This window comes from Haemophilus parainfluenzae (genome assembly GCF_003252725.1).
GTDB lineage: Bacteria > Pseudomonadota > Gammaproteobacteria > Enterobacterales > Pasteurellaceae > Haemophilus_D > Haemophilus_D parainfluenzae_L.
The window spans coordinates 346,029-403,699 of the sequence record NZ_QEPO01000002.1 but is presented as its reverse complement, the minus strand read 5'-3'; the positions used below and the strand labels follow the sequence as shown (position 1 = coordinate 403,699).

The 57,671-nt window shown below is 38.8% G+C and carries 56 protein-coding genes and 1 tRNA gene (2 of these 57 cut by a window edge); 29 read left to right on the top strand and 28 right to left on the bottom strand.

From position 1 onward, the window contains the following. The 11 genes from mukB to metE form a co-directional block, all read left to right on the top strand. Window positions 1–2,540 carry the 3' portion of a chromosome partition protein MukB gene (gene mukB, locus DPV85_RS04570; protein WP_111327215.1) on the top strand. The gene continues 1,978 nt to the left of window position 1, outside the view, so only the last 2,540 of its 4,518 coding nucleotides appear in the window; its start codon lies off the left edge, out of view; it ends in the stop codon at window positions 2,538–2,540. Between the two features lie 69 nt (window positions 2,541–2,609). Next, window positions 2,610–3,482: an EamA family transporter gene (locus DPV85_RS04565; RefSeq protein WP_111327214.1), complete on the top strand. Its 873-nt coding sequence runs from the start codon at window positions 2,610–2,612 to the stop codon at window positions 3,480–3,482. A 2-nt stretch (window positions 3,483–3,484) separates the two neighbouring features. Then, entirely contained in the window at window positions 3,485–4,906 is a 1,422-nt protein-coding gene (gene sbcB, locus DPV85_RS04560; RefSeq protein WP_111327213.1) for an exodeoxyribonuclease I, read from the top strand. Between the two features lie 770 nt (window positions 4,907–5,676). Further along, a complete protein-coding gene (gene ftnA, locus DPV85_RS04555) occupies window positions 5,677–6,162 on the top strand; it encodes a non-heme ferritin (protein ID WP_049366579.1) in 486 nt (161 codons plus the stop codon). 20 nt (window positions 6,163–6,182) lie between these two features. Next, window positions 6,183–6,683 carry a non-heme ferritin gene (gene ftnA / locus DPV85_RS04550; protein WP_005696114.1) on the top strand — a complete coding sequence of 167 codons (501 nt, stop codon included), beginning with the start codon at window positions 6,183–6,185 and terminating at the stop codon, window positions 6,681–6,683. Between the two features lie 194 nt (window positions 6,684–6,877). Next, window positions 6,878–6,963, top strand: a tRNA-Leu gene (locus tag DPV85_RS04545). Between the two features lie 59 nt (window positions 6,964–7,022). Continuing rightward, complete coding sequence (gene ttcA, locus DPV85_RS04540) at window positions 7,023–7,952, top strand: tRNA 2-thiocytidine(32) synthetase TtcA (RefSeq protein ID WP_111327212.1); 930 nt, start codon at window positions 7,023–7,025, stop codon at window positions 7,950–7,952. A 1-nt stretch (window position 7,953) separates the two neighbouring features. Continuing rightward, the gene (locus DPV85_RS04535; protein WP_111327211.1) at window positions 7,954–8,283 is read left to right on the top strand and encodes a TusE/DsrC/DsvC family sulfur relay protein; all 330 of its coding nucleotides are present in this window, start codon (window positions 7,954–7,956) and stop codon (window positions 8,281–8,283) included. Between the two features lie 200 nt (window positions 8,284–8,483). Beyond that, entirely contained in the window at window positions 8,484–8,693 is a 210-nt protein-coding gene (locus tag DPV85_RS04530; protein ID WP_007525241.1) for a TOBE domain-containing protein, read from the top strand. 247 nt (window positions 8,694–8,940) lie between these two features. After that, window positions 8,941–9,201: a SemiSWEET family transporter gene (locus DPV85_RS04525; protein ID WP_049365500.1), complete on the top strand. Its 261-nt coding sequence runs from the start codon at window positions 8,941–8,943 to the stop codon at window positions 9,199–9,201. A 187-nt stretch (window positions 9,202–9,388) separates the two neighbouring features. Beyond that, entirely contained in the window at window positions 9,389–11,662 is a 2,274-nt protein-coding gene (gene metE / locus DPV85_RS04520) for a 5-methyltetrahydropteroyltriglutamate--homocysteine S-methyltransferase (RefSeq protein ID WP_111327210.1), read from the top strand. Between the two features lie 85 nt (window positions 11,663–11,747). Here metE and cdd read toward each other — a convergent pair whose 3' ends face one another. From cdd to DPV85_RS04490, 6 genes are all read right to left on the bottom strand, one after another. Next, window positions 11,748–12,623, bottom strand: coding sequence for a cytidine deaminase (gene cdd / locus DPV85_RS04515; protein WP_111327209.1), 876 nt, complete (start codon window positions 12,621–12,623; stop codon window positions 11,748–11,750). A gap of 124 nt (window positions 12,624–12,747) precedes the next feature. Then, window positions 12,748–13,113, bottom strand: a complete 366-nt coding sequence (locus DPV85_RS04510) for an SMI1/KNR4 family protein (protein ID WP_111327208.1) — start codon at window positions 13,111–13,113, stop codon at window positions 12,748–12,750. 139 nt (window positions 13,114–13,252) lie between these two features. Beyond that, the gene (locus DPV85_RS04505) at window positions 13,253–14,065 is read right to left on the bottom strand and encodes an ABC transporter ATP-binding protein (protein WP_005696082.1); all 813 of its coding nucleotides are present in this window, start codon (window positions 14,063–14,065) and stop codon (window positions 13,253–13,255) included. 1 nt (window position 14,066) lies between these two features. Further along, window positions 14,067–16,043 carry a dipeptide/oligopeptide/nickel ABC transporter permease/ATP-binding protein gene (locus tag DPV85_RS04500; RefSeq protein WP_111327207.1) on the bottom strand — a complete coding sequence of 659 codons (1,977 nt, stop codon included), beginning with the start codon at window positions 16,041–16,043 and terminating at the stop codon, window positions 14,067–14,069. Then, window positions 16,043–16,996 (bottom strand): ABC transporter permease, encoded by a 954-nt coding sequence (locus DPV85_RS04495; protein WP_014065363.1) that lies wholly within the window; start codon window positions 16,994–16,996, stop codon window positions 16,043–16,045. The genes DPV85_RS04500 and DPV85_RS04495 overlap by 1 nt, the downstream gene beginning before the upstream one ends. Before the next feature lie 291 nt (window positions 16,997–17,287). Next, a complete protein-coding gene (locus DPV85_RS04490) occupies window positions 17,288–18,886 on the bottom strand; it encodes an ABC transporter substrate-binding protein (RefSeq protein WP_111327206.1) in 1,599 nt (532 codons plus the stop codon). 355 nt (window positions 18,887–19,241) lie between these two features. Between DPV85_RS04490 and DPV85_RS04485 the strand changes: the two genes are divergently transcribed. Next, window positions 19,242–19,724: a Dps family protein gene (locus DPV85_RS04485; RefSeq protein ID WP_111315248.1), complete on the top strand. Its 483-nt coding sequence runs from the start codon at window positions 19,242–19,244 to the stop codon at window positions 19,722–19,724. Window positions 19,725–19,772: 48 nt separating this feature from the next. Here the strand turns inward: DPV85_RS04485 and DPV85_RS04480 are convergent, their stop codons facing one another. From DPV85_RS04480 to DPV85_RS04445, 8 genes are all read right to left on the bottom strand, one after another. Next, on the bottom strand, window positions 19,773–20,234 hold the full coding sequence (locus tag DPV85_RS04480) for a threonine/serine exporter family protein (RefSeq protein WP_049363622.1): 462 nt from the start codon (window positions 20,232–20,234) through the stop codon (window positions 19,773–19,775). A 4-nt stretch (window positions 20,235–20,238) separates the two neighbouring features. After that, the gene (locus DPV85_RS04475) at window positions 20,239–21,009 is read right to left on the bottom strand and encodes a threonine/serine exporter family protein (protein ID WP_111327205.1); all 771 of its coding nucleotides are present in this window, start codon (window positions 21,007–21,009) and stop codon (window positions 20,239–20,241) included. A 129-nt stretch (window positions 21,010–21,138) separates the two neighbouring features. Continuing rightward, window positions 21,139–21,786 carry a glutaredoxin 2 gene (grxB, locus tag DPV85_RS04470; protein WP_111327204.1) on the bottom strand — a complete coding sequence of 216 codons (648 nt, stop codon included), beginning with the start codon at window positions 21,784–21,786 and terminating at the stop codon, window positions 21,139–21,141. 3 nt (window positions 21,787–21,789) lie between these two features. Then, on the bottom strand, window positions 21,790–23,724 hold the full coding sequence (recD, locus tag DPV85_RS04465) for an exodeoxyribonuclease V subunit alpha (protein WP_111327203.1): 1,935 nt from the start codon (window positions 23,722–23,724) through the stop codon (window positions 21,790–21,792). Next, a complete protein-coding gene (recB, locus tag DPV85_RS04460) occupies window positions 23,724–27,365 on the bottom strand; it encodes an exodeoxyribonuclease V subunit beta (protein ID WP_111327202.1) in 3,642 nt (1,213 codons plus the stop codon). Before recB ends, recD begins: the two co-directional genes overlap by 1 nt. Window positions 27,366–27,476: 111 nt before the next feature. Further along, window positions 27,477–27,833 carry a DsrE/DsrF/TusD sulfur relay family protein gene (locus tag DPV85_RS04455; protein ID WP_005696059.1) on the bottom strand — a complete coding sequence of 119 codons (357 nt, stop codon included), beginning with the start codon at window positions 27,831–27,833 and terminating at the stop codon, window positions 27,477–27,479. A gap of 61 nt (window positions 27,834–27,894) precedes the next feature. Next, window positions 27,895–29,202: an NCS2 family permease gene (locus DPV85_RS04450; RefSeq protein WP_111327201.1), complete on the bottom strand. Its 1,308-nt coding sequence runs from the start codon at window positions 29,200–29,202 to the stop codon at window positions 27,895–27,897. Between the two features lie 20 nt (window positions 29,203–29,222). Further along, entirely contained in the window at window positions 29,223–30,170 is a 948-nt protein-coding gene (locus tag DPV85_RS04445; RefSeq protein WP_111327200.1) for an oxidoreductase, read from the bottom strand. A gap of 76 nt (window positions 30,171–30,246) precedes the next feature. Between DPV85_RS04445 and ybaK the strand changes: the two genes are divergently transcribed. Then, complete coding sequence (gene ybaK, locus DPV85_RS04440) at window positions 30,247–30,726, top strand: Cys-tRNA(Pro) deacylase (RefSeq protein WP_005696054.1); 480 nt, start codon at window positions 30,247–30,249, stop codon at window positions 30,724–30,726. A 70-nt stretch (window positions 30,727–30,796) separates the two neighbouring features. On the opposite strand, the gene fabA is transcribed toward ybaK, so the two are convergent. Further along, a complete protein-coding gene (gene fabA / locus DPV85_RS04435; RefSeq protein WP_049374498.1) occupies window positions 30,797–31,330 on the bottom strand; it encodes a bifunctional 3-hydroxydecanoyl-ACP dehydratase/trans-2-decenoyl-ACP isomerase in 534 nt (177 codons plus the stop codon). A gap of 167 nt (window positions 31,331–31,497) precedes the next feature. Then, the gene (locus tag DPV85_RS04430; RefSeq protein WP_111327199.1) at window positions 31,498–33,300 is read right to left on the bottom strand and encodes an AAA family ATPase; all 1,803 of its coding nucleotides are present in this window, start codon (window positions 33,298–33,300) and stop codon (window positions 31,498–31,500) included. A gap of 102 nt (window positions 33,301–33,402) precedes the next feature. On the opposite strand from DPV85_RS04430, the gene matP reads away from it, so the two are divergent. After that, on the top strand, window positions 33,403–33,852 hold the full coding sequence (gene matP / locus DPV85_RS04425; protein WP_005696051.1) for a macrodomain Ter protein MatP: 450 nt from the start codon (window positions 33,403–33,405) through the stop codon (window positions 33,850–33,852). Between the two features lie 81 nt (window positions 33,853–33,933). Here the strand turns inward: matP and cspD are convergent, their stop codons facing one another. The 5 genes from cspD to DPV85_RS04400 all read right to left on the bottom strand — a co-directional run bounded on the left by cspD (window position 33,934) and on the right by DPV85_RS04400 (window position 35,844). Then, window positions 33,934–34,143, bottom strand: a complete 210-nt coding sequence (cspD, locus tag DPV85_RS04420; RefSeq protein WP_005696050.1) for a cold shock domain-containing protein CspD — start codon at window positions 34,141–34,143, stop codon at window positions 33,934–33,936. A gap of 146 nt (window positions 34,144–34,289) precedes the next feature. Next, window positions 34,290–34,454, bottom strand: a complete 165-nt coding sequence (locus tag DPV85_RS04415; RefSeq protein ID WP_065244735.1) for a YoaH family protein — start codon at window positions 34,452–34,454, stop codon at window positions 34,290–34,292. A gap of 12 nt (window positions 34,455–34,466) precedes the next feature. Continuing rightward, window positions 34,467–35,183 (bottom strand): tRNA pseudouridine(65) synthase TruC, encoded by a 717-nt coding sequence (gene truC / locus DPV85_RS04410; protein WP_111327198.1) that lies wholly within the window; start codon window positions 35,181–35,183, stop codon window positions 34,467–34,469. After that, window positions 35,184–35,504 carry a YqcC family protein gene (locus tag DPV85_RS04405; RefSeq protein WP_111327197.1) on the bottom strand — a complete coding sequence of 107 codons (321 nt, stop codon included), beginning with the start codon at window positions 35,502–35,504 and terminating at the stop codon, window positions 35,184–35,186. It abuts the gene before it with no gap. 70 nt (window positions 35,505–35,574) lie between these two features. After that, the gene (locus tag DPV85_RS04400; RefSeq protein WP_083180419.1) at window positions 35,575–35,844 is read right to left on the bottom strand and encodes an acylphosphatase; all 270 of its coding nucleotides are present in this window, start codon (window positions 35,842–35,844) and stop codon (window positions 35,575–35,577) included. Between the two features lie 121 nt (window positions 35,845–35,965). On the opposite strand from DPV85_RS04400, the gene DPV85_RS04395 reads away from it, so the two are divergent. The 10 genes from DPV85_RS04395 to DPV85_RS04350 all read left to right on the top strand — a co-directional run bounded on the left by DPV85_RS04395 (window position 35,966) and on the right by DPV85_RS04350 (window position 46,874). Continuing rightward, complete coding sequence (locus DPV85_RS04395) at window positions 35,966–36,622, top strand: curli polymerization inhibitor CsgI-related protein (protein WP_070582400.1); 657 nt, start codon at window positions 35,966–35,968, stop codon at window positions 36,620–36,622. A 94-nt stretch (window positions 36,623–36,716) separates the two neighbouring features. Continuing rightward, window positions 36,717–38,870, top strand: a complete 2,154-nt coding sequence (gene yccS, locus DPV85_RS04390) for a YccS family putative transporter (protein WP_111327196.1) — start codon at window positions 36,717–36,719, stop codon at window positions 38,868–38,870. Window positions 38,871–38,970: 100 nt separating this feature from the next. Further along, window positions 38,971–39,549, top strand: coding sequence for an electron transport complex subunit RsxA (gene rsxA, locus DPV85_RS04385; RefSeq protein ID WP_032804147.1), 579 nt, complete (start codon window positions 38,971–38,973; stop codon window positions 39,547–39,549). A 70-nt stretch (window positions 39,550–39,619) separates the two neighbouring features. Continuing rightward, window positions 39,620–40,213: an electron transport complex subunit RsxB gene (gene rsxB / locus DPV85_RS04380; protein WP_165816475.1), complete on the top strand. Its 594-nt coding sequence runs from the start codon at window positions 39,620–39,622 to the stop codon at window positions 40,211–40,213. Then, window positions 40,206–42,401: an electron transport complex subunit RsxC gene (gene rsxC / locus DPV85_RS04375; protein ID WP_111327194.1), complete on the top strand. Its 2,196-nt coding sequence runs from the start codon at window positions 40,206–40,208 to the stop codon at window positions 42,399–42,401. The genes rsxB and rsxC overlap by 8 nt, the downstream gene beginning before the upstream one ends. Before the next feature lie 14 nt (window positions 42,402–42,415). After that, the gene (rsxD, locus tag DPV85_RS04370; protein WP_075916971.1) at window positions 42,416–43,498 is read left to right on the top strand and encodes an electron transport complex subunit RsxD; all 1,083 of its coding nucleotides are present in this window, start codon (window positions 42,416–42,418) and stop codon (window positions 43,496–43,498) included. Continuing rightward, the gene (gene rsxG, locus DPV85_RS04365; RefSeq protein WP_049384776.1) at window positions 43,498–44,124 is read left to right on the top strand and encodes an electron transport complex subunit RsxG; all 627 of its coding nucleotides are present in this window, start codon (window positions 43,498–43,500) and stop codon (window positions 44,122–44,124) included. Before rsxD ends, rsxG begins: the two co-directional genes overlap by 1 nt. Before the next feature lie 10 nt (window positions 44,125–44,134). Continuing rightward, complete coding sequence (locus tag DPV85_RS04360) at window positions 44,135–44,845, top strand: electron transport complex subunit E (RefSeq protein WP_111327193.1); 711 nt, start codon at window positions 44,135–44,137, stop codon at window positions 44,843–44,845. After that, window positions 44,842–45,477, top strand: coding sequence for an endonuclease III (nth, locus tag DPV85_RS04355; RefSeq protein WP_065244745.1), 636 nt, complete (start codon window positions 44,842–44,844; stop codon window positions 45,475–45,477). The genes DPV85_RS04360 and nth overlap by 4 nt, the downstream gene beginning before the upstream one ends. 26 nt (window positions 45,478–45,503) lie before the next feature. Continuing rightward, window positions 45,504–46,874, top strand: coding sequence for a sodium-dependent transporter (locus DPV85_RS04350; protein ID WP_111327192.1), 1,371 nt, complete (start codon window positions 45,504–45,506; stop codon window positions 46,872–46,874). Between the two features lie 45 nt (window positions 46,875–46,919). Here DPV85_RS04350 and DPV85_RS04345 read toward each other — a convergent pair whose 3' ends face one another. From DPV85_RS04345 to DPV85_RS04330, 4 genes are read right to left on the bottom strand one after another with little or no spacing between them, the layout of a single operon-like run. After that, a complete protein-coding gene (locus tag DPV85_RS04345; protein WP_111327191.1) occupies window positions 46,920–48,863 on the bottom strand; it encodes an ABC transporter ATP-binding protein in 1,944 nt (647 codons plus the stop codon). A 45-nt stretch (window positions 48,864–48,908) separates the two neighbouring features. Then, window positions 48,909–50,261 (bottom strand): anti-phage deoxyguanosine triphosphatase, encoded by a 1,353-nt coding sequence (locus tag DPV85_RS04340; RefSeq protein ID WP_111327190.1) that lies wholly within the window; start codon window positions 50,259–50,261, stop codon window positions 48,909–48,911. Beyond that, on the bottom strand, window positions 50,258–50,953 hold the full coding sequence (locus DPV85_RS04335) for a CidB/LrgB family autolysis modulator (protein WP_111327189.1): 696 nt from the start codon (window positions 50,951–50,953) through the stop codon (window positions 50,258–50,260). Before DPV85_RS04335 ends, DPV85_RS04340 begins: the two co-directional genes overlap by 4 nt. Window positions 50,954–50,959: 6 nt before the next feature. After that, complete coding sequence (locus DPV85_RS04330) at window positions 50,960–51,376, bottom strand: CidA/LrgA family protein (protein ID WP_111327188.1); 417 nt, start codon at window positions 51,374–51,376, stop codon at window positions 50,960–50,962. A gap of 111 nt (window positions 51,377–51,487) precedes the next feature. Between DPV85_RS04330 and DPV85_RS04325 the strand changes: the two genes are divergently transcribed. From DPV85_RS04325 to queF, 5 genes are read left to right on the top strand one after another with little or no spacing between them, the layout of a single operon-like run. Continuing rightward, window positions 51,488–52,003 carry a thermonuclease family protein gene (locus tag DPV85_RS04325; RefSeq protein WP_111327187.1) on the top strand — a complete coding sequence of 172 codons (516 nt, stop codon included), beginning with the start codon at window positions 51,488–51,490 and terminating at the stop codon, window positions 52,001–52,003. Further along, complete coding sequence (locus DPV85_RS04320) at window positions 51,993–53,195, top strand: cysteine desulfurase (RefSeq protein WP_111327186.1); 1,203 nt, start codon at window positions 51,993–51,995, stop codon at window positions 53,193–53,195. The genes DPV85_RS04325 and DPV85_RS04320 overlap by 11 nt, the downstream gene beginning before the upstream one ends. Beyond that, on the top strand, window positions 53,189–53,563 hold the full coding sequence (locus DPV85_RS04315; RefSeq protein WP_111327185.1) for a SufE family protein: 375 nt from the start codon (window positions 53,189–53,191) through the stop codon (window positions 53,561–53,563). Before DPV85_RS04320 ends, DPV85_RS04315 begins: the two co-directional genes overlap by 7 nt. A 2-nt stretch (window positions 53,564–53,565) precedes the next feature. Next, window positions 53,566–54,351, top strand: coding sequence for a Zn-ribbon-containing protein (locus DPV85_RS04310; protein ID WP_111327184.1), 786 nt, complete (start codon window positions 53,566–53,568; stop codon window positions 54,349–54,351). 24 nt (window positions 54,352–54,375) lie between these two features. Continuing rightward, complete coding sequence (gene queF / locus DPV85_RS04305; RefSeq protein WP_111327183.1) at window positions 54,376–55,215, top strand: NADPH-dependent 7-cyano-7-deazaguanine reductase QueF; 840 nt, start codon at window positions 54,376–54,378, stop codon at window positions 55,213–55,215. A 43-nt stretch (window positions 55,216–55,258) separates the two neighbouring features. Here queF and tyrA read toward each other — a convergent pair whose 3' ends face one another. The 3 genes from tyrA to rbfA form a co-directional block, all read right to left on the bottom strand. Next, a complete protein-coding gene (gene tyrA / locus DPV85_RS04300; RefSeq protein WP_111327182.1) occupies window positions 55,259–56,383 on the bottom strand; it encodes a bifunctional chorismate mutase/prephenate dehydrogenase in 1,125 nt (374 codons plus the stop codon). 86 nt (window positions 56,384–56,469) lie between these two features. Then, a complete protein-coding gene (gene truB, locus DPV85_RS04295; protein ID WP_111327181.1) occupies window positions 56,470–57,393 on the bottom strand; it encodes a tRNA pseudouridine(55) synthase TruB in 924 nt (307 codons plus the stop codon). Beyond that, window positions 57,393–57,671: the 3' portion of a 30S ribosome-binding factor RbfA gene (gene rbfA / locus DPV85_RS04290; protein WP_005696020.1), read on the bottom strand. The gene runs 108 nt beyond the window's last position; 279 of the gene's 387 nt are visible here — the last part of the coding sequence; its start codon lies off the right edge, out of view; its stop codon occupies window positions 57,393–57,395. Before rbfA ends, truB begins: the two co-directional genes overlap by 1 nt.

The following is a 57,671-nucleotide window of genomic DNA, read 5'->3' as shown; positions in this document are numbered from 1 at the left end:
ATAGCCAAGATGTAATGCATTTTATGCAATCACAATTGGTAAAAGAACGTGAACTGACTATTCAACGTGACAATTTAGAAAAACAACGTCAACAATTAGACGAGCAAATCTCTCGTTTAAGCCAACCAGATGGTTCTGAAGATGCTCGTCTGAACGTGCTTGCAGAACGTTTTGGTGGGGTATTGCTTTCTGAATTATATGATGATGTACCAATTGAAGATGCACCTTATTTCTCGGCACTTTATGGTCCTGCCCGTCATGCTATTGTTGTGCGTGATCTCAACACGGTACGCGAACAATTAGCTAATTTAGAAGATTGTCCAGATGATTTATATTTAATCGAAGGTGACCCAAATGCCTTTGATGACAGCGTACTTTCAGCCCAAGAACTTGAAATGGGCGTTGTGGTGCAAGTGTCTGATCGTGAATTGCGTTATTCAAAATTCCCGCAAATTCCATTATTCGGCCGTGCAGCACGAGAAAAACATTTAGAAGAATTACAAGCTAAACGTGATGAAATTGCGGAAGAATACGCACAAATCGCCTTTGATGTACAAAAATGTCAACGTTTACACGAACACTTTAGTCAATTTGTTGGCTTACATCTAGCGCTTGCGTTCCAACCAAACCCTGAAGAGGTGATGGCGGAAATCAATCAAGAACGCAATGAAATTGATCGCGAGCTCAATCAATTCTCAAGCACCGAACAACAAATTCGCATTAAATTGGATAATGCCAAAGAAAAAATGCAATTGTTGAATAAGTTAATGCCACAGCTTAACTTGCTTGCTGATGAAGAATTACTTGATCGCATTGAAGAGTGCCGCGAACAATTAGACATCGCAGAGCAAGATGAAAGCTTTATTCGTCAACATGGCGTTGCGTTGTCACAATTAGAACCGATAGCCAATACCTTACAAAGCGATCCGGAAAACTATGAACGCTTAAAAGCTGATTTAACCCAAGCGATTGAACGTCAAAAACAAGTACAACAACGTGTATTTGCTTTAGCGGATGTGGTGCAACGTAAAAATCACTTCAGTTATGAAGATGCAGGGCAAGCGGAAACATCAGAGCTTAATGAGCAACTTCGTCAACGTTTGGAGCAATTACAGACTCAACGTGATGCTCAACGTGAACAGTTACGTCAAAAACAAAGCCAATTCGCACAATACAACCAAGTATTTATTCAATTGCAAAGTTCTTACGACAGTAAAAATCAATTGTTGAAAGAATTAATTGCTGAGATTGGGGAATTGGGCGTGCGTGCTGATGAAGGGGCTGAGGAACGTGCAAGAAATCGCCGTGATGAGTTGTATCAACAACTTTCAACCAGCCGTCAACGTCGTTCTTATGTCGAAAAACAATTAACACTTATTGAAAGTGAAGCGGAGAACTTAAATAAACGTATTCGCAAAGCAGAACGTGATTATAAAACGCAACGTGAATTAGTTGTGGCAGCGAAAGTCAGCTGGTGCGTGGTTCTGCGTTTATCTCGTAATTCCGATGTGGAAAAACGACTCAATCGCCGTGAGTTGGCTTATTTATCTGCTGATGATTTACGTTCAATGTCGGATAAAGCCTTAGGTGCGTTACGTACTGCGGTGGCTGATAATGAATATCTCCGCGATGCATTGCGTATTTCTGAAGACAGCCGTAAACCGGAAAACAAAGTTCGCTTCTTCATTGCGGTATATCAACATCTTCGTGAACGTATTCGTCAGGATATTATTAAAACGGATGATCCGATTGATGCAATTGAGCAAATGGAAATTGAGCTTAATCGCTTAACAGAAGAATTGACTGGCCGTGAGAAAAAATTGGCGATCAGTTCTGAAAGTGTGGCAAATATTATGCGTAAAACCATTCAACGTGAACAAAATCGTATTCGCATGTTGAACCAAGGTCTACAAAATATTGCCTTCGGTCAGGTGAAATCGGTACGTTTAGTGGTCAATATTCGCGATACACATGCGATGTTGCTTGATGCTCTGTCTGGTAAACAAGAAGAATATCAGGATTTATTCAGTGATAATCGTATTACCTTCTCTGAAGCCATTGCGAAACTTTATCAACGCATTAACCCGCATATTGATATGGGCCAACGCACAGCACAAACTATCGGTGAAGAATTATTGGATTACCGTAATTATCTCGAGCTAGAAGTTGAAGTATTCCGTGGTGCAGATGGCTGGTTACGTGCTGAAAGTGGCGCATTATCGACAGGTGAAGCGATCGGTACGGGTATGTCAATCCTACTAATGGTAGTACAAAGCTGGGAAGAGGAAAGCCGCCGTATTCGCGGTAAAGACATCGTGCCATGTCGTTTACTATTCTTAGATGAAGCGGCGCGTTTGGATGGTAAGTCCATTTCCACCTTGTTCGAACTTTGCGAACGTTTGGATATGCAATTACTTATCGCAGCACCGGAGAATATCAGCCCTGAAAAAGGGACAACCTATAAACTGGTGCGTAAAATTGCCGGCAACCAAGAACAAGTTCATGTGGTTGGTTTGCGTGGCTTTGGCGCAACAGAGTAGTTTTTTAAAGCGGTCAAAGCAATTGGCCGCTTTTTTCATTGTTATTTTTATGAGAATTTAGGACGAATTATGCATAACCTTATTTTTGCCATTCTATGTAGTGTCGCCGTGTCGGTTTTACTCAAAGTTGCTCGCAAGAAAAATATCATTATTGAACAAGCAATTGCGTTCAACTATATTATCGCCATTTCATTAAGCTATTTCTTGCTCAAACCTGATTTTAAAGGATTGGAATTTACCGAATATTTGGCACAAAGTGATAGCACACCTATTTTCCTAGCATTAGGTATTTTATTACCAACCGTATTTATCATTATGTCTAAAGCGGTTGAATTTGCTGGCATCGTGCGTTCGGATGCAGCACAACGCTTATCGTTATTTCTACCGATTGTTGCCTCTTTTATTATTTTCCATGAAACATTAAGTCAGCCTAAAATTGTTGGTATTATTTTGGCATTCATCGGTTTATTCTGTATTTTGAACAAATCGAATGAACAAAGTGCGGTCACTTTTAAGGGGATTTTAAGCTTAATCGGTGTTTGGTTTGGTTATGGCACGATTGATATCTTATTCAAACAAGTGGCCAAAAGCGGGGGAGCATTCCCAACCACATTATTCATTGCTTTCTCATTAGCCGCTTGTGTCATGTTCCTGTATTTATTCCTAAAACGCACTCAGTGGACAGTGCCAAGCTTTATTGGGGGGATCATTTTAGGTGTATTGAATTTCTTTAACATCCTGTTTTACATTAAAGCGCACCAAAGCTTCGGACAAAACCCAACCTTAGTTTTTGCGGGAATGAATATTGGTGTTATTTGTTTAGGCACCATCACCGGCGCATTTTTCTTCAAAGAAAAAATCACCAAAATCAACTGGTTTGGTATTATTATCAGCCTTTCAGCAATTTTCTGTTTATATTATTTAGATAAAATTTTGGCTTAATTATGGCAAACAATTTTAGTTTTTTTATCTACGATTACGAAAGTTTTGGTATCAATCCGGCAAGTGATCGTCCTGCTCAATTTGCTGGTATTCGTACCGATGCAGATTTCAATATCATTGGTGAGCCTATTATGTTGTATTGCAAGCAAACCAATGATTATTTGCCTGCTCCAGAGGCCGTAATGGTCACAGGAATCACGCCACAAGAATGTAATGAAAAGGGGATTCCTGAACCTGAATTTGCCGCAAAAATTCTAGCTGAGTTTTCACAACCTAATACTTGTGTGATGGGTTACAACAACATTCGTTATGACGATGAAATGACTCGTTACACCTTTTACCGCAATTTTATTGATCCCTATGAATATAGTTGGAAAAATGGCAATTCTCGTTGGGATTTACTGGATTTAGTCCGGGCTTGCTATGCACTGCGTCCAGAAGGGATAAATTGGGCTTATGACGATGATGGTATGCCAAGCTTTCGCTTAGAAAAGCTAACCAAAGCAAATGGTATTGAGCATGAAAACGCCCATGATGCAATGGCGGATGTGTATGCAACCATCGCTATGGCTAAATTAATCAAAGAAAAGCAGCCTAAATTATTTCAATTCTTCTTTGAGCATAGAGGTAAGAGGGAAATTGAGAAGCTAATTGATACCGCGGAAATGACACCATTAGTGCACGTTTCAGGTATGCTAGGGAATTATCGCGGCAATTGTGCTTGGGTAGCACCATTAGCATGGCATCCAACTAATCAAAATGCTGTAATCATCTGTGATTTATCAGGTGATATTGATAATTTACTCAGTAAAAGCGCGGTTGATTTGCTACAAGATTTATATACCAAGAAAAGCGAGCTAGAAGAAAGGGGAGTTTCATCAGTTCCATTGAAATTGGTTCATATTAATAAATGCCCAATTTTAGCTCCTGCAAAAACGTTACTGCCAGAAAATGCAGCTCGTTTAGGGATAGACAGACAACAATGCTTAGGTAATTTAGCAAAATTGCGCCAATCCTTAGATATTCGCGAGAAAGTTATTGAAATATTCTCAGAAGAGCGCGAATTTGAGCCGGGTGATAATGTAGAAACAGAACTTTATAACGGTTTCTTTAGCAACGCCGATAAAAACAACATGGCTATTTTACGCGATTTACCACCTGAAAAATTAGCTGAGCATGGTTTAGCGTTTGAAGATAAACGAATTCCTGAATTGTTATTCCATTATCGTGCAAGACATTTCTACAAAACCCTAAATCGTGCTGAGCAAATCAAATGGCAAAAATATCGCCAACGTAAATTAGAACAAAGTGCGGTTAAATTTGAAGAAAGTTTACAGCAGTTAGCAGAGGAATATTCGGATAATCCAACCAAACTGAATTTACTGCAACAGGTTTATGAATACGGAGCAAAACTGTTATCTTAACCTTATACATATCGTGACATAGTCACACAAATACCATTCATCAAAAACGTAAATCTTAATCCCTGAGATTTACGTTTTTCTTTTTTAAATCTGATGATATTCACCTCATAAAATAACGCAGAATTCACGTAGCGTTGTCATTATTTGATACATATAAACGTCTTTATTTTTTCCTTACATAACAACTTTAGAGTGTGTAAATCATTATTTAATCTTATTGCAAAGTGTTGCGAGACTAGATTTCGCATCGTTTGAATGGTATCCGTGACCTGTGCATAACTCTGTGATCTTATTAATACGTAGCCTTTACTAACCTTGTAATTTATTTCGCATAATGTATATTATGTTAAATTAAATATATAAATATGTCACAAATCAATATAGGTGACTATCCTATTTCATGCATTACTCAAAATAAGGTGATTTTGGGATTATGGATATAAAAGAAATAAATGTATGTCTTTGTGATGGAATAATTAAATTGGAATGAAATTTTGAGATAACGCTACGTGAATTCTGAATACAATTGCGTACTTCAAATTCTGCAGATTTCATCATTCTTGATCTGATAATGAGAATTTATTTTACATATGTTACATAAATGAGAATAATTAACATTGATTTCTCCTTTATTATTAGTGGCTTATAAAAAAATATTTAAAAAAACACTTGACCATTCTCATTTGCGAGATTAGAATGCACACCGATGACAAGTTAAGCAGTCTTGTTTTTATTTTTAATCTCTACTTAATAAGGAAAGGAGTTGGTTTATGCTTAATAAAGCAATCGCAGATAAGTTAAATGAACAAATCAATTTAGAGTTCTACTCTTCTAATGTTTATTTACAAATGAGTTCTTGGTGTAGCAAACACGGTTATGAAGGTGCTGCAGCATTTTTACTTCGTCATGCTGATGAAGAATTAGAACACATGCAAAAATTATTCAAATATGTGAGTGAAACAAGTGGTATGCCACTTTTAGGTAAAATTGATGCACCTAAAAATGACTACAAATCACTTAAAGAAGTGTTTGAAACCACACTTGAACACGAAAAATTCATTACTTCTAAAATTAATGAATTAGTTGAAGTAACATTTGCAAACAAAGACTATTCTACTTTTAACTTCTTACAATGGTACGTTGCAGAACAACACGAAGAAGAAAAATTATTCAATAGCATTATTGATAAATTTAACTTGGTGGGTGAAGACGGTCGTTCGCTTTACTTTATCGATCGTGATTTAGCAACATTATAATTTTAAAAGGAGAATACAAAATGTTATCATCAAACGTAATCAAATTATTAAATGATCAAATGAACCTTGAGTTCTACTCTTCAAACCTTTACTTACAAATGAGCGCATGGTGCGAACAAAACGGTTTTGAAGGTGCAGCTAAATTCTTATCAGCTCATGCTGCAGAAGAAATGCAACACATGCGTAAATTATTTACTTATTTAAATGAAACAGGTGCATTAGCGGTAATCACAGCAATTGAAGCGCCTGCGCATGAGTACAAATCATTAAAAGAAATCATTGAATTAACTTATGAACACGAAAAACTGATCACAAGTAAAATCAATGAATTAGTGGGTAAAACTTTTGAAGAAAAAGACTACTCTGCATTCAATTTCTTACAATGGTATGTTGCAGAACAACACGAAGAAGAGAAATTATTCAGCGGTATTTTAGACAAATTAAATCTTCTTGGCGAAGATGGCAAAGGCTTATTCTTAATCGATAAAGATTTAGGTAACCTTGCTGGTCAAACTGCTTAATTAGATAATCATAAAGCTTAGTAGAAATACTAAGCTTTTATTTTACTCATAAATTGTGACAACGTATCAAATTATTTTAAACTTCCCTTTTATCTTTGAATACAAGTTGATGAAATTTAAAACAACCACACGTTTTTAATGAAATTTTACTTGCAACGAAGTAAGATAAACGTATAATTCAGAACAGCTCAAATGCCTGAGTGGCGAAATTGGTAGACGCAGCGGATTCAAAATCCGCCGGTGAATAACTGTGTCGGTTCGAGTCCGACCTCAGGCACCACAGAATTTATAAGCTCTGAAGTTGATTCAGGGCTTTTTTATTAGCTAAAGTAAATCAATATGACAGAACAAAACCAAGATAAAAAACAGACTTATAATTTCAATAAATTGCAAAAACGTCTTCGCCGTAATGTAGGCAATGCAATTGCTGATTTCGGTATGATTGAAGATGGCGATAAAGTGATGGTTTGTCTTTCTGGTGGCAAAGACAGCTATACACTACTTGATATTTTGTTGAATTTACAACAAAGCGCACCGATTAAATTTGATATTGTAGCCGTCAATTTAGACCAAAAACAGCCAGGTTTCCCTGAGCATGTTTTACCTGAATATCTGCAAAGTATCGGTGTGGATTATAAAATTGTTGAAGAAAATACTTATGGCATCGTAAAAGAGAAAATCCCAGAAGGCAAAACAACGTGCTCTCTCTGCTCTCGCCTACGCCGTGGTATTTTATACCGTACAGCAACCGAACTTGGCGCAACAAAAATTGCACTTGGTCATCACCGTGATGATATGTTGGCTACCCTGTTTCTGAATATGTTCTACGGTGGAAAATTAAAATCTATGCCACCGAAATTAATTTCAGATGATGGCAAGCAAATTGTGATTCGTCCATTGGCTTATTGTAAAGAAAAAGATATTGAAAAGTATGCTGTAGCCAAAGAATTCCCAATTATCCCTTGTAATTTATGTGGTTCTCAACCTAATTTACAACGTCAAGTCGTGAAAGAAATGTTGAATACTTGGGACCGTCAATATCCTGGACGTTTAGAAACCATGTTTAGTGCGATGCAAAACATTACGTTGTCACACTTATGTGACCCTAAACTCTTCGATTTCAAAGGCATTAAACATGGTCAATTACTTGATGGCATTGAAGGGGATACCGCATTTGATGAAGAACGCATCGAACCAATGAGATTTGATGATGAAGATACGTCTGACTACGCCGATAACGAAATGATCAGCTTTAAAGAAGTGAATTAATATGATTACCGTACAAGGAAAACAAATCGAAACCGACACCTTTGGCTATTTACTTAATATTGCTGATTGGAATGAAGAGGTAGCAAAACACATCGCTCAGCTAGAAGGTGTAGAACTGACCGAAGCTCACTGGGAAGTGATTTATTTTGTGCGTGATTTCTATCAAGAATATAACACCTCCCCTGCGATTAGAATGCTGGTAAAAGCAATGTCAGAAAAATTAGGTGCTGACAAAGGTAATAGTCGCTATTTGCAACGGCTCTTCCCTGAGGGACCAGCTAAACAAGCAACCAAACTGGCGGGTCTGCCCAAACCAGCTAAATGCTTATAAAATAACGTAACCGCACGATAAAGTGCGGTTATTTTTTTACTTGAATTCTAATCAAATGGATTAATTACGCTTACGCGTTAAGCAAAGAAAATGCCGAGCAAATCTTGAAAGGCTTAGCACCTCTTAAGTAGTATTTTCATTTGAAGCATTTATCGTTATAATGTACATTATTTTTTAACTCAAACATAAGGAAATACTTGATGAAAATTAGTGCAAGAAACCAACTTAAAGGTACTGTAAAATCAATCGAAACTGGTTCTGTGAACGCAATCGTACACATTGATATCGGTAACGGTAACGTAATTTCTTCTACCATCTCTATCGATGCAGTAAAAGAATTAGGTTTAGCAGTTGGTAAAGAAGCATATGCGATTATCAAAGCAACTTCTGTAATGGTTGGTGTTGAATAATCTCAACTGAACTGTTCAGAATTCTCTATAACCGCGCTTTAAAGTGCGGTTATTTTTTTGTCTTTTTTCTCCCAATTCTCTTCATACTCTCCTCAAAATGCATTTTATACTTAACTAAAATGAAATAATATTTATGCAATTTCTTCATTTGTTGACTTTTAATTAAATATATTATAAAATATACATGTATTATCAATTTTAGCTAATAATCTAATTTAGAATTATTTTGTTAAACTTAGGAGAGCAAATGACAAACCAACGTTTTATTACTATTTTAGGCTATGTCGCAACATTTACTTCAGTTTGTATGTATGTTTCTTACTTGCAACAAATTGGTCTAAATTTATCTGGTCAAAAAGGTGGCTGGTTACAGCCTTTTGCTACGACAATCAACTGTAGTTTATGGGTAGCTTATGGCTTATTGAAAGAAAAACGCGATCTGCCTATTTCATTAGCAAATGCGCCTGGTGTCGTACTTGGTTTGATTACTTTCGTTACCGCCTTATAACACTATAAAACCTCATACAAAAAAGACCGCACTTTTTAGAAATCTTAAAGTGCGGTCTTTTTGTTTATTAATTTAATTCATTTAAAACCTGAAAATTATGAAGTTGTGTAATCTCCTTTTCTGTTGCATTCTATAAACGAACAGACGTTTAGACGTCTAAACCAATAAAACAATAGAAGGATTAATTATGACAACATTTCATTTGGCTGGATTTCCGCGTGTAGGCGCAAAGCGTGAACTTAAATTTGCTCAAGAGCGTTACTGGCGTGGCGAAATTGCGGAAGCAGATTTATTAGATATTGCAAAAAGATTACGTGAACTTAACTGGCAACACCAAGCCAAGGCAAATGCCGATTTTGTCGCGGTGGCTGATTTCACACTTTACGATCACATTTTAGATTTACAAGTAGCAACAGGTGCGATTCCTGCTCGTTTTGGTTTCGATAGTCAAAATTTAACACTCGATCAATATTTCCAATTAGCGCGTGGTAATAAAACCCAATTTGCGATTGAAATGACAAAATGGTTCGATACCAACTACCATTATCTCGTCCCTGAATTCCATAAAGAAACACAATTTAAAGCAAATCCAACACATTATGTGACACAAATTCGTGAAGCTAAAGCGCTTGGGTATCAAGTTAAACCAACAATCGTTGGTCCACTCACCTTCCTTTGGTTAGGTAAAGAAAAAGGTGCGACATTTAATCGCTTTGATTTATTAGCACAACTCGTGCCGGTTTATGTTGAAATCTTAAATACGTTAGCTGCGGAAGGTGTGGAATACATTCAAATTGATGAACCTGCTCTCACCTTAGATTTACCGGCAGAATGGATTGCGGCGTATAAAGCGGTTTACGCCACTTTTGCTGAACAAGTGAAAGCAAAATTATTGCTTGCGACTTATTTTGGTTCTGTGGGAGAACATGCTGATTTGTTAAAAGGCTTACCTGTAGCAGGTTTACATATTGATTTGGTGCGTGCACCTGAACAACTTGCTGCCTTTGCGGATTATGACAAAATCTTATCTGTGGGCATCATTGATGGCCGTAATATTTGGCGGGCAAACTTAAATCAAGTGTTAGATGTGGTTGAACCATTAAAAGCGAAATTAGATGATCGTTTATGGATTGCCCCAAGCTGCTCACTTCTCCACTCGCCTTATGATTTAGAAGTTGAAACGCAACTCCAAGCCAATAAGCCTGAGCTTTATCAATGGTTGGCTTTCACGTTACAAAAAATTCAAGAATTACGTATTATTAAGACCGCACTAGAACAAGGTCGTGAAGCCGTTCAAGCCGAATTAGCTGCATCTCAAGCAGCTGCGGATGCACGTAAAAACTCGCGTGAAATTCACCGCACTTGCGTGGCAGAACGCTTAGCAAATCTACCGAAAAATGCCGACCAACGTAAATCGCCATTTGCGGAACGCATTAAATTACAAAATGCATGGTTAAATTTACCACTTCTGCCAACCACGAATATTGGTTCTTTCCCACAAACGACAGCCATTCGTCATGCTCGTGCAGCCTTCAAAAAAGGTGAACTCAGCTTATCTGATTATGAAGCTGCTATGAAAAAAGAAATTGAATTTGTTGTACGTGAGCAAGAAAAATTAGACTTAGATGTATTGGTACATGGCGAAGCAGAACGTAACGACATGGTGGAATATTTCGGCGAACTACTCGATGGTTTTGCTTTCACCAAATTTGGTTGGGTACAAAGTTATGGTTCACGTTGCGTGAAACCTCCAGTGATTTATGGTGATGTCACTCGCCCAGAACCCATGACGGTACGTTGGTCGCAATATGCTCAAAGCCTTACCAATAAAGTGATGAAAGGCATGCTGACAGGTCCGGTGACGATCTTACAATGGTCTTTCGTGCGTAACGATATTTCTCGTGAAACGGTCTGTAAACAAATTGCGGTAGCACTTTCTGATGAAGTATTAGATTTAGAAAAGGCAGGCATCAAAGTGATTCAAATTGATGAGCCGGCTATTCGTGAAGGTTTACCGTTAAAACGTGTAGATTGGGATGCTTATTTGAAATGGGCAGGCGAAGCCTTCCGTTTAAGTTCAATGGGTTGCCAAGATGATACCCAAATTCATACGCACATGTGTTATTCCGAATTTAACGACATTCTACCGGCTATTGCAGCCTTAGATGCCGATGTCATTACTATCGAAACCTCACGTTCTGACATGGAATTACTCACCGCATTTGGTGATTTCAAATACCCGAATGATATTGGTCCTGGCGTATATGACATTCATAGTCCACGCGTGCCTGCAGCAGAAGAAATTGAACATCTTCTTCGTAAAGCATTACAAGTGGTGCCGAAAGAACGTTTATGGGTAAACCCAGACTGTGGATTAAAAACGCGCGGTTGGCCAGAAACAATTGCGGCATTAAAAGTGATGGTTGATGTCACGAAAAAATTACGTGCTGAATTAGCATAAAATCAGTAAAAAGAAAGGCGAACATGAGAGATTATCTCTGTTCGCCTTTTCTTTTAGTTAAAAAACTAATTCATTTTGACCGCACTTACAGGCTAATATATTCCATTTTCACCTTGCAGAGACTCTTCAATAACTGCTCTGCCATCTTGCGGTGACTTAAACGCAATGGTTTCTCTGCAAATACCACTCGCTCAATTTTCGCTACATCCAATTGATTTAAATAAGCAAAATTAATGGCTGTTTGCATAGCCGGTAAGCTTGGGTTAAATGCTGCATTTTCTGCGTATCGACCACAAATCATTTCACCATTTTTAAATAAAATACCTACACCATGAGGGCTTTTAGAATAAGGTGAATGTGCTCGGTTTGCCCCTAAAATTGCTTTATTTGCCACTTCATCTTCCGTCGTCAAAGTGAAACCTTGTTCCTCTTTGTTTAATAGAAGCAAATCAACGCCTAAATCTTTCGGGCCAAAGCTATCGGGTAAATATTGAGGAAGTGGATTATTTTGACTGTGTGGTAAATGGATTTTCAAATCATCCGCTTGATAAAGCTCATTCATAAATTGACGGCAGTGACCGCAAGGCGTGTAATTCACCACGATATCCGTGATGCGAGGTTCATTACATAACCATGCATGGCTAATCGCACTTTGTTCAGCATGGATGGTTTGAGCCATGCTACTACCCTGAAATTCTTGATTTGCACCAAAGTAAAAATCACCACTTTCACCAATCGCAATTGCTCCAACATGAAATTCTGAAATGGGCGTGTGGCTATAACAAGCTGCTACTGGCAAAAGTACCAAACCTAATTGAACAGGCGTAAGCTTAAATTCATCACAAATTGACCGCACTTTTTCAGCTGGTAAAAAACCTTTCCATTCTTGTTCTTCTAATGCAGAAAGAATTGCATTTGAAAGTGGCGAGTTTGCTAATGCTTGTTGAATTTTTTGTTGCATGTTAAATCTCCTTATTTTTATATGCCTATTCTACGATATTTGGAGAAACTTCACCGCAAAAATGATCACATAATGCAAATATGCTTAATAATTAATTATCTTTTACAAACTAGAAGGATTCATTTTAATCATCCGTGACATCTTTTATTTCTTCAGACAACCATTCATCAAAAGAATCTTTTTCATAAGGTGGATCATTAGCTCCTAAATCATATACGTATACTCTAGGATTTCCTGAACAATCAGCTAGATCAAAGCAAGCTGCTAAATCACCATTTCTAGCAAAAGAAAGTAAATTAGGAACACCTGTTATTTCTTCTAAAATAGCTGAATGTTGAATAATGCTGTCTCGATGACTCTCAAACCACCAAGGAAAATATTCCAATTCATTTATCTTTTCCATATTACTTGATAAATCAATATAAGACTGAGGAAACTTAAAATTTTCAGGTAATTGTTCTTTAGGATATAAATTAAATTTAGTTTGCATAATTACTCCACAATTACGATCCATCTGTAAAGATAAGTAATCTTTTATCTAAGTTTTCAAGTCTATGCAAGAAAAATCATAAAAAAATAACCGCACTTTTAAAGTGCGGTCATAAATTAAGATGTTTTATTCACTCGTTTTATAACAATGACGGCGCAACACCAAGTAATTTTCGGGTGTAATCCACGGTTGGGTGGTTGAAAATATCTTCAGTGCTACCCGTTTCCAAAATTTGACCGCCGTACATCACGACAATACGGTCAGATACTTGGCGTACAGTTTGGATATCGTGAGAGATAAACACCATGGCAAGATTGAGTTCTTTTTTCAAATCCGCCAATAAGTTTAACACTTGAGCACGAACGGATACGTCTAATGCAGAAGTCGGTTCATCCGCAACAATCAGTTTTGGATTCAGCGCTAAAGCACGTGCAATCGCCACACGTTGTTTTTGCCCACCGGATAAACGAGTTGGCTCAACTTGTGCTGCAGAACGTGGTAAACCGACGCGAGAAAGTAAGTCATATACACGTTTTTCCCGTTCGTGTGGTTGTAACACATTGTGAATATCCATTGGGTCACGCAAAATATCCAACACTTTCATACGAGGATTCAGTGCCGTTGCTGGGTCTTGGAAAATGACCGACACTTGGCGACCGAATTGTTTTCTCGCTTCTGAGCTGCCATATTGCATTTGTAAACCGTTGAACTTCACTAAACCTGATGTCGGTTTAAGAAGCCCAATGATTACGTTGGCTAAGGTAGATTTTCCGCAGCCAGACTCCCCAACTAAACCAATGGTTTCCCCCGCTTTAATACCAAGACTCACATTGTTCACCGCAGTGAATTTTTTACGTCCAAACAATGAACCGTCGCGAGAAGGAAATTGCACCACGATATTTTCTAAATCAATGATGTTTTGTTCTTTAATGACTTTAATACTACTGCTCATATTATGCTCCTTTCGCTTCCGTTACAGGCTTAGCTAGATGAGAAGCCCACAAGTGAGACGGCTCGCCTTCCACAGCGGTTAATACCAATTTTTGTTCCGGATTTGCATCTGGTCGTAATGAACGACTTGCAAAACGGTCACCTATAGCAAAATCGTAAGGTGATGGTACGCTGCCCGGAATTTGATATAAACGTTTCGCACGTACTTCGGTTGAAAGTACAGAGCCCAATAAGCCACGTGTATATTCGTGAGTTGGATTGGCAAGCAATAAGGATGTTGGCGCCATTTCAACCACTTGACCTGCATACATTACCGTAATGTGGTGAGCTAACTGTGCAACCAATGCTAAATCGTGGCTGACAAACACCATCGCAAACCCCAGTTTTTCACGTAATTCATTCAATAATTTGACTACTTCAGCTTGAACGGTTACGTCTAATGCGGTTGTTGGTTCATCGGCGATTAATAATTTCGGTTCACGAGTTAATGCCATTGCAATCACCACACGTTGACGTTGACCACCAGAAAGTTCATGCGGATAACGATTCAACACTTTTTCAGGATCGAGGTGTACCCATTCCAGCAATTTTTCTGCGGTATGGTGGCTGCCACGTTTAATGAGCTGTGCCATTTGATCTTTGATACGCATTGATGGGTTTAATGCACTTAAAGAGTCTTGGTAAATCATCGCAATTTCAGAACCACGCAATTCACTTAGATTGTTAGCGTTAAGTAAACTGTGTTGTTTTCCGCTACGGTCTGTGAAAAGCACTTCCCCAGTAATTTTAGCTGTTTTTGGTAACAAGCCCATGATAGAGAATGCTGTAATGGATTTACCACAACCAGACTCACCAACTAATCCCATGGTTTCACCTTCATTTACGGTGAAGCTGATGTTATCAACCAATGGAATTTCACCATAACGATTCGGGAAACGGATTGATAAGTTTTTCACTTGTAAAATCGGTTTTGCATTTGGATCTAATTGCATACGATTCGTACGTGTGATTTCTTTTTCATGTAATTTGAGTAGGTAACGTTTTAACGCAAGACCTTCAGAAAGCGCTTCTTGTACGTCAGTAGAAAGACGTTCATCTGATTTGCCTTCTGGTTTTTTACCGCCTTTTAAGCGCGGGTTAACCAAGGCATCAGTAAGACCTTCCGCTAAGATATTTAAGGCTAATACAGTTAAAAGAATCATGACACCCGCAAAGGTTGTCGCCCACCATGCACCGTTTAATACGATGTTACGACCTTCAGAAAGAATGTTACCCCATGAAGGATGTGGTGGTTGTACACCAGCGCCTAAGAAAGAAAGCGAGGCTTCGAATACAATAGCATCAGCCACCATTACGGTTGCAAAGACTAAAACCGGTGCGGCAGTATTACGCACAACGTGTTTGAGAAGAATATAAGTACGGCTACCACCAATAACGCGTTCAGCACGCACGTAGTCCTCATCCCATTGTGATACCACGTTCGCACGAACCACTCGAGCAAGTTGCGGGGTATAAACCACGGCAATGGTGATAATAATAACCGGCACTGAGTTACCAAATGTTGCTAATAACACTGCCGCTAATGCGATACCTGGGAAGGCCATTAAAATATCCATTAAGCGCATGATAATTTCATTGCCCCATTTCTCGGATGTCGCTGCAGTTGCACCTAAAACACTACCGAAAAGGATGGCACAAGCTACTGCACCTAAACCAATAAATAAGGAGGTTTGGGCACCGTACACAATACGAGAGAAAATATCACGACCAAGTCGATCAGTCCCAAACCAATATTCCGCACTTGGAGCACGCATACGCGCAATTACTTCTAATGGGTCATGTGTTGCCACCCAAGGGGCAAACACCGCCACTAAAGCAACGAAAACTAAGAATAATAATGAAATTTTTGATGCGGTGGAAAGTGCTCGGAATCTCGCACCGCTTGCAGCTAATCGATCTGCTAAACCTTGACGAAACATTATAGACTCCGAATTTTAGGGTTAATCAACACATAGAGAATATCAACGATAATATTCACTAAAACGAAGGTAAAAGCGATTGTCAGAACCACACCTTGTACTAAGTGTAAGTCATGGTTGACGATGCCGTTAAAAATCAATTTACCCATGCCCGGTAAGTCAAAGATTTGTTCGATAACGACGGCACCACCAAGTAAGTAGCCTACGCGTAAACCTAATACTGTTACTGGTGTGATTAATGCATTACGTAATACGTTGTGACGAATAACAGTTGCATAAGGCACCCCGTTACCAATCGCTGTTCTCACATAGTCTTTGTCCATTTCTTCTACCATGGTTGTACGCACAACACGAATTAATGACGCACATACCGGCACAGCAAGTGCAAGAGATGGCAAAATCATGGAATTGATATACCCCATTGGGCTTTCGCTGAATGGCACAAAACCACCAGAAGGTAACCAATCTAATTCCAAAGAGAACCATTGAATAAGTAAGATACCTAACCAGAATGATGGCGTCGCAACCGCTGCAACAGAGATTAAACGAATCACTTGGTCTACCCAGCTATCACGATAAAGCGCGGCTAGTACACCTAATGAGAAAGAGACTACCGCCGCAAATACCACACCAATTAAGGTAAGTTGTAACGTGATTGGGAAAGATTTCGCTAGCATGCTACTGATTGGTAATTCTGGTGGCATAGTCACACCAAAATCCAATACAAGTAAATTACCTAAGAATCGAAAATATTGAACAAAGAGTGGATCATTTAAGCCGTGTGATTCGCGGTAAAGTTGTTTTGCCGCTTCACTAGCACTTTCGCCCAATGCTACCGTTGCAGGATCACCTGGCGTGAATTGAAGCACTACAAAGACGAGTGCGGTTACACCTAGTATCATGACTGGCAAAGCCATCAATCGGCGTAACAATAATCGAAGTATCATTTCCATCTGACCTCTCCTATTCTATTTTGAGAAATTCATTAAATTAAAAATGAAGTGAAATAATCAAATTAAAAAACAAAATGATTTATACAAATCATAATGTCCGCACTATACCCTGTCAATCCAAGTGCCTAGGGCAAAGTTCAAATCTGTGATCGGCTTCACAAAGATTTTTTTGAAATAAAATAGAGAGCAAAAATGATTGGAAAACAGAGGAAAAAATGACCGCACTTTGAGATAAAAAGGAAAGAAAAAAGGCTGTTGATTGCTCAACAGCCCAAACATTAAAATGTACTTTTATTTACGGCCCACACCGAGAAAAGATAAACCGGTTGTCGCCAATGGTTGATAGCCTTCAAGACTGCTATCATCCCATGCGGAAGGAAGTTTACGATGAACAATCGGATAAAGTGGTACTTCAGCCGCAATAATGTTAATCGCTTCTTCCCATGATTTTTTCGCTTCAGCGTGATCTTTTGCTCTCACTGCTGCATTGAGTAATTCAGTCACCTTCGCAAATTCAGGGGTGTTGCTCCAGCGGAAACGACGTTTCGGCCATACATCACCACGATACCACCAGCTTAAAAGCAAGTCTAAGTCATTACCGAACACTGATGGGTCACCTGGAGCGATTGCCACTTCATATACACCTGGATCTACGTTGTTGCTGTATAACGCACCAGATTGTAAGTGTTGTAAAGTTACTTTCACACCTGGAATCTTATTCCAAGACTCTAAAATTAATGGTGCAGATTCTTTCACCCAGTCATGGTCGGTTGCGAGCAATTCAAATTTAAGCTCAGTTACACCGGCTTCTTTTAATAATGCAGCAGCTTTTTCCGGATCATAATGGTATTGAGTTGATGCCTTAATGTAATCAGGGTGAGTGGTTTGTAAGTATGATGTTGCAGCTTCTGCATTACCATCAAATACAATATCAACAAGTTTGTCAGTGTTTAAACCATAGTGTAACGCTTGACGTACTTTTGGATTGTTAAACGGAGCTTTCTCACAGTTAAACATTAAGAATAACAAGCCGAAAGATTGAACGGATTGCACTTGTTGTTTTTTATTTTTCAAGCGACTAATGTCTAAATAAGGCACGCTTTCCATTGCTTGAGTACGTTTAGACTCTTGTGCAGTCACACGAGCTGCGGCATCAGAAAGTAATAACCAAGACATTTTTTCAACTTGCGCTGGATATTTACCGTTGTAAGGTTCATACGCTTCAAAGACGATTTTGTCATCTTTCACAGCTGAAACAAATTTGAATGGACCAGAACCAACTGGGTGTGCATCAAATGCAGACTGACCGACTTTGTCGATCACGTGTTTCGGTACAATTTTCACGCAAGTTAAACGGTTAGCAAATAAAGCAAATGGATATTTCAATTTGAATTCCACCACTTTATCGTCTACAGCTTTCACACTTTCAATGAAATCAATAAACATCACGAATAATGATTTATTGGCTGGATCAATAATACGATTGAAAGAATACACAACGTCTTCAGTGGTGACTGGTGCGCCATCATGGAAAGTTGCGCCTTCACGTAAAGTAATACGCCATGTTGTTTCATCAACTTGTTCTGGCTCTTTTCCAGCTAAAGCAAGATAAGGTTCACGAGTTGCAGGATGCAAATCCACTAAACCTTCAAAAATGTGCAAGTTTGCTGCATAAGGTGAAGCACCACTTGATGTCATTGGGTCAAAACCGGTAGAAAGCGGATAAGCAATCCCCGCTTCAATAGTTTTACCTTTAATTTCTGCAGCAAAGGCTTTTGGTGCAAATGTGCCTAACGTACCACTAAATGCAAGACCTGCCCCCACGCCAGCCATAAGTTTCATAAAATGACGACGAGATTCATTAGTTTCAAAGGAAAAATGCTTTGTCATACTAAACTCCTGATGAGTAATAAAATCATATTTTGGGTTTTTAAACCTAGCCAAACATTTCATTCGAAAATGAAGTAAAGCAATCAAATCTTAGAATAAAATGATTTGCATCAATCATAATCATCTTCGCTTCATTCTGTCAAAGGGGAAATATTGAATGTGTGATCTACTTCACAGAGTTTTTTTCGCAACTCAAAATAAAAGTTTTTAACTATGTATAATTTATTATGAATAGATTTTAACTATTGAATCACTAGATAATATGAAATAGCTATCATAAAAAATGATGCTTATAATGACCGCACTTCCCAAGCAAGGGAACAACATTTTAATCAACAATAAAGAGGAAAATACTATGTCAAAAACATCAATCGGTTTAGATAAAAAAGCATCTGAAAAATTAGCAGCAAAATTAAACGAATTATTAGCAACCTATCAAGTCTTCTATACTAACGTGCGTGGTTACCACTGGAACATCAAAGGTGTAAACTTTTTTGAACTACACGCAAAATTTGAAGAAATCTACACTGATTTAGTAGTAAAAGTAGATGAAGTGGCAGAACGTATCTTAACTTTAGGTTACACACCGCATAACGGTTATTCACAATACTTCCAACACTCACGTATTAAAGAAGAGTTAGGGGTAAGTGATGCGCAATCTTGCTTAAAAGGCACATTAGAAGGATTAAAAGTATTACTTGAACAACAACGTGAAATCCTTGAATTAGCGGGTGAGTCTGATGATGAAGGTACGGCTTCTCAAATGAGCGACTACATCAAAGAACAAGAAAAACTTGTTTGGATGTTCCAGGCTGCTTGTCAAACTTGCCATGCTTAATTAAATATTGATTCAATACGAAAGCCGACTGATGTCGGCTTTTTTATTTTACACGACTGGTTTTTGTCGATAGAACAATAGTCCTGGCAAGGCTAAGCCCAAAACAAGCGCGCCCAAAATAAAACTGGTATTGATAAAAGAGCTGATCATTTGCTCAAATAATTTATCGGAAAAGCCATAATGATGAATTTGTACGATAGCAATCATGGCTTTATAAGCATGAACCCCCGGAATCATTGGAATAATTGCCGCAACAGTAAAGACTTTCGGATGAGCTAAATAACGATGAGACAAATGCACACCAATAAAACCGATCACACAAGTGGCGAAAAAAGTGGCAAAAACAATCGGGACACCGAAGTGTAATAATAAAGTTCGTGTGACATGCCCAAGTGCACCTAAAATAGCACAATACTTTAAGGCCTTAGGTGGAACATTAAATACTAATGCAAACCCTACTGCAGGAATCGCCGCAAAAAGCATATCGTCGAGTAAATTCAGTAAAAACATCCTATTACCCCACCCAAGAAACAATATTTAAAAGATTTAATGCAAAGACAATACCTAAACAAGCACCAAAAGTGAGAACCGTCGCGATAGTCCATCGTCCTATTCCCATATTGACATACCCTTTTAAAATATCCGCAAGTGAATTAATTAATGGGAATCCTGGAACGAGTAATAAAACGCTAGAAGCTAATGCGATATGAGGATCATTGCCTAAACTATATTTCAAACTTATACCGGAAATCAGTGAGGCGACAAAAGCGGTAATGGCAAAAACGATGAGTGGATTGTAATGACGTTTAGAGATTTCTTGTCGAACAAACATGGCAATGGCAGAGGCAATAAAGGTAATTGCACAAATTGTCATATCTCCGCCAGAAAGGTGAGCAAAAGAGGCACAAGATAAACCAATCATAAACACCACCAAATAACGGTTATATTTTAGTGGTTTTAACTTATCCAATTTCTTTTGTGCCATAGACAAATCATACAAGCGATGCTCTACGGCAACTACAATGTGCTGAACATCCGTAACGATTTGCATATTAATGCCTTTATCGACATTCTTCCGCACAGTAGTAATACAATGTTGCTTAGAAAGTGTGGTTAATAAGACGGCATTTGCCGTCAAAGCACACTCCACGCTTTCAATGCCTAAAGCTACACCTAATCGCTGTGCCATTTGTACGACGACAGCACTTTCTGCCCCATGCTGTAACAATAACAAAGCGGTTTCCACACAAATACGGGTAACCGCTCGTTGGTATTCCTGATCCATATCTCTACGCTCTTATTAAAGTAAACCTTAGAGATTATAGATCGATGAATAAAAAATACTGAAAAAATGACCGCACCTATGATCCAAATCAAAACTTCAGTATTCCCAAAGCCTATGGTTAAACTGAGATTAAATAGCTTTATCAAAATACAATGGCACATCGCTTAACTTAGCCATATTCGTGATATAAGCTAAAACCGCTGGTGGGAATTCGATGCCTTTCACACAAGTAAGATTTCGTAATACCGGGAAAACGATAATATCTTCAAGAGAAAGTTGGCCGTTTAAGGCATTTTCAGATTGAATTAATACTGCTAATTTCTCTAAATCCCCTTTTAAACGAGTAAGATAGGTTTCAGTCTTCGCAATATTTTCAGCAAAATCACCGATAAATTCTGTTTTCTTTTTTGTGAAATAATCAACCGCACTCTGGGTTTCAAATTCGGCTAAACCAATTTGCGTAAAGCGTGCAGTCGTAAGATGACCATAATAACTGCCGACTTCTTTTAACCATGCTTCAATTTCTGGACGAACATGTTCAGATAAGATTTTTTCACCAAAATGCTCATCCACATAATGCACGATATCCAAACTTTCCGGCATCGCGGTACCATCTTCTTTGATAAGAATGGGTACAACCTTTTTCCCCACTAAACCGATTGGCGTTGCTTCATCATCATTTGCCAGCACTACAAGTTCTACCGGCAAATTTTTTAAACCGAAGATCATGCGGGCACGTACACAAAACGGGCAATGATCGTAAACATATAATTTCATTTTTTACTCCTCTTTTTCCTGTAATAATTTTCCTAATCCACTTTGTCGTTTTACGGTATTTCTGACCGCACTTTGCCAGATTTTTTCATTGGCAAATATGGAAAGCTGATTTTTCGCACGGGTAACACCAGTAAAGACCAGTTCTCGTGAAAGCACTGGATTAGGTTCTGTTGGTAACACCATGACGGTGTGTTCAAACTCCGAACCTTGGGATTTATGAATCGTCATCATAAACGCAGGCTCGTGAGCGGGAATACGACTGGTTGATACTTCTCGATTGCCAAACCATACTTTGCCTTTAGCTAAACACAAGCCAATATCACCGTTATACAGTTTCACATTATGATCATTTTCGGTAATCATAATTGGCTTACCAATATACCAATCGTCTTCTTGACGGAACCAAAGTAATTTCTCAGTTCGTAATGCTAAAGCAATTTCACGATTTAATTCTTCTACACCTAATGCCGAAGCTCGAAGTGCGGTCAAAAATCTCACTGAATTAAAGCGATCTAAAATTGCTTCCGCATAAGTTTTTTCGTTGCCCTTTTCATCTATAAATTTTGCATTGAGATCTTTCTTCTGAGCAAAATAAGTTTGAAGTTGGGTTAAATAAATACGGTAATTTTCAACCGCACTTTTCACCACTTGGCGCACCGATTCTTTAACGTCTTGTTCTTCATCAAAATGATGAAAATGCAACTCTTGTGGATATTCTGAAAAGGTTGTTACACTGCCCTCACCTTTTCCTTGTTGAATTTGCTCAGCAAGTTGTTTAATGCCCGAATCATCTCGGAAACGACGACTAAAGGTTAAATGACAAATGGCATCACGCAACGGACTATGTTCATCCGAAGTTGGAACAGTATAGCCTGTTGTTGTATGAATATAATCAGCTTGAGCAGGACTATAATCTTGCGTTAAAAATTGTGCAATTTCACCTAATACTGCCCCCGCTTCTACTGAAGCTAATTGAGCCTGGTCTCCCAATAAAATCAAACGTGTTTCGGATTTCAACGCTTGCACCAGTTTCGCCATCATAGGCAAATCAATCATTGAGGTTTCATCCACCACTAATACATCAATTTGCAGTGGATTATGTGCATGATATTTCACGCTATCGGTAAAAGGTCGAACGCCTAGTAAACGATGCAACGTTTCAGCGGTTTTAGGAATGGATGCACGTAACTCATCTGAAATCGGCATTTGTGCCAAAGCGTTTTCGATGGATTCCGTTAAACGAGCCGCCGCTTTTCCTGTTGGTGCGACCAATTTAATATGAAGCTTGCCGCCAAATAATTCCTGTAATACACATAACAAGCGAGTAACTGTCGTGGTTTTCCCTGTTCCTGGTCCACCTGTAATCACCGAAAATGGACTTTTTACCGCCGTTGCGACTGCTACTTTTTGCCAATCAACTTGTGCTTGTTGTTGAGGGAAATAACGATCTAATAATGCCCGAATTTGTTGCGGTTCCACCGATAAAGTGCGGTCATTTTTCAATGCGTTTTTAATATATTGCGCAACACGAAATTCATCTTGCCAAGCTCGATAGAAATAAATCGCCCCAAATTGAAACGCGAGAGGTGCAATCTGATTTTCAGGATCTTGTGTAAAAGCAATATGCCCCGCTAAGGCTGATTGCCATTTTGATACAGGAAGCAAACCGATCTTTTCATTGATAAGCGACAAAAAATCCGTTTCAGTATGACGATAAGCTAAGCCGAATAAATTACGTTCTAAGAAACGATCTAACACACAACAAGTATTACCTTGCGTATAGCTCCAGTTACAAAGTGCGGCTAACAAAATCGCTAAATTTTGGACGGGTTCGGCATAGCCTTTATCTTTTTGTTTATCAGCAATTAATTGAGCAAAATAATAATCACCTTGAGTAATCACACCTTGTTCTTGCAAGGATTTTAATAGGCTTAACATTAAAATAATTCCTCTAATTGTTGGATTAATTGCCAATCTGGTTTATCAAAAAAGATGCCCGACTGCGGCGAACCATTCATTCCTCGTAAAAATGCATAGACTACACCACCAAAATCTCGGTTGTAATCGTAGTGAGGCAAACGTGTTTTTAAATAACGGTGCAATGCCACCACATACAACAAATATTGCCAATCATAATGATGCTCTAACATGGCTTTTTTCAATGCAGCTTGATCGTAATCCTTTAATACCTCACCCAAGAAATTCGATTTGTAATCAAGCAAATAATATTTATCTTGATGACAGAAAACTAAGTCCATTGTGCCTCGCACCATGCCTTGAATATCCTCAAACTGTAACGGCTCTGATGGCAAATGATGCAAGGTTGCTAACGCTCGATTAAAACCTGCGACATCAAAATGGCTTGAAATATTGAGATAAAACGCCAACTCTTTTAAGCATTGTTTTTCGTTAATCTGAGCAAGGGTAAGATCATTATTTGGCAAAATTGGCGTACTGAGTATTTGTTCAAACCACTGTTGGACTGCAGCAAACTGCTCTTCCGCAAGATTCAAATCCTGACATAATTTTTCAATGTTTTCTTTCTCTGCCAATTGAGCAAAAGGCACCTTTTCAAAATAACGATGCAACACAGTACCGATTTGTGTTCCACGTGGGAAATCTAAAACCATTTCATCGTTATTATGAGCAAGTGCGGTCAGATTTTCAGTGATATTTTCTATTGAAATCGACGCATCATAATCTTTCGCATCATCAAAAATGAGCGATTTTTTTACCGCACTTTCATTCAAATAAACTTTGCGTTGATGGGTTTGTTCAATGCCACTAAAGCTCGTCACTCGCCAATCTTGTTCAATTTCACCTTGGAAAACTTCTGCACTTAAATTTTCTTGAGAAACATTTAAGGTAAGTGGTTCACTGGCTTGTAACTCATCGGTTGATTCAATCGCTACATCATTAGGTAAAAGTTGCTTAAATTTTTCCAATAACGGTTGAGTATCCCAATGATTTGGCAAATCGAGTTTTCGACCAATTTCACCTTGTGTTAAAACATACAATAAAGCATTCCATTTTTTATCAAAGGCTTTCGGTAACACAAAGGCCATTTGGTATTTTGCTCGGGTTAATGCCACATAAAGCAAGCGCAATTCTTCCGCAAAAACTTCTTCTGTTAAATCATCCAAGTGTTGATCTTGCATGTCCCACAAGGTTTTATCTTCATCACTGTCGTAATATAAATTAAACAGTTTCTTTTTAGTTGGGTCTTTTGCTGCATTTCCTAAAAATGGCAACCAAACTAAATCATATTCCAACCCTTTCGATTTATGGATAGTCACAATCTTCACTAACTGACGTTCGCTTTCTAAACGAATTTGTGCTTCTTGACGGCCATTATCTTGAATTTGCTTTTCAAACCAGCGCAATAATGCCGCTTCACTTTCATTTAACGCAGCTGCTTGCTGTAAAATTTCAGCTAAATGTAATAAATCCGTCAGTTTTCGTTCGCCATCAGTCCGAGATAAGAGTTTTTCTGTGATATTTTCAGCTAAAAGTAAATGGTGCAACATCGGTAATACGCCTTGGCGTTGCCAAATTTGTTGATACTCTGCGAATTTTTCAGCCCAACGTTGCCACTGAATTTCATCATGATGAATTTGGTGAATTTCAGCGGCATTTAAGCCGAAAAGTGCGGTCGCAATGGCATTCAAAATTGGACGTTCCGTCACACTCAAACAAGCTTGCAAAATCAAGGTCAGTTCTTTTGCTGTGTTACTCTCAAAGACATTTCCCCTATCCGAAAGGTAAACCGACGCAATACCGAGTGCTTGCAATTCTTTTTTCACCAGCTCGGCTTCGGTATAACCACGCACTAAAACGGCAATATTCTCTGCTCGCAATGTTTGATTTTCTGATTTGCTTTCATTCGGAAAAACAACCGGATTTTCAGCCGCACTTTTTAACCATTGCTGAATCGATGTTGCACAAGCTTTCGCATAATCTTGCTGGGTGGATTTGTCTTTATCGTTAATGTAAAAACGGAAGGCGGGCTCAGGTTGATTATTCAACTGAAAAAGAAGATTTTTCTTGGCTGCGCCGACGTTTAAAAATTCGATGTTTTTATAAATAAAAGGCTCATTTTTAAAATCAAATAATCGATTTACCCCTTCAACTAAAGGTTGGGATGAACGGTAGTTTGTGCCTAAATTAAAACGCTCGCTCGCTTCGTCTGCTGCTTTTAAATAAGTGAAAATATCGGCACCACGGAAACGATAAATCGCCTGTTTTGGGTCCCCGATCATCATAAAGCCAACATTGCCAGATGCGCTTTCATTACGATAAATTTTCGAGAAAATTTGATACTGCAAGGCATCCGTATCTTGGAATTCGTCAATCATGGCAAAAGGATATTGAAAACGAATTAACTCCGCTAACTGTTCTCCGCCCTCACCGTAGAGTGCTTCTTTCAATAAGCGTAATAAATCATCAAAAGATTTTTCAGGATGATTCGCTTTGTATTCAAGGAGTTTCTTTTGAATACCTTGACGATAGTGATAGAGAATGATTTTTTTAAATAAATCACTTGGTTGAATTTCTTCAATTAAAGCTTCAATCTCTTCAAAGGCTGAATGTGTTATTCTTACACCTTTTTTCTTAAAATCTGCTTTGACAGCGTTATCTAAAGCCGATTGCGTAAATTTTTTTACTAGCGTTTCATTTAAGGTGATATCTGCTCTATTTTTTGCCCATGAGGTGACTTCATCGACAAGAGATAAAATTGTTTTACTTGAATGTGTTTTTCCATTTAAACAAGATTTCTCTTTTTTCACGATTTCTTCATCAAAAAGGTTTCGGATTTCAACCGCACTTTCTAACCAAGTGTCTTTAATCTTTTCAATAATTTCCGCATTTTTAGTGATATCTTTTTGCAAAAATTCTTTTAATGACAGTTCTAATAGTTCTGGTTTATCCAGTTGTATAGAAAAATCATTCCCAATGTTTGAACCTAAATCATTCAATACATCTTCTGGCGACTTTAATTCTTTTGAGATAAATGCAGCCAAATGAAAAGACAAATCATAAAAATGCTCCCGCCAAAATTCATTTGCAAATTGTTTGAGTAAATCAGACTGATCTTTGAGAAGTTTTAAATTGAAATGCACGCCTGAATTGAAAGCATGTTGCATCAGCATTCGGCGACAAAAACCGTGAATGGTATAAATGGAGGCTAAATCTAAATTTTGTTCGGCTAACTTTAAGCGACGAAGTGCGGTCGGAATATCCTCTAAATAAGGCAATAATTCCGCTAAAAATTGATGTTCCCCAGTAAAAATCGCCTTATTTTTTGTCTCATAATATTCAGAAAAAACCGAAATTGCCGCCGTTAAACGTTCCCGAATTTTGCGTTTTAAATCTTCCGTCGCCATTTCAGTAAAGGTTACCACTAAAATTTCTTCCACATTTAATGGACGAGAAAAACAATTCTCACCCGCCTGTAAAAGTAAACGAAGATAGATAGAACCGATGGTATAGGTTTTCCCTGTACCTGCAGAGGCTTCAATTAAATTGACTTGATTTAAGGGTAATGAAATGGCATTAAGTGCGGTTGATTTTTGGCTCATTTTTTATTTTTCTGTAAACATTAGAGTGCCCCTATTGTAGGGATTTAGCTGAGGGATTTCCATAAAAAATGCGGTGAAATTTCACCGCACTTTAATCTTTATCTTATTATTTTAGAACGTTAAAACTTTATCCGCCCATAATGTCCACTCGGATACATCATCTAGAGTACCAAGGGTCACGCCGTCAATTAATTTAGCATCTAATAAACCACGTGCTTTTACGCAGCTGGTACATAATTTAATTTCAGCACCTTGTGCCGCTAAAATATCGATAAGTTGTTGGATATTGAAGCCTTCATTTGGATTTTGTCCCGCAATACCGCATAAAATCGCATCAGAAAAGCAGAATAATTTAATATTCACATCCTTGCTGTGCTCTTCTTTCATATTGATGGCGAAACGAACAGCGTTGAAGGTTTTTTCTCCACTATATGTGGAATCATTGACGATAAAAAGAATATTTTGCATGACGCACTCCTTGTTGCAATGCTATAAAAATGAAGGCGTAATAAATTACGCCTTTATGAAATCAGCCAACCCAAACGAACTTGGCCACAAATAATAAAGACACCACCCACACAGGGGCATTAACCTCGCGTATTCTACCTGTACAAGCCTTCATGACGCAATAACTAATAAAGCCGAATGCGATACCTTCAGTAATTGAATAAGTAAATGGCATCATCGCTGCAGTGATAAAAGCAGGTGTTGCTTCAGTTAAATCATCCCAGTGTACACGAATAAGACTGGATGCCATTAAAATCCCCACATAAACTAATGCCCCTGCGGTTGCATAAGCTGGTACCACACTAGCTAGTGGCGAGAAGAAAATAGTGAGTAAGAATAAAACACCGACTGTCACCGCCGTTAAACCTGTTCTACCGCCGACAGAAACCCCAGCGCCACTTTCGATATAGGTACTGATAGCGGATGTGCCGATATAAGAACCCACTACCGCACTGACGCTATCTACATAAAGAGCTTGTTTCATTTTCGGGAAACGACCTTTTTCATCACTGAAACCTGCTTTATCGGTCACGCCTAATAAGGTGCCTGATGAGTCAAATAAGTTTACTAATAAGAATGAGAAAATGATGCCAAGCAAAGCCGTATCTAAAGCACCCACAATATCCACTTTCCCCACTACCGCACCTAAACTTGGTGGCATAGAAACAATGCCGTGGAAGGTAACTTGGTCATCAATTAAAAGCGCTAAACCAGTGACTACCGCGATAGAAATTAAAACGCCAGAGAAAATATTACGAGCCGCTAAAACTACGATAATAAAGAAACCTAATACACCCAGCAGAATTTTCGGATCATGTAAATTGCCTAATGCCACTAAGGTTGCAGGATTTGCTACAACCAACCCCATATTTTTAAAACCAATTAAGGCAATAAAGAAGCCGATGCCTGCACCGATTCCCACGCGTAGTGAAAGTGGAATCGAAGCCATTAACCAATAACGGATTTGGAATAGGGTGAGAACAAATAAACCAATCGAACCCCAGAAAATGGTACCCATACCCACTTCCCAAGAATAACCAAGCTTGCCAACGACTACATAAGCAAAGAATGCATTAAGTCCCATAGCAGGTGCAAGGGCGATAGGTAAATTACTGAATAATCCCATCGCAATGGTGCCGAGCGCAGCAATTAAACAAGTGGTCACGAAAACAACTTGTTTATCCATTCCCGCATCACCTAATACGGATGGGTTTACAAACACGATATACACCATGGTAAAGAAGGTGGTGATACCAGCAATAATTTCGGTTTTGGTCGTACTGCCCTTTTCTTTAATGGAAAAAAGGCGTTCAAGTAAAGATTGTTGCATTGTCTTCCCCTTAACTTAAATTAATAACCTTGGTGATAAATCGACTCAAGTAATTTCACACCTAACAAGGCAATATTGAAACGTTGCTCATCAGCTACCGTCCAAAATTCGATACCATTTTCAACCGCACTTTGTTGGCTGATATGCAATTTTACGCTGTCTTCACCATTTTCACCGTTAATCACAGGCGTAATAAGGCTATCATGTAATTCAACCAATTCGCTTTGTTGTGGCTGGTAATCAAATTGATAATCTGAAAGTGCGGTCACTTTTTGTGCCATTCCATAGAATACGGGCACCTGAATTTGATGGAAAATCACATTGTCTAACTGCGAGAAGATTTTTTGCAATTGCAGATTTAAATTATCCGCTTGTTGTGGAAACACATCAAAGGCAAAACGGGTTTCACCTTCTTCTAATGGCATACCATTCAGTAAACGAGCAGTTTGTCCAGCAAGTTTATTCACGGTTTCACCATCGGTATAAGAAGCCGGTAAAAGTGACGTTACAAAGACTTGAGTCAAATTTATTTGTTGAACGATTGGTAATAGAGATAAAGCTAATTGACTCACTTGTGGATCGGGTAAACTCACAATGTTACGTTGTCTTAACTCAGTCAGATTTTCTTCATTGATTGTTGGGACAACAACAGGAACATCAGACAATGCAGAGCAAATCCCTTTTAAATCAATCACCACACAGCCACTTTCTGCGGCTTGTGCTAATAAAGGCGCTTGGTCAATTTGGCCTGCGAAGAAAAGATAATTAACACTATCCCACTCAATCTCATCAGTGGTTAATTGAGCAACCGCTTTATTACGAAAACGTACCGCTTGCTCTTCTTCAAAAGGATAAATTTCTACAATTGAAACCTTGCCTACATCTAGCTCACTTTGTTCAAGTGCCTCGGCAATTTTTTCACATAGATCAAATTCTGCTACAATAGCAATATTTAGGCTTGCGTCCATTTTTCTCTCCGCTGTAAAATGTTCTGAACCGATTCATTTTACAGAAAAAAGACTGATAAATACATAAGGAAATCAGATGACACCGGCAATTGATTTACTCAAGAAAAATAAAATTCCTTTTACTCTCCATACCTATGATCATGACCCTAACAATACGCATTTTGGCGATGAGGCCGCTGAAAAACTTGGGCTTGATCCACACCAATCCTTTAAAACACTTTTAGTTGCTGAAAATGGTGATCAGAAAAAATTAGCGTGTTTTGTGCTTTCCACGGCAAATATGTTGAGTTTAAAGAAAGCGGCAAAATCAATTGGTGTAAAAAAAGTGGAAATGGCTGATAAAGATGCGGCACAAAAAAGTACGGGGTATTTAGTCGGTGGCATTAGTCCATTAGGTCAAAAGAAACGTGTAAAAACAGTGATAAATTCGACCGCACTTGAGTTTGATACGATTTTTGTTTCAGGTGGTAAACGCGGATTAAGCGTCGAATTGGCCCCACAAGATTTAGCTAAATTACTGAATGCCGAATTTGTCGATATTATTGACGAAGAATAGAAGAAGAATAGAAAAAGAAAAGCCCGAATGAATCGGGCTATCTTTTTTTATGATGTTGTGTTTATTTAAATTAGAAACTTGATGTATCTTGGAATAAGCCAACTTTTAAATCGGTTGCGGTGTAGATAACGCGACCATCTACTTCCACTTCACCGTCGGCCATTCCCATTACTAATTTTCGATTAATCACACGTTTCATATTAATGCGATAAATCACTTTTTTCGCGGTTGGTAAGATTTGTCCGGTAAATTTCACTTCACCTACGCCTAATGCACGGCCTTTACCTTTACCGCCTACCCAGCCAAGGAAGAAACCCACTAATTGCCACATCGCATCTAAGCCTAAGCAGCCTGGCATAACTGGGTCACCAATAAAGTGGCAGCCGAAAAACGGTAAATCTGGATGAATATCTAATTCTGCTTCAATATACCCTTTACCAAACGCACCGCCGTCTTCGGTCATTTTTACAATGCGATCCATCATCAACATTGTTGGTGCTGGAAGTTGCGGGCCTTCTTTACCAAATAATTCACCACGACCAGAAGCTAATAAATCTTCATAGGTGTAGCTGCTTTTAATGTTTGGTGTACAGGTGTTTTCCATTTTTATTTCCTTGTATATATAGTTTTGCTTGGTTGCAACCAATAAGTAAGGATTCTATGAGGATTTATAAGAAATGTAAACAGCGAACACTCGTTAGCTCAACTTGTCGGATCAGTCAGTGAAATTAAGATAAAAGAAAAGCGAACACAAGGTTCGCTTTTAAGAAATTAAGATTTAAAGAAATCTAACCAGTTTTTTTTCGGCGTTTCCGAACGGAAAGCAATTCGATTTTGAATTAGACGCGCAATAGGCTCTTTGCCCTTCGCATATTCTTCTTTCTCTTCCAATAAATCGCGGTCAAATAGGATTTTGGCTGTTTGATAAATATCCTCGACTTGATAGATAAAGAACTGCTCATTTTTTACCGCCTCAACCACTTCGTCAGATAAACTTAATTGCTGAATTGTTGTTGCTGGAATAATCACACCTTGTTTACCCGTTAAACCACGACGTTGGCAAATAGTGAAAAAGCCTTCAATTTTGTCATTCACTCCGCCTACTGCGTGCACCAAACCAAATTGGTCAATGGTACCCGTAATCGCAATATTTTGTGGCAATGGCAAATCAGATAACGCGCTGACTAATACGGAGAAAATAGCTAGAGACGCACTGTCACCATCAATTTCCCCATAAGACTGCTCAAATACTAAAGAAGCAGAAAATGGTAACTGTGATGGCAACTCTAAGATACTGGCCAAGCATGCTTCAGAAATCATCATACCTTTCCCGTGGAGGTTGCCCGCTAATTCGTTTTTACGCTCCACATCCACGACTTCACCATCACCAAACTGCACTAAACAGCTGATGCGAGAAGGTTCACCGAAACAAACCGGTGTGCCTGGATATTCAATCACAGACAAGCCATTAATCTGCCCAACAATTTCACCATTGGTTTCCACATAAATTTGCTCGTTGAGAATATCTGCATAAGTACGTTCACGTAAAAAACCGTGCTGTTCATTTTTTTGTTTAAAAGCTTGCTCAAAATCAACCGCACTTAAAGTTTGTTTTTGTGACAACGTCGCGGCATTAAGCAACATTTCCGTTGTTTTTAATGGTGAAATGTTAATTAAAAAGCGGTCTTCACTCTCACGCACCAATAACTGATAGAGTTTATTCAATGCAGTTAAATCTAAATCAAGTTCATATTTTGAGGCTAATGCCAACACATAATTAGCCCAATTTTCTTGTGCTTTAGGTTGTGCAACAGAATAATAACTTTCAATTTCAGCATAATCAGCCAAGCTGTAAAGATCTTCTTCTAACTCTCCTAAGGTCGCAATTTCAGTGCGATTACCTAAAATCACCACTTTTAAATTAAGTGGATAACTTGGAATATCACAAGGCAAGGTTTTAAATGGATGGGCTGAATACCAATCAAAAGTTTGCGTTTGCAAAATATGTTTTAAGCGTTGCCATAAATCAAATTGGCTTAGCATCGTTGCGGCACTTAAAATCAAAATGCCCCCATTGGCTTGATGTACTAAACCTGGTGTAAGCAAAATATCTTGCGAACTTGGGTGAACACGCACACTACCAAAAAGACTAAATTGATCGGCATGTAATGCCTTCAGCACATCACCTTGTGCGGCAAAATTATCTGCTGGTGATTGAGCTGGTTCAGTATAAATACGAGGGAAAGAAAAAGAATCTCCCTGCTCAACTACGTAATTTACCCCAAAAATTGACCGCTCTTTTGGCTGTTCTTGGCGAATAAGTTCTGCTAATAAATCTGCATATTCTGCTTGATCATCGGCTTTTAAAACCAAGAGAGAGCGACGAGGCTGTTTTAAAAATAAAGAAATCGCTTTTGTAGCATGTTTTTGTAATGACCAAAAATCAGCCTTTTCAGCTGAAAGTTCAGTAATCGATAATTCTGGTTGTAAGGCTTGCCAATTTAAGGCTTGTTCCGAAGATGTTGAAGTCACGACATATCTCGCTTTAATTAAATTGGCGGTATTATCGCACACTTCACACTGAGTGAAAATCCGTTATAAAAATCTACTGGAAAATTTTGTTTAAAGCGCGTATATTTATGAGGTTACCACGTCACTAAAAAGTATAATAAAACGATGAAATATCAGAAATTAGAAAACCAAGAAGCAAACTGGAAATGGATTTATCTCATTCGCAAACATCGCGAAGGGGAAAAAATTACCCGTTACGAAGAAAAAAGCTTAGAAGAAAGCAAAGTTCAAGAATTAATAGAATGTCAGAATTATCCTGAAAAAATCGAGGAATGGATTAAAAATCACCTTTCTCTTGATTTACCTATTAAGCTTGATCAGGCTATTCGAGCAAGACGTAAACGTTTTTTTAATGCAGAAAAACAATCAACGAAGAAAAAATCTATTGATTTAGAATATGGTGTTTGGCTTCGTTTATCTAAATATTCGCGAAAAATGAAAATGACACTTTCTGAAACCATCACTTATATGATTGATGAACGTGAAAGCAAAGCATTATATGAAAGCCAAATGACAGCAATGAAAGCCGGTTTGAAAAATTTACTCAATAAATAAGATGAAAAAAAGCCAAGGTCGAAACCTTGGCTTTTGATTATGCTAAATAGAGAAGATTTTGAAACGTTTTTAGCGTTTCGCCTATTCCGCAATCGGAATAATTTTTGTGGCGTGAGATCCTTTGTCGCCGTGAATCACTTCAAATTGCACGCGTTGACCTGCTTTTAATGAACGGTAACCATCCATTTCAATCGCTGAATAATGTGCAAAAATGTCTGTATCCACGCCTTCTGCAGAAATAAACCCAAATCCTTTTGCGTTGTTAAACCATTTTACTACACCAATTTCCATAGTAGACCTCTATAGGCTTCGCCCTTAATACTTAAAAACAATAAGACTCACGCCTTATCACCTCAATTGGAAATATATTCAAACATTTTATTTTTTTATGCAACAACGAAACTTTAAAAATGATACATTGATCACAAAATTTTTACTTATTTATTATCAGAAGTCTCTTTCTCATCTTTTTGATGAATTTCACGTAATGCTTTTGCCACAATTTGAATTGCTTCACCGCTACTAATTCCTTGTGCCATTAATTCCTGAATTTGTTCTACTGCTTTTTGTTGTTGTTCATGGGTTAAATTAATATCTAACATTATTTCTTCTCGTTAAATTGACCAATTAAATAATTCCATCACGTGCTCCCATTGTTCATCTAAACCAGCCTTAATTTCTATTTTGATTAAATGAATAGGATGCTCAAAAATAAGTGTATCTGCGTGTAAAAATAAACGCTGACAGCCAGAATATTCTGTTAAAGCACGATTTTGATGTAAATCACCATATTGTGTATCACCTAAAATAGGATGAAAAATATGTTTCATGTGACGTCGTAACTGATGTTTCCTACCTGTTTGGGGAACTAGCTTCACTAATGAATATCTCGTGGTTTGATAACGCCCAACCGCATAAGGCATTTCCACAATTTTTAAGCCTTCATAATCCGTCACCGCCTCTTGAGGCGCTTTATCTTCTTGCGCAAATTTATCGGCGATCTTATCTAATTGGATTTTAAGGGGATAATCAATCCGTCCTTCGCCATGCAAATAACCTCGCACAATCGCTAAATAAGATTTTTGCACCGTTTTCTGTTCAAATTGCTGACACATTAAATTTGCTATTTCACTATTTAAAGCAAATAGCAATACACCTGATGTTGGGCGATCTAATCGATGAATAGGAAAAACATGCTGCCCGATTTGATCGCGCAAGGTTTGCATCACAAATTGCGTTTCATGAGTATCAAGCCAACTACGATGCACCAACATGCCTGCTGGTTTATTGACTGCTACAAGATATTCATCTTGATATAAAATTTCTAACATTTATTGATTTTGTAATAAGGCTTCTAATTCACGTAATGGTGTTAATAATTCAACTAAAAAATCTTCTTCTGCTTCTTTAAATGCTTCCTCTAAATAAGGGGATACCGCAATTTTTGAGGGTAACGCTGCTCCACTTTCAAGTAATGCGAACATTCTTGGAATGAAAATCCATTGCAACCATTCTTCTGGTGACATGGTATCAATAGCAAAAGGCTCTTCACTTAAAAAAGCGTCTTGTGAAGGCGGAACCGCTTGCCATAAATCAAGTTTTTGCATAGCAAGTTGTAATTGATGAAGATGAAGTTTTGTTTGATTACGCATAATTTTTCCTATTTATAAATAAGCGGCGTATTCTACGAACATCAATTAACGCTGTAAAGTGCGGTCAGTTTTAACGGTGAATAATAGAAAAGTCAGGATAGCGTTTATTTTCAATATTATCCTCTAAAACTCGTTCAACACTTGCAGTTCTAGGGCCGACTTTTAACCAATTATAAAAATCCTGTAGTTGTTCGTCATTACCTTCGGCAACAATTTCCACGCTGCCATCGACACAATTTCTGACGGTGCCTTTAATGCCAATTCTCTCCGCTTCTTTCCAAGTAAAATAGCGAAATCCTACCCCTTGAACTCGACCATATACGACAAATCGTTTTGCCATGATTTGCTCCTTTATTACAAAAACTTTTTAAAAATTAACCGCACTTTCCTATTCCCATTTTTTAAAATTTAGCATAGCATTACAACCATCTAATTTCATTCAAAAAATAAAAGGAGTAATTATGAAATTATGTAAGTTTGCATTAGGTGTTGTCGCCCTTGCTGTCAGTGCGAGCAGTTTTGCCGGCACGGTAACCACTTCATCAAACCTTGAGTTTCTTGCAATCAACGGCCAAAAAGCCAGTAAATCCCTTCTAAAAGAAAAAAAATCATTCAATGCAGAAGCTGACCAAACACAACAAGTTGTGGTACGTTTAGGTGAGATCGTGGGTACTGGTTCTAGCCAAGGACTTTTTGAATCTAATCCTATTATTGTAACCTTCAAAGGTACGGCTGATGATGTTGTGGTATCTGCAGAAAAAATTCGTTCTCAAGAAGATGGCGAAAAATTTAATGCACAACCACAAATTACCGTTAAAACAAAATCAGGTAATGTGATTGATGCTAAAGTGGATACCTTAAAACAAGAAGGTTTATTCCCATCAGCAAATATTGTTAACGATCTTGCTGAGTATAATGCATCTAATGCACCAGCAGCGGTTTCAGCTTTAGCGGCACCGACAGTAGGTATGATGCCTGCAGCGTCAGGAAAAGCAGCGAAAGGCAAAGTCGTTGTACAAGGTGAAAATGTTGCTGAACAACAATTACAATACTGGTTCCAACAAGCCGATAAAGAAACTCAAACTCGTTTCTTAAACTGGGCGAAAAAACAAAAATAATCGTTTTTTAACCGCACTTTGATAAAGAAGTGAGCTTTCCCGCTCACTTTTTTGTCATCCAATTTTTAGTCACACAATAAGCAAGGATATCAATATGAACCAATGGCTTAATGCAAAAGTAATCGCTTCAATACCTATTTTTATTGCAGTGAATATTGCAGCGTTCGGTGTCTGGTTTTTTGATATTTCCACGCAATCCATGCCGTTAATTTTAGGGATTATTGCAGGCGGTTTAGTAGATTTAGATAATCGCCTCACTGGACGATTAAAAAATATCTTTTACACATTAATTGCCTTTTCTATTTCAACCTTCATCGTTCAACTCAATATTGGTAAACCGATTCAATATGTATTGTTGATGACCATCATCACCTTTTTATTTACGATGGTTGGCGCTGTAGGTGAACGTTATCGCACTATTGCATTTGGTACGCTGGTGGTAGCCATTTATACCACCCTCACTTATACACCGGATAATTCTGCGAGCTGGTTTATCAATCCTGTAATGATTTTATTAGGCACTTTGCTCTACAGTATTGTGACCATCATTGTCTATCTATTTTTCCCAAACCGTCCTGTCCAAGAAAGTGTGGCAAAAGCGTTTTGTGCCTTAGGTAATTATTTAGATGCCAAATCAGAGTTTTTTGATCCTGATGAAATTGATGAAATCGAGAAAAAACATCTTAATTTTGCAATGAAAAACACCAATATGGTGGATGCCTTTAACCAAGCAAGAACAGCGCTTTTTTATCGTATTCGTGGACAACATCGCCATGCTCGCACACAACGTATGATTCGCTATTATTTTGCCGCACAAGACATTCATGAGCGTGCGAATTCCACACATTTTGATTATCGACAAATTGCGGAACAACTCAAAAATACAGATTTAATTTTCCGTATTCAACGCTTGCTCGAATTACAAGCACAAGCTTGTCATGATATTACCGCTTGTCTGCGTCAGAATACGCCTTATCACTATAATATTCGTGTAGAAAAAGCATTGATGGGCACAATTCAATCTCTTGAGCTTTATAGCAAAGAACATACCAATCAAAACAATGTTTTGCTTGCCCTTCAAACACTGATTGATAACCTGCAAAGCATTAACTGGCAATTACGTCAACTTGAGCAAGAAACTAGTGAAAATGAGCAAACTGCACAAATCCATACCGAACAAATTACGGGATTAAAAAATATTCTTTCTGTTATTGGAAGTAATTTCACTTTTGAATCACCACTTTTCCGCCATGCTGTACGTTTGTCTATCGTGGTGTTTTTGTGTTGCGCAATTGTTGAATTTTTCCAATTTAATTTGGGTTACTGGATTTTGCTTACCGCGGTCTTTGTGTGTCAACCAAACTATTCCGCAACCAAAGTGCGGTTACGCCAGCGTATTATTGGTACGATTTTAGGGGTGATTATTGGCTCCTTATTGCCTTACCTCAATCCTACATTAGAGATGAAACTTGGCTTAATGGTGGTGACCAGTACGCTCTTTTTCTTCTTCCGAAGTAATAATTACAGTTTCTCCACGTTCTTCATTACGCTGCAAGTGTTGATCAGCTTTGATGTGATGGGATTTGATACTCAGGCGGCGCTCTTTCCTCGCCTCATCGATACCGTATTAGGTTCAGCCATTGCATGGTTTGCGGTTTCTTATCTATGGCCGGACTGGAAATATCTCCAACTTGATAAAGTGAGCCGTCAAGCGATTCAAAGTGATGCACAATATTTCTTACACATTATTAGCCAACTACAATTTGGTAAAAGCGATAATTTAAAATACCGTATTGCACGCCGTAACGCTCATCAATATGCGGCAGCATTAAGCACAACGCTTTCCAATATGAATAATGAGCCGAAGAAATATCAGGCCTATTTACAGGAAGGTTTTGACTTGTTAAAAATGAATTATTCCCTATTGAGCTATATTTCTGCTTTAGGGGCATATCGCAATAAAATGGCTCAATTACAACAAACTACCGAGTTTTTGTCAGACTTTTATCCTGTTGCGAAAAAGGTTTTATATGCACTGGAAAATATCGAAAAACTTCGTCCTGAAGTTTTTGAAAAGCTCCAAAATAGTATTGAACAAAGCCTTAAAAAAATTCAGTGGGATGAAACCCAAGCCAAAAACAATTCGGTCTTTGCGTTGCCATACCAGCAACTTAACTTGATTTCTCAATTGCTACCTCAGCTATATCGCTATTTCCAACATAGCCAGGTAGAACCAATGATCAAATAAAAACAAAGGAAAAACTGACCGCACTAACCCAAATTTTTTATTGTTCTCAAGGCGATAAATAGAGATAATACGCCACTTATGTAAAATAAATTTAGACGCAATGACACATTACATTCTACTCATTATCAGCACCGCATTAATCAATAACTTTGTTTTGGTCAAATTCTTAGGACTTTGTCCATTTATGGGCGTGTCCAAAAAGATTGAAACGGCAATTGGTATGGGGCTTGCGACGACATTCGTATTAACCGTAGCATCATTGTGTTCTTATTTAGTCGATAATTATATTTTAATGCCGCTAAATGCCACATTTTTGCGCACTTTAGTTTTTATTTTAGTGATTGCCGTTGTGGTTCAATTTACTGAAATGGTAATCAATAAAACAAGCCCATCACTTTATCGATTATTAGGGATTTTCTTACCACTGATTACCACAAACTGCGCGGTACTCGGTGTGGCATTATTAAACGTCAATTTGGCACACAATTTAACTGAATCCGTCATTTATGGTTTTGGCGCCTCTTTAGGTTTTGCGCTAGTTTTAGTTTTATTTGCAGCATTGCGTGAACGCCTTGTTGCCGCAGATGTCCCTATTACGTTTCGTGGCTCGTCTATCGCATTAATTACGGCCGGTTTGATGTCTCTCGCCTTTATGGGCTTCGCCGGATTAGTGAAATGATTTATCTCTTAATGTTTATTACTGTAACAGTGATTTTTCTCGGCTTATTTTGGAATAACACTAAAAAATAATGTTTATCTTAATTTCAGTAACCGTTCTCGCTTTAATTTTTGGTGCGATTTTAGGTGTTGCTTCGATTAAATTAAAAGTCAAAGCTGATCCTATCGTCGAAAAAATTGATGCCATCTTACCGCAAAGCCAATGTGGGCAATGCGGCTATCCTGGTTGCAAGCCTTATGCCGAAGCGATTGCCAATGGTGACGTTATCACAAAATGCGTGCCTGGCGGTCGTCCTACGGTAGTAAAAATTGCCGAAATCATGGGTGTTGATGTACCTGCAATGGATGATGTCGCTGAACCAGAAGAAATGGTTGCCTTTATTAATGAAAATATGTGTATCGGCTGTACTAAATGTATTCAAGCCTGCCCTGTTGATGCCATTATCGGTACAAACAAAGCCATGCATACAATTATTCCCGATCTCTGTACTGGCTGTGAACTTTGCGTAGCACCTTGTCCAACAGATTGTATTTCCATGATTAAAGTGAAAAAAGATATTGATAATTGGGACTGGAAGTTTGATCCTAAATTAGTCATTCCAGTCGTAAATACCACAGAAATTGAGAAAAAATTAGTGGTTGGGGAGTCGGAGTCACATGGCTGATGTATTAACAAGATTTAACTCCGGCAAAATTTGGGATTTTAAAGGTGGTATTCATCCACCTGAAATGAAATCTCAATCAAACCAATCCCCTATTCAGCAATCAGAACTTGCTCATGATTTTTATGTGCCGATTAAACAACATGCCGGCACTGCAGGAAATGTATTAGTTAAAGAAGGCGATTATGTCCTAAAAGGCCAACCTTTGACACAATGTAATGGCTTAAGAATCTTGCCTGTTCATGCACCAACTTCTGGTACGGTAAAATTTATCGGAAAACACGTCGCACCGCATCCTTCTGGTTTAACCGAGGACATGATTCATATTCAAGCGGATGGCTTGGATAAATGGCGTGAGCAATTTCCACTTGAAGAATTCTTCACATTATCTGTCGAACAACTTATTGATCGTATTTATCAAGCTGGCGTTGCCGGCTTAGGTGGTGCGGTATTCCCAACTGCCGCCAAAATCCAATCAGCTGAAAAGAAAGTTAAACTCTTAATTATTAACGGCGCAGAATGTGAACCCTATATTACCTGTGATGACCGCTTAATGCGTGATTACACCGATGAAATGATCGAAGGGATTCGCATCTTACGTTATATCCTACGCCCTGAAAAAGTGGTGATTGCAGTTGAAGACAATAAACCTGAAGCGATTCAAGCTATTCAACAATCACTACATGGTGCAAATGACATTGAATTGCGCGTTATTCCGACTAAATATCCATCCGGTGCAGCCAAACAGCTGATTTATTTGCTTACCGGCATGGAAGTGCCAAGTGGCGGACGTTCTTACGATATTGGCGTATTGATGCATAATGTCGGTACAGCTTTTGCGGTGAAAAGAGCGGTCATTAATGATGAGCCTTTAATTGAGCGTGTCGTTACGCTTACGGGTGATAAAATTTCAGAGAAAGGCAACTACTGGGTTCGCTTAGGTACACCAGTTGACCACTTATTAGCGCAAGTTGGTTACCAATATGACGAACGTTTCCCTGTTTTCGCAGGTGGACCGATGATGGGATTGCAACTTTCAGATCTCAATGCGCCCGTCACTAAATTAATTAACTGTTTATTAGCACCTGATCATTTTGAATATGGTGAACCTGAACCGGAGCAATCTTGCATCCGCTGTTCTGCTTGTTCTGATGCTTGCCCTGTCAATTTAATGCCACAGCAACTTTATTGGTATGCTCGCAGTGAGGATCACCAAAAATCAGAAGAATATTGCTTAAAAGATTGTATTGAATGTGGCGTGTGTGCTTATGTTTGCCCAAGCCATATTCCGCTTATTCAATATTTCCGACAAGAAAAAGCCAAAATTTGGGAAATTAAAGAAAAAGCGAAAAAAGCTGAAGAAGCCAAAATCCGTTTTGAAGCCAAACAAGCTCGTATGGAGCGTGAAGAACAAGAGCGTAAAGCTCGTTCACAACGTGCTGCAGAAGCTCGCCGTGAAGAACTTGCAAAACAAAAAGGTGAAGACCCCGTTAAAGCAGCGTTAGAACGACTGAAAGCAAAACAAGCGGGTTCAGCCGCAAATAAAGAAACAAAAACTATCGTATCTGAGAAAGGCGAAATCTTACCGGATAACCATGAGCTCATGGAGCAGCGTAAAGCCCGTCGCCTAGCTAAACAACAAGCACAAGCAGATACTGGCGCTATGACGGATGCAACAACGTCACAAACTGACGAAAAAGATGCGAAAAAAGCGGCTGTTGCAGCTGCTCTAGCAAGAGCGAAGGCTAAGAAAGCTGCCGCTAATAGTGAAACTGTTACAACGCATGTAACTGAAAGTGCGGTCGAAAAAACAGATGAAAATCCAACCGCACTTGATCCGAAAAAAGCCGCAGTAGCTGCAGCTATTGCGAGAGCCAAAGCGAAGAAAGCCGCCGCTAATAGTGAAACTGTTACAACACATGCAACTGAAAACGAGGTCAAAAAAACGGATGAAAATTCAACCGCACCTGACCCGAAAAAAGCCGCGGTAGCTGCAGCCATTGCGAGAGCCAAAGCGAAGAAAGCTGCAGCTCAAAGTGAAGCAGTTACAACAAATGAAACTGAAAGTTCGGTAGAAAAAACAGATGAAAATCCAACCGCACTTGATCCGAAAAAAGCCGCTATCGCAGCAGCCATAGCAAGAGCTAAAGCAAAAAAAGCGGCTGCTGAAGCGGCCAAAGAAACAGAATAACGCAGGAAAAAATTATGTTTAAGAAAATGGAGAGTTCGCCTCATACCCATTCAGGCAAATTAACCGCCCGTATTATGTTATGGGTGATTGCAGCCATGCTGCCTGCCCTACTCACGCAGATTTATTATTTTGGAATGGGTGTTTTGGTGCAATCCGCTTTGGCTATTTCTTTCGCATTATTACTTGAGTTTATTGTGACTAAATTGCGTAATAAGCCAAACCTGGTCTATATTTCAGATTTTAGTGTGGTGCTTACTGCCTTAATTTTAGCGATGGCGATTCCGCCTTATGCACCTTATTGGGTGATTTTAATCGGTACGCTTTCCGCTGTTATTCTAGGTAAACATGTTTATGGCGGTTTGGGACAAAACCCTTTCAATCCAGCTATGGTGGGTTATGTGGTACTATTGATTTCTTTCCCACTACAAATGACAAGTTGGATGCCGCCTATTTCATTATTGAATGAACCTCCAACATTTGCAGACTCCATTTCTTTAGTTTTCACCGGCTTAACCACTGATGGATTTAGTTTAAGTCAACTTGTTCATTCCATTGATGGAATTACACAAGCGACACCATTAGACAGCGCAAAAATCTTCTATAACTTGCATCAAGGCGATGAAAGCGTATTCCATGATTTTGTAAAATTACCGATTTTATTACAAAACGGGACTGACTTTGCTGAAGGTTGGTGGCAAGTAAATCTGGCATTCATGCTTGGTGGAATTATATTAATCTTAAAGAAAAAAATTCACTGGCAAATTCCCGTTTCAATGCTCGTGACCTTTGTGACCTTAGCAACAATCACTGCGATGTCAGGTCATCATCATTTAAGTATGATTAGCCAGCTCTTTAGCGGTGCCATGATGTTTGGCGCGTTCTTTATTGCGACAGACCCTGTCACAGCGTCTATCACACCTCGTGGTAAGCTTGTATTTGGTACTTTGGTTGGACTATTGGTTTACCTCATTCGTTACTTTGGAAACTATCCTGACGGCGTAGCATTTGCGATTTTGTTAAGTAATATTTGTGTGCCACTTATCGACTACTACACCCGTCCTCGCGTAGCGGGACACTTTGCAAAAGGGAGAAAATAATGGGTATTTTTAAAGTCACCTCCCGTTTTGGTTTGTTATTAGGTTTTATTGCGCTTGTATGTACCGCTGTTTCTGCAGGCATTTATATGCTGACAAAAGATAAAATTGATGAAGCCATGGCTGAACAACAAAAAGCGTTATTACTCCAAGTCATCCCTCAAGATTATTTTAATAATAACTTGCTTGAAAGCGTAGAAACGCCTGAGCAAGATAAACTCAAAGGCATTCAAAAACTCTATTTTGCGATCAAAGATCATGTACCAACTGCCTATGCTTATGAAACGACAGCACCAGATGGTTATTCAGGGAATATTCGTTTATTAGTGGGGATTACACCAAAAGGTGAAGTTTTAGGTGTGCGTGTCATCGAACATCATGAAACCCCTGGATTAGGCGATAAAATCGAACTTCGCATTTCTGACTGGATTTTAAGTTTTACAAACCAAGTTATCGTACCTGAAAGCCTAAAAGATTGGGCGGTCAAAAAAGATGGCGGTAAATTCGACCAATTTTCTGGCGCAACCATTACGCCACGCGCGATTGTGAATCAAGTAAAACGCTCTGCTCTCGTGATGCTTGAAAATGAAGCATTACTCAACGAGATGGCAAAAAAATACGCACAATAGGATATTTATTATGACTGATTTAACCGAAAAAACGACCGCACTTGATGAGCAAAGTGCGATTGAAAATTCAGAAGAAATAACGCAAACGCCTTCTGTTTGGAAAGAAATCTTTATTCAAGGCGTATGGAAAAATAACTCAACCCTCGTGCAATTATTGGGGCTTTGTCCGCTGTTGGCTGTTTCAAGTACTGCAACAAATGCATTAGGTTTAGGTTTGGCGACTATGTTGGTTTTAACCTGTACAAACACCGTTGTTTCGCTCTTTCGTAAGCAAATCCCTCACGAAATCCGTATTCCAATTTATGTGATGATTATTGCCACCACCGTAACCGTGGTGCAATTATTGATGAATGCTTATACCTATACACTCTATCAAGCACTTGGAATTTTTATTCCTTTAATCGTGACTAACTGTATCGTCATCGGTCGTGCAGAAGCCTTTGCCTCTAAAAATAGCATAGCACATGCTGCCTGGGATGGTTTTTCAATGGGATTAGGCATGGCATTAAGTATCACCGTATTAGGTGCGTTACGTGAAATCTTAGGTCAAGGCACGCTTTTCGAAGGCATTGAAAACTTATTTGGTCCGTGGGCAAAATTCCTCACTTTACATATTTACCAAACGGATAGTAGCTTTTTACTCTTTATTCTTCCGCCAGGTGCATTTATTGGATTAGGCATCCTACTGGCGATTAAAAACCGAATTGATATGAAAAAATGAACCAAGCTAAACGAATTGAAATCCTCACTCGACTTCGGGAGCAAAACCCGCATCCAACCACTGAATTAGAGTATAATTCGCCTTTCGAATTACTCATCGCCGTGATCTTATCGGCCCAAGCCACCGATAAAGGTGTCAATAAAGCGACGGCAAAATTATTCCCTGTGGCGAATACACCACAAGCCATTTTAGATCTTGGCTTAGAGGGTTTAAAAGGATACATTAAAACCATCGGGCTTTATAACAGCAAAGCAGAAAATATTATTAAAACCTGTCGTGATTTAGTTGAGAAACACAACGGCGAAGTACCTGAAAGCCGTGAAGCCTTAGAAGCCCTTGCGGGTGTTGGCAGAAAAACAGCGAATGTGGTATTAAATACTGCTTTCGGTCACCCGACTATTGCTGTGGATACCCATATTTTTCGCGTATGCAACCGCACAAATTTTGCCCCTGGTAAAGATGTGGTAAAAGTAGAAGAAAAACTGCTCAAAGTTGTGCCTAAAGAATTTAAAGTCGATGTGCATCACTGGCTTATTTTGCACGGGCGTTATACATGTATTGCCCGCAAACCTCGTTGCGGAGCTTGCTTAATTGAAGATCTCTGCGAATACAAAGAAAAAACAGATTATTAAACGAATACAATTAAACGGAATATATTATGACAACAAACAATCAATCTCGCCAAACGTGGTCTAGCCGACTAACTTATGTGCTCACCGTTGCGGGAGCGACAGTTGGCTTCGGGGCGACATGGCGCTTTCCTTATTTAGTGGGTGAAAATGGCGGTGGTGCCTACGTACTCCTCTTTTGTATTGCAATGATTGTGATTGGTATCCCAATGATTTTAGTAGAAAACGTCATCGGTCGCCGTTTACGTGTGAATTCCATTGATGCCTTTGGCGATAAAATCCAAGATAAAGGTAAAAACATCTCCAAATATTGGAAAATTATCGGTTACATGGGGCTTCTTGGCGCATTTGGTATCATGGCCTATTATATGGTGCTTGGTGGTTGGGTGATGTCTTATATCATTAGTCTGATGAATAACACCCTTGATATTAGCGCCCCAATTACAAAAGAAGTGGCCAAAGATTTCTACGATTTACACATCAGCAACAACCCATGGGAAATCATGCTTTACACCTTCCTGTTCGTGGCGGTGAATTACATTATTTTAGCGAAAGGTATCATTGGTGGGATTGAACGTTCTGTTAAATACTTAATGCCATTACTCTTTATCTTCCTAATTGGTATGGTGATTCGTAACCTCACCTTACCTGGCGCAATGGAAGGTGTGACTTTCTACTTAAAACCTGATTTCAGCAAAATCACACCTAAATTATTCATCTTCGTATTAGGGCAAGTGTTCTTCGCATTAAGCCTTGGTTTCGGTGTATTAATTACTCTCTCAAGCTATTTAAATAAAGAAGAAAACCTTATTCACACAGCCGTTATTACAGGTTTCACCAATACTATTATCGCTGTGTTATGTGGTTTTATGATCTTTCCATCATTATTCACATTCGGCATTGAACCTAACGCCGGGCCAACCTTGGTTTTCCAAAGTTTACCAATTGTATTCTCACATTTATGGGCGGGTAAATTCTTTGCTATCGTGTTCTTCGGTTTATTGCTTATTGCGGCATTAACCACATCAATCACGATTTACGAAGTCATCATCACCGCATTACAAGAAAAACTCAGAATGCGCCGTGGTAAAGCGATTTTTGTTACCTTAATGGGGATTTTCTTATTAGGTAACGTGCCATCTATTCTGGGTGATAACCTTTGGAAAGATTTCACTATTTTCGGTAAAAGCATTTTCGATGCCTTCGATTTCGTTAGCGGAAATATTCTCTTTATGTTAACCGCACTTGGTTGTGCCATTTTCGTTGGTTTCGTATTAAAAGATGATGCAAAAAAAGAATTATCACCAACACCAAATTCGCTCTTCACCACAATTTGGTTTAACTATGTTAAATTTGTGGTTCCAGTGATTATTTTGGTGATTTTTATCAGTAATATTTAATAAAAAAACCGAGCTATTTCGCTCGGTTTCTTTTTTATCTATCCTCTATTTTGCTTCAGCTTGAGTTTTTTTCTCTTCAAGTTCTTCCCAACGAAGGAAAGCTGTTTCAAGTTCAGCTTCGGTGTCTGATAATTCCTTAAGCTTAGCATCTGTTACATCATGGGCTTGTTGGAAAAAGTGAGGATCACCAATTTCAGCTTGAAGTGCGGTGATTTTCTCTTCCAATTGTTCCAACAATTGCGGTAGCTGTTCTAACTCACGTTGTTCTTTGTAAGAAAGTTTAACGGATTTTGGCTTTTGAGAAACAGCGTCATTTTTGACCGCACTTTCCTGTACTTTTAGTGCATCTTTTTTAGATTTTGGGGTCTCTTGCTCTGCTTTCATCGCAAAGTAATTAGCTTGTTGTCCTTTCGCATCAAAGAAACCGCCTACGTATTTATTCAATACGCCATCTCCTTCAAAGAAATAACACTCAGTCGCGACATTATCAATAAACTGACGATCATGGCTGACAATCAATAAGGTGCCTTGATAATCCGTGAGGATTTCTTCCAATAATTCTAAGGTTTCTACATCCAAGTCATTGGTTGGTTCATCGAGAATCAATAGATTATTAGGTTTCAGTAATAATTTAGCCAATAACAAACGGTTACGTTCACCACCTGAAAGCGCTTTTACAGGTGTCATCGCTCGTTTGGGTGGAAATAAGAAATCCTGCAAATAGCCCAACACATGACGTTTTACACCATTGACCTCAATATCCTGCTTGCCATCGGCAACGTTATCCATCACCGTTTTTTCTGGATCAAGATCAGCACGATATTGATCAAAATAAGCAATATCTAATTTTGTACCGCAATGAATGCGACCGCTGGTTGGCTTGATTTCACCTAATAAAAGTTTAATAAACGTGGTTTTTCCGCAACCATTTGGGCCAACCAATGCCATTTTATCGCCTCGTAGAATAGTCGTGCTGAAATCTTTGAGCAGCTGTTTGCCTTCAATCTCATAAGACACATTTTCCATTTCAAACACGATTTTGCCTGAACGACTTGAGTTATCTAATTGTAACTTAGCAGTCCCCATCACCTCACGACGTTGGCGACGTTCTTCACGCATGGCTTTTAAAGCACGCACACGGCCTTCATTACGCGTACGGCGAGCTTTAATCCCTTGACGAATCCAAACCTCTTCTTGCGCTAAACGCTTATCAAAAAGCTCGTTCTGTAACGCTTCGACACGTAAGTTTTCTTCTTTCGTGGTGAGGTATAAATCATAATCACCAGGATAAGACACTAATTTACCGCGGTCTAAATCCACAATACGAGTTGCCATTTTGCGGATAAAAGAACGGTCATGAGAAATAAACACAATACTTCCGGTGAATTCTAATAAGAAGTTTTCTAACCATTCTATTGCATCTACGTCCAGATGGTTGGTCGGTTCATCTAATAACAAGACATCAGGATTACAGACCAACGCACGAGCAAGAGCGGCTTTACGCAACCAACCACCCGATAAATCGGCTAATTTAGTATCAGGATTTAACTCGAGTTTTTGCAATACTTCATTGATTTTATTTTCAAACTGCCAGCCGTTGGTATGCTCTAATTTTGCTTGCACTTGTGCCAGTTGGTTAAGAGTTTGTTCACTATAATTTTGTGTCAACTCTTGCGAAATATGGTGATATTCCTTTAACAAATCTGCTAAATGTTCAATCCCTTCCGCCACATAATCAAATACATTCCCTTCAGCATGGCGAGGCGGATCTTGTTCTAAACGTGAAACCACTAAATCTTTTTCATACTGCACTTTGCCGTCATCCATCGTGACTTGCTGTGCAATAATTTTTAATAAAGTCGATTTACCTGCACCGTTACGCCCTACCAAACACACGCGCTCATTGGGTTCAATATGAAGTTCAGCATGATCAAGTAAGGGGTGATCACTAAAAGAAAGATAAGCGTTAGTTAAACTAATTAATGCCACAAAATTGTCCTATAAATTCAAAATATCAATAAAAATAACCGCATTTTAGAGCTGATAATAAACCTTTAAGGCATAGGCATCTGACATGCCCGCGATATAATCACAAATAATACGTTTTTTGCCCTGCTCCGGTGCATTTCTCCAACGATTAGCCGTATTCGTTGGCAATAAACGTTCTGGGTCAGACTCAAAAATCTGGAACATTTCCGTGAGAATACGTTGGCCTTTATATTCAATACGTTGCGTTTCAACATGGCGAATCACGTACTTCCATACAAATTTTTTGAATACATTTAATGCCGCAATAACATCTTGTGGTAATTCCGCGTTATAACGTAACAAAGGCTCATCAAAATTGCCGGTGACTTTCCAGCGAACATGGGTGATAAAGAAATTCACTAATGCACCAATGGCATTTTTACGCTCAAAATGATGATTGGAGAACAATCGTTGGCTAACTTGCTCTATATTTTTTGCCAACCAATCTGAAGGAATTGTTTTAAGTTCATCCAATGCTTCTTGCCACTGATGTTGATTTACTACACCGGTCACAATCGCATCTTCTAAATCATGTACCCCATACGCAATATCATCCGCCAATTCCATAATGCTACAATCTAATGATTTAAATTGTGTTTTTAAAAACTCAGCAGGATTTGACCGCACTTTTTGAAATGAACCAAACAAAGTGCGGTCATTTTCAGAAAGGTTTTGCAATAGCCAATTAAACATTGTGACGTCATCACGGAATAACCCTTTTCCAGGCTTCCAATCGCTAATTTTGACATAACGCGGATCAGCGTTTTCAGTATGCGTCAACTGGGCATATTTCGGGGAAGATAAGTCTAAAATATTCGGATATTTCACCACACCTAAAATAGCACGACGCGTTAAATTCATCCCTGCTGTTTCAGTATAAGGCTCAAGTTTAGTAATAATACGAAATGTCTGCGCATTGCCTTCAAAGCCGCCATGATTACGCATCATATAATTGAGTGCTACTTCCCCACCATGACCAAACGGTGGGTGACCAATATCATGCGCAAAGCATAAACTTTCAATTAAATCATTAGTTGGTAATAAAGGCTTGAGTTGTTTCTGCAATTCACTTTTTTCAATATGAAGCTGGTCTGAAATAGCAACATAACTTTCCGCAAATTTTAATTGGGAAACCAGGCTGCTACCGATTTGTGCCACTTCTAGAGAATGAGTTAGGCGCGTGCGATAAAAATCATTTTCGCCCACCGCGTGAATCTGTGTTTTGGCTTGTAAACAACGAAAAGCGGCGGAATGTAAAATCCGCCCGCGATCACGACGAAATGGTGGTCGGTGATCTTTTTCTCGAGGCGGATCAGGAAGGAAACGTTCAGTCCAAAAATCAGCTAATTGGGTTCTCATAAAAATAGACGAATAATATGGAATACTAAGGGGGCTAAAATTGAGCTCATAATACCGCAAAGTACCAAAGAAATCGAACTATAACTCCCCGCTTTCGGATCAGCTTCCATACAGCTTACTGTGCCGAGTGCGTGAGAAACTGCACCAACAGATAACCCCACCGCTTCTTGTTGTTTGATACCGAGTTTTTTCAAGATGAGATAACCAAAAACCGAACCTTGTAAACCTGCAACAATCACGCCTACGGCTGTAACGGCTGGAATACCGCCTAAATGAGAAGACACTTCCATCGCAATTGGCGTGGTAATTGATTTTGGCAATACGGTCGCCACCATTTCAGGACTCGCTCCTAAAATAATCGCAAAAATGGCACCGGTAAACATGGAAAACAGAGAAGCCAATGTCACCACAGAAAGAATAATTTTCCATTGTTTCGCAATTTGACGAAGTTGTTCATACAACGGTAACGCCAGCGCAACAATACTCACGCCTAATAAATTATTAATCGGCGCATTACCCGCCATGTAATCATCATAAGGAATATCGCCAACTACTAAAATCAGCACAAGAATTGATACTGTGAGCACGAACGTATTGAAAATCATGGATTTCCAACGTTTACTGATTTGTAATGCGAGCCAAAATCCAAAAATCGTTAAAATGGTATAAAGATAAATTGCATACTGCATAATAAAACCTTAGTCAGCTTGAAGATTGCGTCTTTCTAATACTTTTTTACGCTTATGGGTAAAGGATTGTTTATAAAATAAATAGTTTCCTATAAATGCAATAACTAAAAGTGTCAGAACGGTACTGAGAATATTTGGAATAAGTAAAACTTTCCACTGGGCCACGAGTAAATCATAATATTTGATAATCCCCACGCTCACAGGCACAAAAAGGACCGCCATGTATCGGATCAGTAAGCTCGAACCGAAATAAATCCACTCCAAGTGAATTATATGAGTCGTTAAACCTAAAAAAAGTAATAACAATCCCCAAATGCTGCCTGGGATCCCCACTGGGATATAGTGAGAAATCAAATTGCCGAGTAGTAACATAATGTATAAAATGATGAGCGAACGAGCGAGTTGAACGCCTTTTTGGAGTAACATATTTCCTCTATCAATTTTTTTAATAATAATTAAAATTTATTTTACGCTTTTTTGTTAAAATTACCCATTCATTTTAGCTAAATTTTGCGATGCAGATCAAAGAAATTCCAAATGATTAAAAAATTCTTCTTATTTTTAACCATAATTTTAACCGCACTTTGGACGCAATTTTCAATCTCAGCAGAACGCCAAGTAGAATGCTGGGTAGTAGGCGTAAGTGATGGCGACACCCTGACTTGCCTCTTACCCACTAAAAAACAATTCAAAGTGCGATTACAAGAAATTGATGCTCCAGAAAAAGGCCAACCATTTGGAAAGAAAGCCAAACAATATCTTTCACAGCTTGTTTTCAAACAAAATATGACGTTGTCAGTTTCCGGTTATGATCGCTACCAACGTATTTTGGCAACGGTTTATCTACAAGAACAAAACATCAACTTAGAAATGGTGAAAAACGGCATGGCTTGGGTTTATCCGCAATATGCTAAAAATCCAATCTACTTCCAGGCACAAGATTTTGCCCAACAACAAAAAATCGGCTTATGGCGAGATCCCAACCCTGTTGCCCCTTATGAATGGCGTAAACAGAAAAAAACACTCAAACACGGAGATAACCATGGCTTTTGATTATCAATCATTTAAAAATGAATTCCCTTATTTTACATCGCCAAATGCCGTGGTCTATTTGGATAATGCAGCGACGGCATTAAAACCTCAAGCACTCATTGATGCAACGACTACTTTTTATCAATCGGCAGGTTCTGTGCATCGTAGTCAGTATGAAGCGGCGCAAACAGCACAATATGAAAATGCTCGTCACCTAGTTAAAACCTTAATTAATGCGGAAGATGAAAAAGCGGTAATTTGGACTTCTGGAACAACTCATAGCATTAATTTGGTTGCTAACGGTTTACTCCCCTCATTGCATGCAGATGACGAGATTTTAATTAGCCAAGCGGACCATCATGCTAATTTTGTTACTTGGCACGAAACAGCGAAAAAATGCGGCGCGAAAATTAAAGTGCTGCCCATTTTGGATAATTGGCTAATTGATGAAAATGCCTTAATTAAAGCCTTAAATGAGAAAACCAAATTAGTGGCACTCAATTTTGTTTCCAACGTAACGGGAACGGAACAACATATCCAACATTTAATTCGACTAATCCGCCAACATAGCAATGCGCTCATTTTAGTAGATGCCGCTCAGGCTGTTAGTCATATACAGATTGATTTACAGGCATTAGATGCGGATTTTATTGCCTTTTCTGCACACAAAATCTATGGACCAAACGGCATTGGCGTATTAAGCGGAAAATTAAGCTCGCTTTCCCTATTGCAACCGCTTTTTTACGGTGGAAAAATGATTGAGCGCGTATCCCATGAATGCATTACTTTTGCCGATTTGCCTTATCGATTAGAAGCCGGCACACCAAATATTGCGGGCGTGATTGGCTTTGGTGCGGTGTTAGATTGGCTCAAAAAATGGGATTTTCAAGCAGCCGAGTCGCATGCAGTAGCTCTTGCTGAACAAAGTAAAGTGCGGTTAAAAAACTATCCGAATTGTCGTTTATTCAATTCACCGCAGCCAAGTTCAGTGGTTTGTTTTGTTTTTGATGGGATTGCGGCATCCGATCTTGCTACGCTCCTGAGCGAACAAAAAATTGCGTTGCGTGTTGGTGAACATTGTGCACAACCTTATTTAGCCCGCCTTGGTGAGCGCACTACACTACGACTTTCTTTTGCGCCTTATAACAGCCCACAAGATGTGGACGCTTTTTTTGCGGCACTAGATAAATCCTTAGAGTTATTAACATGCTAGAAAACATTAAACAGGCAAAAAATTGGGAAGAACGTTACCGTTTCATTATTCAAGCTGGTAAACATCTTCCTCAACCTTCTCCAGATGAATTGGCTCAAATGCAATCGATTCAAGGCTGCGAAGCAGGACTTTGGTTTAAGACTATTCAACAAAATGACAGTACGTTTCAATTTCAAGCTTACAGCGAAGCACGCATTATGAATGGTTTGTTATGGTTATTGTTGCAAAATATCAATGGCCAAACCCGCAACCAATTACAACAATTTAATATTCGTCAATTTTTTGATGAGCTCGGTATTGCTTCTCGCTTAAGTGAAACCCGCTTAAACGGTTTAAAACAAATTGAAGAAATCTTGCACAATCTATAATTATGTATCTGATCGAACCCTTTTTTAAATTGACCGCCTTAGAAAACGACATTGGCCAACAAAGCCGTTTGCTCAATGCAGTCATCGACCAATGGCGTTATAACGGACAAATTATCGGCCGTGAAATCCCGCTTTATTTAATGGAAGAAGATGGCAAACAAGGTTTTGCGATGCGCGTTATTTGCCCTGAGCAAGATAGCCTTTTACCCGAAAACAATAATCAATCTGTGAATCAGGCGATGGAAAATGCTGAAAAAAACGGTTTAAATTTTCAAGGTTTTCAAATTATTGCCGATGATTTAAATGCGGACAGCACCGCAGAATGTAGCCGACCAACATGGCAAATGCTCTACACCACACATTTACAATCTTGCTCACCGTTACATAGCGGAGAAGATTTTTCTCCAATTCCGCTCTATAAACAGCTAAAAAATCAACCACACTTAAGCCAAGATTTGATTAAATGGCAGGAAAATTGGCAAGCTTGCGATCAGTTGCAAATGAATGGTTCTGTTTTAGAAAAAGAATCGTTAAACGAAATCGCCGAGGTTAATAGCACGCTCAGCAAACATGGACGCTACCTTGCTGCAGAAATTGAAAAAGAAAGCGGCATACCGACCTATTATTATTTATACCGTGTCGGAGGCCATTCTTTAGAATCTGAACAACAACGCAGTTGCCCGCAATGTGGTGGTAATTGGGCATTAGACGCGCCACTATTTGATGTAATTTACTTTAAATGCGACCAATGTCGATTAGTCTCGAATGTGTCGTGGAATTTTTTATAATGCTTTCGTCATTTAGGAAAACAAATGAACTATCAAGATAAAAGTCTTCAATCTTTAAAACTCGGTCAAGCAACAGAATATGCAGCAAATTATGACCGCACTTTGTTACAACCCGTACCACGCAAACTCAATCGTGATGGCTTAGGTATAACCGAACAACAGCCATTTACCCAAGGGGCGGATATTTGGACAGCCTATGAAATTTCCTGGTTAAATCAAAAAGGTTTGCCGCAAGTCGCCATTGCTGATGTGGAAATTGATTATCGCAGTGAAAATTTAATTGAATCGAAAAGTTTTAAACTCTATTTAAACAGCTTTAACCAAAGTCAATTTGCTGATTTTGCTAGCGTAGAACGCACTATGCGAGAAGATTTAAGTGCTTGTGCCCAAGGCGAGGTCAAAGTACGTTTACATCCATTATCCCACTATCAAGGACAACGTATTGATACGTTAACGGGCGATTGCATTGACGAGCAGGATATCGAAATCCACAGCTACGAATTTGATGCAGACATTTTGCAAAATTGTACGTCCGATAACGTGGTGGAAGAAACCTTAGTAAGCCATTTATTGAAATCTAACTGTCTGATCACCAGTCAGCCGGATTGGGGAACCGTGCAAATTCATTATGTGGGTAAACAAATCGATCGCGAAAAACTTCTCCGCTACATTGTGTCTTTCCGTCAGCATAATGAGTTTCACGAGCAATGTGTCGAGCGTATTTTCTGTGACTTGATGCATTACGCCAAACCAGAAAAACTCACCGTCTATGCGCGTTATACGCGCCGTGGTGGATTGGATATTAATCCATTCCGTTCTAACTTTGAGGAAATTCCGCAAAATTTACGCTTAGCAAGACAATAAATCACAAAACAAAAGTGCGGTGAAAATCAACCGCACTTTTATTTTATACATGTCGTAAATCATGAGCTTGTTGCAATAACTGACGACTTTCCTGCAAGAATTGATCTGAATACTCCCCAAACCATTCTCTCACCTGATGGAAAGCATCAATAAACCCTTGGCGATCGCCTTTTTCAAAAAATTGTAACGCTTCTTCATACGTTTGCTTCAAGCTTTCAATCACGTCTAAATTTTCTGGCTTATCCATAATAATATCGGCATAAAGTGCCGCATCTTGGGCAAATAGACGACCAATCATGGCTAATTCCAAGCGATAAATCGGGGAAGATAGCGCCAATAAATTGCTTAAATTGACAGGTTGTTTGGAAAGATGCAGACCATTCGCAAAAGTAGAAAAGTGACGTAATGCTTGAATGTACGTCATATTATGATCATGCTCAGCTGCATCAATTTGGTAAATTTTTGCACCCCAGATTTGAATTTGCTCTAACAACCATTCATAACGCTCACTAAAGCGCCCATCACAACGCACAACCACTTGTTTTGCCATGCTCGCAATATCGGGACCAAACATTGGATGCAGCCCAACCACTGCCCCTTTATGCACATCTAACATTTTAGCCAAGGGTGCACGTTTCACGGAGGTGAGATCCGCGAGCAGCATATTTTCCGTTAAATAGGGTTTTAAACGTTCTATTGTTTCTAACGTGTGATCAATCGGTACTGAGACAATAACAACATCCGCATTCGTTAAAATGCGTTCTGCCACATCCCAATCATCTCGGTCTAAAATAGAAATAGGATAACCAGAAGCACGCAAATAACGGGCAAATAACTGCCCCATTTTTCCGTAACCACCGACAATAACAATTTTGTTAATGGCTGGATTCAGGGTTTTAAAACCAAATTGATTTTCATTGGAATAAGATTCACGCATGAAACGACGCAGCACATCTTCAATAAGTTGTGGAGAGATTCCTGCTTTAGCCGCTTCTTCTCGGCGAGCTTGTAACATCGCTAATTCACGATCTGGTGCATAAATCGGTAAACCTTTTTCATGCTTTACTTCGCCTACTTGGGTTACCAGTTCGAGGCGTTTAGCAAAAAGTTGAATCAGTTCACGATCGAGTGCATCAATTTCCTGACGTAAATGGTTAAGAGCATCCATAATTCACCTGTAATATCTTATTTACATAGATTGCAATTAAAAGGTTACAGGTGAGATTACTGGAATTAAAAAAGAAAGGCAAATAGTTAGAGAGATTGCGTAATCAAGCGCTGCGGACGAATCACATTGTTATCATCTACAACTGCTACGCCTAAAAAGATATTCTCGTCAGAAAACAACCGCACTTGACCGTGCAATTTGGCTTCATTAGCAAATTTAACTCGTTGTCCAAAGCCGATACCTTTACTTTGCTCGGTATTTAGCTGTAATGCGGGTAATTTACTGACTGCTGTATCTGTCGGTAAAAGATGTCGATCAAGTTGTGCAAGATCACCTTGCTCTGCAAGCGCCTGCAAAGCATCCCATGTCATCATCTTTTCTGTTGGATAATCCGCAACCACAGTTCGACGTAACACTGTCACATGAGCACCACAACCTAACATTTCACCTAAATCATCCACTAACGTACGGATATAGGTTCCTTTCGAACAATGCACTTCTAAGGTTAGAAAAGGTGTTTGATACTCAATAAAGTTTAGCTCAAAAATCGTGATAGGACGTGCTTCACGTTCCACTGTAATGCCTGCGCGAGCATACTCATATAACGGTTTTCCATTGTGCTTTAATGCAGAAAACATGGTTGGCACTTGCAAAATATCACCACGGAATTGTTCAAGTGCGGTCAAAATTTGTGATATTTCCACATTAACAGGACGCTTTTCGACCACTTGTCCTTCAGCATCAGAGGTATCCGTGCGTTCACCTAATTTTGCTGTGACCACATAGCGTTTATCTGCATCTAATAAGAATTGGGAAAACTTTGTGGCTTCACCTAAACAAATAGGCAGCATACCGGTTGCTAATGGATCGAGCGCACCAGTATGCCCAGCTTTATTCGCTTGGAATACGCGTTTAACTTTTTGCATAATGTCATTAGACGACATGCCTTGTGGCTTATCTAATAAAAATACACCATCAATATCACGCCCACGCTTGCGAGGTCTCGACATTAGTCATTTTCCTCAACGTGTTTTTTTTCGTCTTCACGTACTACGTTTGTTACTAAATTAGACATACGCATCCCTTCAACTAAGGATTGATCGTAGAAGAAACGAATTTCTGGCACAATGCGTAAACGCATTGCTTTACCCACTAATGAACGAATATAAGGTGCCGCTTTTTCTAACCCTTTCATGCCTTGTGCAATCGCCACTTCATCATGATCAAACAAAAATGTGACAAACACTTTTGCATAAGCTAAATCGCTTGATACTTCCACATCTGACAC

Bases quoted from the DNA above. Each gene is read 5' to 3' on its own strand.
- DPV85_RS04565 (WP_111327214.1), top strand. From the start codon at position 2,610: ATGCATAACCTTATTTTTGCCATTCTATGTAGTGTCGCCGTGTCGGTT.
- sbcB (WP_111327213.1), top strand. From the start codon at position 3,485: ATGGCAAACAATTTTAGTTTTTTTATCTACGATTACGAAAGTTTTGGT.
- ftnA (WP_049366579.1), top strand. From the start codon at position 5,677: ATGCTTAATAAAGCAATCGCAGATAAGTTAAATGAACAAATCAATTTA.
- ftnA (WP_005696114.1), top strand. From the start codon at position 6,183: ATGTTATCATCAAACGTAATCAAATTATTAAATGATCAAATGAACCTT.
- ttcA (WP_111327212.1), top strand. From the start codon at position 7,023: ATGACAGAACAAAACCAAGATAAAAAACAGACTTATAATTTCAATAAA.
- DPV85_RS04535 (WP_111327211.1), top strand. From the start codon at position 7,954: ATGATTACCGTACAAGGAAAACAAATCGAAACCGACACCTTTGGCTAT.
- DPV85_RS04530 (WP_007525241.1), top strand. From the start codon at position 8,484: ATGAAAATTAGTGCAAGAAACCAACTTAAAGGTACTGTAAAATCAATC.
- DPV85_RS04525 (WP_049365500.1), top strand. From the start codon at position 8,941: ATGACAAACCAACGTTTTATTACTATTTTAGGCTATGTCGCAACATTT.
- metE (WP_111327210.1), top strand. From the start codon at position 9,389: ATGACAACATTTCATTTGGCTGGATTTCCGCGTGTAGGCGCAAAGCGT.
- cdd (WP_111327209.1), bottom strand. From the start codon at position 12,623: ATGCAACAAAAAATTCAACAAGCATTAGCAAACTCGCCACTTTCAAAT.
- DPV85_RS04510 (WP_111327208.1), bottom strand. From the start codon at position 13,113: ATGCAAACTAAATTTAATTTATATCCTAAAGAACAATTACCTGAAAAT.
- DPV85_RS04505 (WP_005696082.1), bottom strand. From the start codon at position 14,065: ATGAGCAGTAGTATTAAAGTCATTAAAGAACAAAACATCATTGATTTA.
- DPV85_RS04500 (WP_111327207.1), bottom strand. From the start codon at position 16,043: ATGTTTCGTCAAGGTTTAGCAGATCGATTAGCTGCAAGCGGTGCGAGA.
- DPV85_RS04495 (WP_014065363.1), bottom strand. From the start codon at position 16,996: ATGGAAATGATACTTCGATTATTGTTACGCCGATTGATGGCTTTGCCA.
- DPV85_RS04490 (WP_111327206.1), bottom strand. From the start codon at position 18,886: ATGACAAAGCATTTTTCCTTTGAAACTAATGAATCTCGTCGTCATTTT.
- DPV85_RS04485 (WP_111315248.1), top strand. From the start codon at position 19,242: ATGTCAAAAACATCAATCGGTTTAGATAAAAAAGCATCTGAAAAATTA.
- DPV85_RS04480 (WP_049363622.1), bottom strand. From the start codon at position 20,234: ATGTTTTTACTGAATTTACTCGACGATATGCTTTTTGCGGCGATTCCT.
- DPV85_RS04475 (WP_111327205.1), bottom strand. From the start codon at position 21,009: ATGGATCAGGAATACCAACGAGCGGTTACCCGTATTTGTGTGGAAACC.
- grxB (WP_111327204.1), bottom strand. From the start codon at position 21,786: ATGAAATTATATGTTTACGATCATTGCCCGTTTTGTGTACGTGCCCGC.
- recD (WP_111327203.1), bottom strand. From the start codon at position 23,724: ATGTTAAGCCTATTAAAATCCTTGCAAGAACAAGGTGTGATTACTCAA.
- recB (WP_111327202.1), bottom strand. From the start codon at position 27,365: ATGAGCCAAAAATCAACCGCACTTAATGCCATTTCATTACCCTTAAAT.
- DPV85_RS04455 (WP_005696059.1), bottom strand. From the start codon at position 27,833: ATGCAAAATATTCTTTTTATCGTCAATGATTCCACATATAGTGGAGAA.
- DPV85_RS04450 (WP_111327201.1), bottom strand. From the start codon at position 29,202: ATGCAACAATCTTTACTTGAACGCCTTTTTTCCATTAAAGAAAAGGGC.
- DPV85_RS04445 (WP_111327200.1), bottom strand. From the start codon at position 30,170: ATGGACGCAAGCCTAAATATTGCTATTGTAGCAGAATTTGATCTATGT.
- ybaK (WP_005696054.1), top strand. From the start codon at position 30,247: ATGACACCGGCAATTGATTTACTCAAGAAAAATAAAATTCCTTTTACT.
- fabA (WP_049374498.1), bottom strand. From the start codon at position 31,330: ATGGAAAACACCTGTACACCAAACATTAAAAGCAGCTACACCTATGAA.
- matP (WP_005696051.1), top strand. From the start codon at position 33,403: ATGAAATATCAGAAATTAGAAAACCAAGAAGCAAACTGGAAATGGATT.
- cspD (WP_005696050.1), bottom strand. From the start codon at position 34,143: ATGGAAATTGGTGTAGTAAAATGGTTTAACAACGCAAAAGGATTTGGG.
- DPV85_RS04415 (WP_065244735.1), bottom strand. From the start codon at position 34,454: ATGTTAGATATTAATTTAACCCATGAACAACAACAAAAAGCAGTAGAA.
- truC (WP_111327198.1), bottom strand. From the start codon at position 35,183: ATGTTAGAAATTTTATATCAAGATGAATATCTTGTAGCAGTCAATAAA.
- DPV85_RS04405 (WP_111327197.1), bottom strand. From the start codon at position 35,504: ATGCGTAATCAAACAAAACTTCATCTTCATCAATTACAACTTGCTATG.
- DPV85_RS04400 (WP_083180419.1), bottom strand. From the start codon at position 35,844: ATGGCAAAACGATTTGTCGTATATGGTCGAGTTCAAGGGGTAGGATTT.
- DPV85_RS04395 (WP_070582400.1), top strand. From the start codon at position 35,966: ATGAAATTATGTAAGTTTGCATTAGGTGTTGTCGCCCTTGCTGTCAGT.
- yccS (WP_111327196.1), top strand. From the start codon at position 36,717: ATGAACCAATGGCTTAATGCAAAAGTAATCGCTTCAATACCTATTTTT.
- rsxA (WP_032804147.1), top strand. From the start codon at position 38,971: ATGACACATTACATTCTACTCATTATCAGCACCGCATTAATCAATAAC.
- rsxB (WP_165816475.1), top strand. From the start codon at position 39,620: ATGTTTATCTTAATTTCAGTAACCGTTCTCGCTTTAATTTTTGGTGCG.
- rsxC (WP_111327194.1), top strand. From the start codon at position 40,206: ATGGCTGATGTATTAACAAGATTTAACTCCGGCAAAATTTGGGATTTT.
- rsxD (WP_075916971.1), top strand. From the start codon at position 42,416: ATGTTTAAGAAAATGGAGAGTTCGCCTCATACCCATTCAGGCAAATTA.
- rsxG (WP_049384776.1), top strand. From the start codon at position 43,498: ATGGGTATTTTTAAAGTCACCTCCCGTTTTGGTTTGTTATTAGGTTTT.
- DPV85_RS04360 (WP_111327193.1), top strand. From the start codon at position 44,135: ATGACTGATTTAACCGAAAAAACGACCGCACTTGATGAGCAAAGTGCG.
- nth (WP_065244745.1), top strand. From the start codon at position 44,842: ATGAACCAAGCTAAACGAATTGAAATCCTCACTCGACTTCGGGAGCAA.
- DPV85_RS04350 (WP_111327192.1), top strand. From the start codon at position 45,504: ATGACAACAAACAATCAATCTCGCCAAACGTGGTCTAGCCGACTAACT.
- DPV85_RS04340 (WP_111327190.1), bottom strand. From the start codon at position 50,261: ATGAGAACCCAATTAGCTGATTTTTGGACTGAACGTTTCCTTCCTGAT.
- DPV85_RS04330 (WP_111327188.1), bottom strand. From the start codon at position 51,376: ATGTTACTCCAAAAAGGCGTTCAACTCGCTCGTTCGCTCATCATTTTA.
- DPV85_RS04325 (WP_111327187.1), top strand. From the start codon at position 51,488: ATGATTAAAAAATTCTTCTTATTTTTAACCATAATTTTAACCGCACTT.
- DPV85_RS04320 (WP_111327186.1), top strand. From the start codon at position 51,993: ATGGCTTTTGATTATCAATCATTTAAAAATGAATTCCCTTATTTTACA.
- DPV85_RS04315 (WP_111327185.1), top strand. From the start codon at position 53,189: ATGCTAGAAAACATTAAACAGGCAAAAAATTGGGAAGAACGTTACCGT.
- DPV85_RS04310 (WP_111327184.1), top strand. From the start codon at position 53,566: ATGTATCTGATCGAACCCTTTTTTAAATTGACCGCCTTAGAAAACGAC.
- queF (WP_111327183.1), top strand. From the start codon at position 54,376: ATGAACTATCAAGATAAAAGTCTTCAATCTTTAAAACTCGGTCAAGCA.
- tyrA (WP_111327182.1), bottom strand. From the start codon at position 56,383: ATGGATGCTCTTAACCATTTACGTCAGGAAATTGATGCACTCGATCGT.
- truB (WP_111327181.1), bottom strand. From the start codon at position 57,393: ATGTCGAGACCTCGCAAGCGTGGGCGTGATATTGATGGTGTATTTTTA.